General features: G+C 69.9%; 57 protein-coding genes and 1 tRNA gene (2 of these 58 running past the window's edge). 21 read left to right on the plus strand and 37 right to left on the minus strand.

Annotated features, from left to right (window positions below; all coding sequences use genetic code 11):
• Both ACFV9C_RS07170 and ACFV9C_RS07175 read left to right on the plus strand, forming a co-directional pair.
• On the plus strand, window positions 1–174 hold the end of the coding sequence (locus ACFV9C_RS07170) for an alpha/beta fold hydrolase (protein WP_380191303.1). 756 nt of this gene lie to the left of the window's left edge; the window shows 174 of its 930 coding nt (coding positions 757–930); its start codon lies beyond the left edge, outside the window; the stop codon is at window positions 172–174.
• 46 nt (window positions 175–220) lie between these two features.
• Window positions 221–634 carry a hypothetical protein gene (locus tag ACFV9C_RS07175; protein ID WP_380191305.1) on the plus strand — a complete coding sequence of 138 codons (414 nt, stop codon included), beginning with the start codon at window positions 221–223 and terminating at the stop codon, window positions 632–634.
• On the opposite strand, the gene ACFV9C_RS07180 is transcribed toward ACFV9C_RS07175, so the two are convergent.
• Genes ACFV9C_RS07180 through ACFV9C_RS07190 form a run of 3 tightly spaced genes read right to left on the minus strand, consistent with a single transcriptional unit; the run spans window position 624 to window position 3,808 of the window.
• Window positions 624–1,331 carry a PIG-L deacetylase family protein gene (locus tag ACFV9C_RS07180; RefSeq protein ID WP_380191307.1) on the minus strand — a complete coding sequence of 236 codons (708 nt, stop codon included), beginning with the start codon at window positions 1,329–1,331 and terminating at the stop codon, window positions 624–626. The two genes, ACFV9C_RS07175 and ACFV9C_RS07180, sit on opposite strands and share 11 nt — an antisense overlap.
• A gap of 9 nt (window positions 1,332–1,340) precedes the next feature.
• The gene (locus ACFV9C_RS07185; protein ID WP_380191309.1) at window positions 1,341–2,642 is read right to left on the minus strand and encodes a D-arabinono-1,4-lactone oxidase; all 1,302 of its coding nucleotides are present in this window, start codon (window positions 2,640–2,642) and stop codon (window positions 1,341–1,343) included.
• Complete coding sequence (locus tag ACFV9C_RS07190) at window positions 2,639–3,808, minus strand: amino acid deaminase/aldolase (RefSeq protein WP_380191311.1); 1,170 nt, start codon at window positions 3,806–3,808, stop codon at window positions 2,639–2,641. Before ACFV9C_RS07190 ends, ACFV9C_RS07185 begins: the two co-directional genes overlap by 4 nt.
• A 128-nt stretch (window positions 3,809–3,936) precedes the next feature.
• Here ACFV9C_RS07190 and ACFV9C_RS07195 point away from each other — a divergent pair, with 128 nt between their 5' ends.
• The gene (locus ACFV9C_RS07195; protein ID WP_380191313.1) at window positions 3,937–4,914 is read left to right on the plus strand and encodes an alpha/beta fold hydrolase; all 978 of its coding nucleotides are present in this window, start codon (window positions 3,937–3,939) and stop codon (window positions 4,912–4,914) included.
• Here the strand turns inward: ACFV9C_RS07195 and ACFV9C_RS07200 are convergent.
• From ACFV9C_RS07200 to dapC, 3 genes are all read right to left on the minus strand, one after another.
• Window positions 4,904–5,548, minus strand: a complete 645-nt coding sequence (locus ACFV9C_RS07200) for a hypothetical protein (protein ID WP_380191315.1) — start codon at window positions 5,546–5,548, stop codon at window positions 4,904–4,906. The genes ACFV9C_RS07195 and ACFV9C_RS07200 overlap by 11 nt on opposite strands.
• 131 nt (window positions 5,549–5,679) lie before the next feature.
• Window positions 5,680–6,831, minus strand: a complete 1,152-nt coding sequence (locus tag ACFV9C_RS07205; RefSeq protein ID WP_380191316.1) for a M15 family metallopeptidase — start codon at window positions 6,829–6,831, stop codon at window positions 5,680–5,682.
• A gap of 214 nt (window positions 6,832–7,045) precedes the next feature.
• Complete coding sequence (gene dapC / locus ACFV9C_RS07210) at window positions 7,046–8,146, minus strand: succinyldiaminopimelate transaminase (RefSeq protein WP_380192296.1); 1,101 nt, start codon at window positions 8,144–8,146, stop codon at window positions 7,046–7,048.
• A gap of 68 nt (window positions 8,147–8,214) precedes the next feature.
• Between dapC and ACFV9C_RS07215 the strand changes: the two genes are divergently transcribed.
• Window positions 8,215–9,279 (plus strand): FAD-dependent oxidoreductase, encoded by a 1,065-nt coding sequence (locus ACFV9C_RS07215; RefSeq protein WP_380191318.1) that lies wholly within the window; start codon window positions 8,215–8,217, stop codon window positions 9,277–9,279.
• Here ACFV9C_RS07215 and ACFV9C_RS07220 read toward each other — a convergent pair.
• The 3 genes from ACFV9C_RS07220 to ACFV9C_RS07230 all read right to left on the minus strand — a co-directional run bounded on the left by ACFV9C_RS07220 (window position 9,270) and on the right by ACFV9C_RS07230 (window position 10,978).
• Complete coding sequence (locus tag ACFV9C_RS07220) at window positions 9,270–9,563, minus strand: co-chaperone GroES (protein ID WP_344191234.1); 294 nt, start codon at window positions 9,561–9,563, stop codon at window positions 9,270–9,272. The genes ACFV9C_RS07215 and ACFV9C_RS07220 overlap by 10 nt on opposite strands.
• A 41-nt stretch (window positions 9,564–9,604) precedes the next feature.
• Window positions 9,605–9,868, minus strand: a complete 264-nt coding sequence (locus ACFV9C_RS07225) for a DUF3618 domain-containing protein (RefSeq protein ID WP_380191319.1) — start codon at window positions 9,866–9,868, stop codon at window positions 9,605–9,607.
• Window positions 9,869–9,934: 66 nt separating this feature from the next.
• A complete protein-coding gene (locus ACFV9C_RS07230) occupies window positions 9,935–10,978 on the minus strand; it encodes a glucose 1-dehydrogenase (protein WP_380191321.1) in 1,044 nt (347 codons plus the stop codon).
• A gap of 61 nt (window positions 10,979–11,039) precedes the next feature.
• Here ACFV9C_RS07230 and bcp point away from each other — a divergent pair, with 61 nt between their 5' ends.
• The 3 genes from bcp to ACFV9C_RS07245 all read left to right on the plus strand — a co-directional run bounded on the left by bcp (window position 11,040) and on the right by ACFV9C_RS07245 (window position 13,574).
• Window positions 11,040–11,507 carry a thioredoxin-dependent thiol peroxidase gene (gene bcp / locus ACFV9C_RS07235; RefSeq protein ID WP_380191323.1) on the plus strand — a complete coding sequence of 156 codons (468 nt, stop codon included), beginning with the start codon at window positions 11,040–11,042 and terminating at the stop codon, window positions 11,505–11,507.
• Between the two features lie 302 nt (window positions 11,508–11,809).
• The gene (locus ACFV9C_RS07240) at window positions 11,810–13,441 is read left to right on the plus strand and encodes a substrate-binding domain-containing protein (protein ID WP_380191325.1); all 1,632 of its coding nucleotides are present in this window, start codon (window positions 11,810–11,812) and stop codon (window positions 13,439–13,441) included.
• Window positions 13,442–13,493: 52 nt separating this feature from the next.
• A tRNA-Leu gene (locus ACFV9C_RS07245) sits at window positions 13,494–13,574 on the plus strand.
• Window positions 13,575–14,487: 913 nt separating this feature from the next.
• Here ACFV9C_RS07245 and ACFV9C_RS07250 read toward each other — a convergent pair.
• Window positions 14,488–16,275 (minus strand): DUF222 domain-containing protein, encoded by a 1,788-nt coding sequence (locus ACFV9C_RS07250; protein WP_380191326.1) that lies wholly within the window; start codon window positions 16,273–16,275, stop codon window positions 14,488–14,490.
• 208 nt (window positions 16,276–16,483) lie between these two features.
• Between ACFV9C_RS07250 and ACFV9C_RS07255 the strand changes: the two genes are divergently transcribed.
• Window positions 16,484–16,651, plus strand: coding sequence for a hypothetical protein (locus tag ACFV9C_RS07255; RefSeq protein WP_380191328.1), 168 nt, complete (start codon window positions 16,484–16,486; stop codon window positions 16,649–16,651).
• Here the strand turns inward: ACFV9C_RS07255 and ACFV9C_RS07260 are convergent.
• Entirely contained in the window at window positions 16,629–17,027 is a 399-nt protein-coding gene (locus ACFV9C_RS07260) for a PEP-utilizing enzyme (RefSeq protein ID WP_380191330.1), read from the minus strand. The genes ACFV9C_RS07255 and ACFV9C_RS07260 overlap by 23 nt on opposite strands.
• Complete coding sequence (locus ACFV9C_RS07265; RefSeq protein WP_380191332.1) at window positions 17,018–18,625, minus strand: PEP/pyruvate-binding domain-containing protein; 1,608 nt, start codon at window positions 18,623–18,625, stop codon at window positions 17,018–17,020. The genes ACFV9C_RS07260 and ACFV9C_RS07265 overlap by 10 nt, the downstream gene beginning before the upstream one ends.
• Here ACFV9C_RS07265 and ACFV9C_RS07270 point away from each other — a divergent pair.
• Window positions 18,624–19,064 carry a hypothetical protein gene (locus ACFV9C_RS07270; RefSeq protein WP_380191334.1) on the plus strand — a complete coding sequence of 147 codons (441 nt, stop codon included), beginning with the start codon at window positions 18,624–18,626 and terminating at the stop codon, window positions 19,062–19,064. The genes ACFV9C_RS07265 and ACFV9C_RS07270 overlap by 2 nt on opposite strands.
• The gene (locus ACFV9C_RS07275) at window positions 19,064–19,633 is read left to right on the plus strand and encodes a transcriptional regulator (RefSeq protein WP_380192298.1); all 570 of its coding nucleotides are present in this window, start codon (window positions 19,064–19,066) and stop codon (window positions 19,631–19,633) included. The genes ACFV9C_RS07270 and ACFV9C_RS07275 overlap by 1 nt, the downstream gene beginning before the upstream one ends.
• Here the strand turns inward: ACFV9C_RS07275 and ACFV9C_RS07280 are convergent.
• The 4 genes from ACFV9C_RS07280 to ACFV9C_RS07295 are packed head-to-tail and all read right to left on the minus strand — an operon-like array spanning window position 19,620 to window position 22,441.
• Window positions 19,620–20,213, minus strand: a complete 594-nt coding sequence (locus ACFV9C_RS07280; protein WP_380191335.1) for a hypothetical protein — start codon at window positions 20,211–20,213, stop codon at window positions 19,620–19,622. The genes ACFV9C_RS07275 and ACFV9C_RS07280 overlap by 14 nt on opposite strands.
• A gap of 2 nt (window positions 20,214–20,215) precedes the next feature.
• Window positions 20,216–20,821, minus strand: a complete 606-nt coding sequence (gene rdgB / locus ACFV9C_RS07285) for an RdgB/HAM1 family non-canonical purine NTP pyrophosphatase (RefSeq protein WP_380191337.1) — start codon at window positions 20,819–20,821, stop codon at window positions 20,216–20,218.
• Entirely contained in the window at window positions 20,818–21,534 is a 717-nt protein-coding gene (gene rph, locus ACFV9C_RS07290; protein ID WP_380191339.1) for a ribonuclease PH, read from the minus strand. The genes rdgB and rph overlap by 4 nt, the downstream gene beginning before the upstream one ends.
• Window positions 21,535–21,544: 10 nt before the next feature.
• Window positions 21,545–22,441, minus strand: coding sequence for an SGNH/GDSL hydrolase family protein (locus ACFV9C_RS07295; protein ID WP_380191341.1), 897 nt, complete (start codon window positions 22,439–22,441; stop codon window positions 21,545–21,547).
• A gap of 146 nt (window positions 22,442–22,587) precedes the next feature.
• On the opposite strand from ACFV9C_RS07295, the gene ACFV9C_RS07300 reads away from it, so the two are divergent.
• Both ACFV9C_RS07300 and ACFV9C_RS07305 read left to right on the plus strand, forming a co-directional pair.
• Window positions 22,588–23,760 (plus strand): Gfo/Idh/MocA family protein, encoded by a 1,173-nt coding sequence (locus ACFV9C_RS07300; protein ID WP_380191342.1) that lies wholly within the window; start codon window positions 22,588–22,590, stop codon window positions 23,758–23,760.
• A gap of 172 nt (window positions 23,761–23,932) precedes the next feature.
• The gene (locus ACFV9C_RS07305) at window positions 23,933–24,751 is read left to right on the plus strand and encodes an SAM hydroxide adenosyltransferase (protein ID WP_380191344.1); all 819 of its coding nucleotides are present in this window, start codon (window positions 23,933–23,935) and stop codon (window positions 24,749–24,751) included.
• On the opposite strand, the gene ACFV9C_RS07310 is transcribed toward ACFV9C_RS07305, so the two are convergent.
• From ACFV9C_RS07310 to murI, 6 genes are read right to left on the minus strand one after another with little or no spacing between them, the layout of a single operon-like run.
• On the minus strand, window positions 24,748–25,425 hold the full coding sequence (locus ACFV9C_RS07310; protein WP_380192299.1) for a neutral zinc metallopeptidase: 678 nt from the start codon (window positions 25,423–25,425) through the stop codon (window positions 24,748–24,750). The two genes, ACFV9C_RS07305 and ACFV9C_RS07310, sit on opposite strands and share 4 nt — an antisense overlap.
• Before the next feature lie 11 nt (window positions 25,426–25,436).
• Window positions 25,437–26,042, minus strand: coding sequence for a TetR family transcriptional regulator (locus tag ACFV9C_RS07315; RefSeq protein ID WP_380191346.1), 606 nt, complete (start codon window positions 26,040–26,042; stop codon window positions 25,437–25,439).
• Window positions 26,039–27,535, minus strand: a complete 1,497-nt coding sequence (locus ACFV9C_RS07320; RefSeq protein WP_380191348.1) for a DHA2 family efflux MFS transporter permease subunit — start codon at window positions 27,533–27,535, stop codon at window positions 26,039–26,041. The genes ACFV9C_RS07315 and ACFV9C_RS07320 overlap by 4 nt, the downstream gene beginning before the upstream one ends.
• 60 nt (window positions 27,536–27,595) lie before the next feature.
• The gene (locus tag ACFV9C_RS07325) at window positions 27,596–28,432 is read right to left on the minus strand and encodes an alpha/beta fold hydrolase (protein WP_380191349.1); all 837 of its coding nucleotides are present in this window, start codon (window positions 28,430–28,432) and stop codon (window positions 27,596–27,598) included.
• Window positions 28,413–29,159: an MBL fold metallo-hydrolase gene (locus tag ACFV9C_RS07330; RefSeq protein WP_380191351.1), complete on the minus strand. Its 747-nt coding sequence runs from the start codon at window positions 29,157–29,159 to the stop codon at window positions 28,413–28,415. Before ACFV9C_RS07330 ends, ACFV9C_RS07325 begins: the two co-directional genes overlap by 20 nt.
• A gap of 54 nt (window positions 29,160–29,213) precedes the next feature.
• Complete coding sequence (gene murI, locus ACFV9C_RS07335; RefSeq protein WP_380191353.1) at window positions 29,214–30,017, minus strand: glutamate racemase; 804 nt, start codon at window positions 30,015–30,017, stop codon at window positions 29,214–29,216.
• Between the two features lie 167 nt (window positions 30,018–30,184).
• Between murI and ACFV9C_RS07340 the strand changes: the two genes are divergently transcribed.
• Window positions 30,185–30,547, plus strand: coding sequence for a hypothetical protein (locus tag ACFV9C_RS07340; protein ID WP_380191354.1), 363 nt, complete (start codon window positions 30,185–30,187; stop codon window positions 30,545–30,547).
• Window positions 30,548–30,629: 82 nt separating this feature from the next.
• On the opposite strand, the gene ACFV9C_RS07345 is transcribed toward ACFV9C_RS07340, so the two are convergent.
• The 6 genes from ACFV9C_RS07345 to clpS form a co-directional block, all read right to left on the minus strand.
• Window positions 30,630–31,580: a PLP-dependent cysteine synthase family protein gene (locus ACFV9C_RS07345; protein ID WP_380192300.1), complete on the minus strand. Its 951-nt coding sequence runs from the start codon at window positions 31,578–31,580 to the stop codon at window positions 30,630–30,632.
• Window positions 31,577–31,861 (minus strand): MoaD/ThiS family protein, encoded by a 285-nt coding sequence (locus ACFV9C_RS07350; RefSeq protein WP_380191356.1) that lies wholly within the window; start codon window positions 31,859–31,861, stop codon window positions 31,577–31,579. The genes ACFV9C_RS07345 and ACFV9C_RS07350 overlap by 4 nt, the downstream gene beginning before the upstream one ends.
• A 1-nt stretch (window position 31,862) precedes the next feature.
• Window positions 31,863–32,321: a Mov34/MPN/PAD-1 family protein gene (locus ACFV9C_RS07355; protein WP_380191358.1), complete on the minus strand. Its 459-nt coding sequence runs from the start codon at window positions 32,319–32,321 to the stop codon at window positions 31,863–31,865.
• A 71-nt stretch (window positions 32,322–32,392) separates the two neighbouring features.
• Entirely contained in the window at window positions 32,393–33,370 is a 978-nt protein-coding gene (locus ACFV9C_RS07360; RefSeq protein ID WP_380191360.1) for an aldo/keto reductase, read from the minus strand.
• A gap of 17 nt (window positions 33,371–33,387) precedes the next feature.
• Window positions 33,388–33,942, minus strand: coding sequence for a DUF2017 domain-containing protein (locus ACFV9C_RS07365; RefSeq protein ID WP_380191362.1), 555 nt, complete (start codon window positions 33,940–33,942; stop codon window positions 33,388–33,390).
• Window positions 33,939–34,226, minus strand: coding sequence for an ATP-dependent Clp protease adapter ClpS (gene clpS / locus ACFV9C_RS07370; protein ID WP_380191363.1), 288 nt, complete (start codon window positions 34,224–34,226; stop codon window positions 33,939–33,941). Before clpS ends, ACFV9C_RS07365 begins: the two co-directional genes overlap by 4 nt.
• A gap of 49 nt (window positions 34,227–34,275) precedes the next feature.
• On the opposite strand from clpS, the gene ACFV9C_RS07375 reads away from it, so the two are divergent.
• Together ACFV9C_RS07375 and ACFV9C_RS07380 are read left to right on the plus strand one after the other, a co-directional pair.
• Window positions 34,276–35,610 (plus strand): nicotinate phosphoribosyltransferase, encoded by a 1,335-nt coding sequence (locus tag ACFV9C_RS07375; RefSeq protein ID WP_380191365.1) that lies wholly within the window; start codon window positions 34,276–34,278, stop codon window positions 35,608–35,610.
• Window positions 35,607–36,068, plus strand: a complete 462-nt coding sequence (locus ACFV9C_RS07380; RefSeq protein ID WP_380191367.1) for a MarR family winged helix-turn-helix transcriptional regulator — start codon at window positions 35,607–35,609, stop codon at window positions 36,066–36,068. The genes ACFV9C_RS07375 and ACFV9C_RS07380 overlap by 4 nt, the downstream gene beginning before the upstream one ends.
• 59 nt (window positions 36,069–36,127) lie before the next feature.
• Here the strand turns inward: ACFV9C_RS07380 and ACFV9C_RS07385 are convergent, their stop codons facing one another.
• Window positions 36,128–37,369, minus strand: a complete 1,242-nt coding sequence (locus tag ACFV9C_RS07385) for a D-arabinono-1,4-lactone oxidase (protein ID WP_380191369.1) — start codon at window positions 37,367–37,369, stop codon at window positions 36,128–36,130.
• Window positions 37,370–37,466: 97 nt separating this feature from the next.
• Between ACFV9C_RS07385 and ACFV9C_RS07390 the strand changes: the two genes are divergently transcribed.
• Window positions 37,467–38,465, plus strand: a complete 999-nt coding sequence (locus ACFV9C_RS07390) for an ElyC/SanA/YdcF family protein (RefSeq protein WP_380191371.1) — start codon at window positions 37,467–37,469, stop codon at window positions 38,463–38,465.
• A 189-nt stretch (window positions 38,466–38,654) separates the two neighbouring features.
• Here ACFV9C_RS07390 and ACFV9C_RS07395 read toward each other — a convergent pair whose 3' ends face one another.
• The 3 genes from ACFV9C_RS07395 to ACFV9C_RS07405 all read right to left on the minus strand — a co-directional run bounded on the left by ACFV9C_RS07395 (window position 38,655) and on the right by ACFV9C_RS07405 (window position 41,544).
• Window positions 38,655–39,419: a sulfite exporter TauE/SafE family protein gene (locus tag ACFV9C_RS07395; protein ID WP_380191372.1), complete on the minus strand. Its 765-nt coding sequence runs from the start codon at window positions 39,417–39,419 to the stop codon at window positions 38,655–38,657.
• Between the two features lie 348 nt (window positions 39,420–39,767).
• Window positions 39,768–40,451, minus strand: coding sequence for a response regulator (locus ACFV9C_RS07400; RefSeq protein WP_380191374.1), 684 nt, complete (start codon window positions 40,449–40,451; stop codon window positions 39,768–39,770).
• Window positions 40,444–41,544 (minus strand): histidine kinase, encoded by a 1,101-nt coding sequence (locus ACFV9C_RS07405; protein ID WP_380191376.1) that lies wholly within the window; start codon window positions 41,542–41,544, stop codon window positions 40,444–40,446. The genes ACFV9C_RS07400 and ACFV9C_RS07405 overlap by 8 nt, the downstream gene beginning before the upstream one ends.
• Window positions 41,545–41,644: 100 nt before the next feature.
• Here ACFV9C_RS07405 and ACFV9C_RS07410 point away from each other — a divergent pair, with 100 nt between their 5' ends.
• Window positions 41,645–43,018, plus strand: a complete 1,374-nt coding sequence (locus tag ACFV9C_RS07410) for an alpha/beta fold hydrolase (protein WP_380191378.1) — start codon at window positions 41,645–41,647, stop codon at window positions 43,016–43,018.
• On the opposite strand, the gene ACFV9C_RS07415 is transcribed toward ACFV9C_RS07410, so the two are convergent.
• The 3 genes from ACFV9C_RS07415 to ACFV9C_RS07425 all read right to left on the minus strand — a co-directional run bounded on the left by ACFV9C_RS07415 (window position 43,015) and on the right by ACFV9C_RS07425 (window position 48,136).
• Complete coding sequence (locus ACFV9C_RS07415; RefSeq protein ID WP_380191380.1) at window positions 43,015–44,556, minus strand: fibronectin type III domain-containing protein; 1,542 nt, start codon at window positions 44,554–44,556, stop codon at window positions 43,015–43,017. The two genes, ACFV9C_RS07410 and ACFV9C_RS07415, sit on opposite strands and share 4 nt — an antisense overlap.
• An 80-nt stretch (window positions 44,557–44,636) precedes the next feature.
• The gene (locus ACFV9C_RS07420) at window positions 44,637–45,968 is read right to left on the minus strand and encodes a rhamnulokinase family protein (protein WP_380191381.1); all 1,332 of its coding nucleotides are present in this window, start codon (window positions 45,966–45,968) and stop codon (window positions 44,637–44,639) included.
• A complete protein-coding gene (locus ACFV9C_RS07425; protein ID WP_380191383.1) occupies window positions 45,965–48,136 on the minus strand; it encodes a family 78 glycoside hydrolase catalytic domain in 2,172 nt (723 codons plus the stop codon). The genes ACFV9C_RS07420 and ACFV9C_RS07425 overlap by 4 nt, the downstream gene beginning before the upstream one ends.
• A 67-nt stretch (window positions 48,137–48,203) precedes the next feature.
• Between ACFV9C_RS07425 and ACFV9C_RS07430 the strand changes: the two genes are divergently transcribed.
• The 4 genes from ACFV9C_RS07430 to ACFV9C_RS07445 all read left to right on the plus strand — a co-directional run bounded on the left by ACFV9C_RS07430 (window position 48,204) and on the right by ACFV9C_RS07445 (window position 52,633).
• Window positions 48,204–49,364 carry a GDSL-type esterase/lipase family protein gene (locus ACFV9C_RS07430; protein WP_380191385.1) on the plus strand — a complete coding sequence of 387 codons (1,161 nt, stop codon included), beginning with the start codon at window positions 48,204–48,206 and terminating at the stop codon, window positions 49,362–49,364.
• A gap of 94 nt (window positions 49,365–49,458) precedes the next feature.
• Complete coding sequence (locus tag ACFV9C_RS07435) at window positions 49,459–50,835, plus strand: ABC transporter substrate-binding protein (RefSeq protein ID WP_380191386.1); 1,377 nt, start codon at window positions 49,459–49,461, stop codon at window positions 50,833–50,835.
• Complete coding sequence (locus tag ACFV9C_RS07440; RefSeq protein ID WP_380191388.1) at window positions 50,832–51,758, plus strand: carbohydrate ABC transporter permease; 927 nt, start codon at window positions 50,832–50,834, stop codon at window positions 51,756–51,758. The genes ACFV9C_RS07435 and ACFV9C_RS07440 overlap by 4 nt, the downstream gene beginning before the upstream one ends.
• The gene (locus ACFV9C_RS07445; RefSeq protein ID WP_380191390.1) at window positions 51,755–52,633 is read left to right on the plus strand and encodes a carbohydrate ABC transporter permease; all 879 of its coding nucleotides are present in this window, start codon (window positions 51,755–51,757) and stop codon (window positions 52,631–52,633) included. The genes ACFV9C_RS07440 and ACFV9C_RS07445 overlap by 4 nt, the downstream gene beginning before the upstream one ends.
• A 294-nt stretch (window positions 52,634–52,927) precedes the next feature.
• On the opposite strand, the gene rhaI is transcribed toward ACFV9C_RS07445, so the two are convergent.
• Entirely contained in the window at window positions 52,928–54,103 is a 1,176-nt protein-coding gene (rhaI, locus tag ACFV9C_RS07450) for an L-rhamnose isomerase (RefSeq protein WP_380191392.1), read from the minus strand.
• 89 nt (window positions 54,104–54,192) lie between these two features.
• Window positions 54,193–54,961, minus strand: partial view of a LacI family DNA-binding transcriptional regulator gene (locus tag ACFV9C_RS07455; protein WP_380191394.1) — the 3' portion only. It continues 236 nt past the right edge of the window; the window shows 769 of its 1,005 coding nt (coding positions 237–1,005); its start codon lies off the right edge, out of view; it ends in the stop codon at window positions 54,193–54,195.

A 54,961-nucleotide genomic window follows, 5' to 3' on the forward strand; every position in this document is an offset into this window, starting at 1 on the left:
CTGAAGCTCCCCAAGTCGGTGGTGTTCGGCGCGAACGACACCAACGGCGGCAATGCGGCCGAGACCGCGGCCCGGATCGGCGCGCCCGCCCCGACACTGATCCCGAACGCGAACCATCTGACGCTGATCTCGGACCCGGAGCAGGTCGCGGCGGCGATCGACGGACTTCGCTGACCGCAGATTCCTGGAAATCCGGCCCGCGCCGACGGATGATCGGGACATGGCCCGATACGAAGTGGTGGCGCGTGCGAAGCCCGATCGGCGACTCTCCAACGTCGACTACGTCAACCTGGCCCTGCACTCCTGGTCGCTGGACAAGGGGATGCGGTTCCAGCGGATCGAGGACCTGCCGGACGGCTCGATCGCGATCGTCCTGCAGCAGAAGCTGTCGCCGCGCAAGCACGACGCGGCCTGCGCGATGGCGAACCGCAGCCTCGCCCAGCTCGGCATCCCGGCCGGCGAGATCCAGCGGATCGACCTGCTGCGGATGACCCGCAAGGGCGGCCGGGAGCTGGTCCGCTCGTGGGCCGGCCCGAACAACCCGCCCGGTCCGGGCACCGCCGGCGACCGCGAGCCGCGCCGTCCGAAGCCGACGCCGCCGCATCTGCAGGAGCACCGGCCGCTTACAGACTGAAGACCTCGAACCGCGCCGCGTACTTCGTGCCGAGCAGCGTGCCGGCCGGACGCGCGGCGCCTTCGAGGAACTCCTCGGGATCGAAGGCCTGGTCGAGCCCGTCGATGTAGGCCCGGTGCGCCTCGAGCGACCGCAGCCCGAGCTCGAACGTCGCGGTCGTGTCCACCGCGTGCCGCGCGTCCGGCGAGCCGGCCGCCCAGACCTGCCGTACGCCGCCCCACTTGTCGCCGGCGTCCGGGAAGATCCACCGGTTCGCGGCGTCCCGGGCCGCGTCCAGGGTGGCGCGGCCGGTGTTGATGTGGTCGGCCTGGTTGAGCACGGAGTCGCCGTCCCAGGTGTCGCGGAAGTTGTTCGTGATCACGATCTCCGGCTGGTGCCGGCGGATCGCCGCCGTGATCACGCGGCGGAGCGCGACGCCGTACTCGATGGTGCCGTCCGGCTGACCGAGGAACTCGACCGCCGACACCCCGACGATCCGGGACGACTCGATCTGCTCGGCCTCCCGGAGCGGGCCGCACTCGACCGGGTCGACGCCGTCGATGCCGGCCTCCCCCGAGGTCAGCAGGCAGTACACGACCCGCTTGCCCTGCCCGGTCCAGCGGGCGATCGCCGCCGCGAACCCCCACTCCAGGTCGTCCGGATGCGCGACGACCGCGAGCGCCTGCTGCCAATCCTCGACCACCGGTGCGAGCTCCATGCCCGCAGGCTAGTCCCCGAAGACCTGGCGGGTGTAGGCGTTCTCGAAGACCCGGTGCGGGTCGAGGCGGTCGCGGACGGCGAGGAAGTCGTCGAAGTGCGGGTACCGGGCGCGCAGGTCGGCGGCGGTGAGCGTGTGCAGCTTGCCCCAGTGCGGGCGGCCGCCGTAGTCGGCGACGATGTTCTCGAAGGCCTTGAAGTACGGGTCGTGCGGCAGCCGGTGGTACTGGTGGATGGCGATGTACGCCGTCGCCCGGCCGGACGCGGTGGACAGCCAGATGTCGTCCGGCGCCGCCACCCGGACCTCGATCGGGAACGGGATCCGCTCGCCGGACGCGTCGATCCAGTCCCGCAGCCGGTGCAGCACCTCGACCACGTTCTCCCGCGGTACGGCGTACTCCGACTCCCGGAACACCACGTTCCGCTCGGAACAGAACACCTTGTACGACGCGTCGATGTACTCCCGGGCGGACAGGGCGCGGGACGCGAGCTGGTTGATCCGCGGCACCATCGCGGGCCGTCGTACCGCGAGCCGGTTGGTCAGCTCGAAGACCTTGTTGGACAGCAGCTCGTCGTCGACCCAGCCGCGGACCCGGCCGACCGGCGCCGCCGCGACGTCCGCGCCGACCCGGTTGTTCCGCTTGGTGAGCGCGATCCCGGTGTGCGGGAACCAGTAGAACTCGAAGTGATCGTTGCCATCGGCAAACTCGTCGAACCCGTCGAGTACATCGGCCAGCGGCAGCGGCATCTCCTGTGCGCGGAGCAGGAACGCGGGCACGCACTGCAGGGTCAGCGCGCTGATCACGCCGAGCGCGCCGACCGAGATCCGGGCTGCGGCGAACACGTCCGGGTGCTCCTCGGCCGAGCAGTGCAGGACCGAGCCGTCCGCGGTGACCAGGTCGAGCCCGACGATCTGGGTGGCCAGGCCGCCGAGCCGCGCGCCGGTCCCGTGGGTGCCGGTGGAGACGGCGCCGGAGACGGTCTGCTTGTCGATGTCGCCGAGGTTCGCCATCGCCAGGTCGAACGTGGCGAGCCCGGCGTTCAGCTTCCGCAGGCCGGTGCCGGCGCCGACCGTGACCCGGCCGGACGCCTGGTCCGCGTGCAGGATCGACGACAGGCCGTCCAGCCGCACCATCACCTGCTGCGGCACCGAGCAGCCGGTGAACGAGTGCCCGGAGCCGATCGCCTTCAGCTTCTTGCCCTGCTCGGCCGCGGTCTTCACCGCCGCGGCGAGCTCGTCGGCCGATCCGGGGCGCAGGGTCTCGAGGCCGGTCGCCGACTCGGTGCCGGACCAGTTCCGCCAGGTGCTCATCCGAAGTTCTTCCCTTCGCCCCGGTACGTCGGCAACTCGTGGATGTCCTCGCCGTCGATGGCGTGCAGTACGTCGAACCGCTCCAGCATCTCGCCTGCCTTCGCGTAGCGCATCCACACCCGGTCACCGATCCGCAGCCGGTCGGCCTCCGCACCCTGCACGGGCGTCTGGACCTCGCCTGCTCCTTCGGTGCCGAGCAGCTTCAGCCCTTCCGGCTGGGTCGGCGCCGGGAGCCGGGACTTCTTGGCCGGACCGGAGGCGACGTACCCGCCGCCGAGGAGGGTGGCGATCCGCGGCGCGGGCCGGCGTACGACGTCCAGCGCGTACGCCATCGCGTGCTCGGGCTGGAAGACGTCGTACTTGTCGAACAGGGTCGGCCCGTAGAGGCCGGAGCCGGCGGTCACCTCGGTGACGACCGGGTCGGCGCTGCTGATCTCCAGGCTGCCGGTGCCGCCGCTGTTCACGATCCGCAGCGGCGCGACCTGCTTGACCGCGTCGACGACCGCGCCGCGGCGGTCCGCGAGTTCGGCGGCCGAGCGGCGCTTCACCCAGCGGACGGCCGGCGAGGTGTCCGGCAGGCCGGCGATCTGCGCCTCGTAGAACATCACGCCGGTCAGCTCGAACCGGTCGTCGGCGGCGACGGTCCGGGCCAGGGTCGCGACCTCGGCCGGGGTCCGCAGCGGGGACCGCCGGACGCCGAGGTGCTGGCCGAAGATCCGCAGCGAGGCGTCGACGTCCAGGCAGACCTGGATCCGGGCGGTGCCGGTCGCGGTCGCCCCGAGACCGGCAGCCTTGATGACGGCGAGGTGCTCGGGCGAGTCGATCATCAGCGTGATCCGGGACGCCGCCTCGGGGTCCTCGGAGAGCTCGCGGATCGCCGTACGGTGCGTGGTCGGGTAGCCGATCAGGATGTCGTCGACACCGTTCCGGGCCAGCCAGAGCGCCTCGGGCAGCGCGTAGCTCATTACGCCGTGGAACCCGGGCCGCTCCAGCGCCGCGGCGACCAGCGGGCGGCAGCGGACCGACTTCGAGGCGATCCGGATCGGCGTGCCGGCGGCTCGGCGGACCAGGTCGTCGGCGTTCCGGCGGAACGCGGCCAGGTCGATCACGGCGTACGGCGCGTCGAGCCGCGCGGTCAGGCGGGCATACCGGTCGAAGTCACCCATAACCGGAGTGTAGGTCACGAAATACTGAAAGGTAATACATCTTTGATCACTGACCAGGGATTCTCACGGGCGCGACCCGCGGCGGCCCCGGGCGAGGGTGAGGACGAACCCACTCGGAAAGGTCTCTGATGAACATCAGCCGTCGCACCCTCCTCAAGACCACCGGCGCTGCCGCCGTGGCGACCCCGCTGCTCGGCAGCGCCATGCCCGGCCACCCGTTCGGACCGGTCCGGCAGATCGACGCCGGCGTGCTCAACGTCGGGTACGTCGAACTCGGCCCGTCGACCGGCACCCCGGTCCTCCTGCTGCACGGCTTCCCGTACGACATCCACAGCTTCGAGGAGGTCGCCCCGCTGCTCGCCCGCCGCGGCTACCGGGTCGTGGTCCCGTACTTCCGCGGCCACGGCAGTACGACGTTCCGCTCCGCCTCGACGCCGCGCACCGTGGACCAGGCGGCGTTCGCGCTCGACATCCTCGCGCTGATGGACGCGCTGCAGATCCGGCGCGCCGTACTCGCCGGCTACGACTGGGGCTCGCGGACCGCGGACATCATCGCGGCGCTGTGGCCGGAGCGGGTGCAGGGGCTGGTGTCGGTCACCGGGTACCTGATCACCAACCTGGAGTTCAACAAGAAGCCGCTGCCGCCGGCGTCCGAGAACGCGTGGTGGTACCAGTACTACTTCGCCACCGAGCGCGGCGTGCAGGGGCTGCACGAGTACAAGCGGGAGATCGGCGAGTTCATCTGGAAGTTCAACTCGCCGACCTGGAAGTACAGCGCGGCGACGTACGCCCGGACCGCGGCGGCGTTCGACAACCCGGACTACGAGGCGATCGTGATCGGGAACTACCGGTGGCGGCAGAGCCTGATCCCTGCCGAACCGGAGTACGCCGAACTGGAGGCCGTGCTGCAGAAGCCGCCGAAGATCGCGGTCCCGACGATCACGATCGACGGGAAGCACGACCCGTTCACGCCGGCCGGGAACGGGTCGTCGTACCGGGACCACTTCGTCGGGCGGTACGAGCACCGGACCTTCGACGTCGGGCACAACGTGCCGCAGGAGGCGCCGCGGGAGTTCGCCCGGGCGGTGGTGGACGCTAGTCGATGACTCCTTCGAACGCTGGTACGACGGTGTGCGCCCAGTCGGACTGTTGGTCCGGGTGGGTGGATGTGGCCGCCAGCAGGGCGACTGTTGCGCCCTTCAGCACGGACACGTCGACGTAGGACTCCGCTCCGGCGTACGAACGTACTGCGGTGGCTGCTGTGGTGGTGGCCCAGAGCTGTTGGACGGAGAGGTCGCCGCCCTTGCCGCACGCTCTCATGCGGGCTTGGTAGCCGTCGTAGTAGGCCGCCGCTTTGGTTGCGTCTTTGAAGCGGAGCACTAGAGCCGTGGCAGGTAGGGCGTCGTTGGTGCGGTAGCTGCCGGTCAGGGCGTAGGCGGGGACCGGTAGGGAGCCGTTGACCGGTTGGCCGGAGCAGCCGGACGGTAGGGCTTCGTAGGAGGCCTGGTGGGGGTCACGGCGGCGCGTCCAGGTGTTGTTGCCGATGAAACCCGCCTCTGCGCCGCCGGGGTCGGTGTAGGTCTTCCAACCGGCGCCAAGCTTGTCCGGGGCTGGAAGGTTGTTGGCGGTGAGTGGGCCCGCGTTAGGCGGTGGTGGAGCGGTCGCTTGCTCCGGGAGCTGTGGCGGGACGGCTGCGTCCGTTGGCTCGTCGGTGGGCAGTGTGTTGGTCGGGACGGGCACCGTGCCGCTGACTGTGCTGGGGATCGCCTTTGACTCCGCCGTACTTGGTGACGGAGTCGACTGCGCAGCAACGGGTTGGGAGCTGCAGCCCGTCAGCAGGAGCGTGAGCGCACACGCAGCTACGAGGGCCTTCATTTCGGCTCGAAGTGCTGGTAGTCGGGCTTGGCCCAGCCGGCGCCCCAGAAGTACCCCTGGCCGATCAACGCCTTCGTGGCCACGCTGCTCGCGAACAGCATGCCCGGCCGCACCACCGCGCGGTTGCGGTACGCCAGCCCGTTCGACGGGTACCAGACGCCGTTCGCGGCCAGGTACGGGTTCTCGACGGTGTTGATATCGATCGCCCAGCCGTACGAGTGCGGCGACAGCGAGTACGGATCACCCGTGACCCGGCGGCAGTTGAACGCCGACGTGTTGTCCGCGGCCATCGACCGGACGTCGTTGCCGCCGAACACGTCCACCCGGCGCATCTGCCGGATCGGGAACTTCGCCGCGAACGTCGAGGTCCAGACCGTGATCATCTTCGCGACCGCGGCATCCCGGAGGATCAGCTCGCCGCGGTGCACGCGGCCGTCGAAGCCCCAGTAGTTCAGCTGCAGCAGGCGGAGCGACGACGGCTTCACGGGACAGCCCGCCCGGTACGTGTTCGGCACCATCGCCGCGGAGACGGCGTACACCTTGGGGTTGAGGGCCGCCTTGATCACGATCTTCGCGAGCGGGGAGTACTCCATCGCGGCCTGGGTGACGCCGCGGGTGACGACGCGGACGGTACGGGTGGACGGCAGGTCGTCCGGGACCCGGAGCCGGAAGTTGCCCTTGGCATCCATTGTCGTGATGTTGAGGAGTTGCCACTTGCCGCTGCCGAGGTACTGCTGGAGCGCGAGTTCCTTGCCCGGCTCGGCCGGGACGAGCTTCCCGGCGACCGAGACGCCGGTGAGCGTCGCGTACCAGGCCGCCGGGGTGTTCAGGACGATCGTGCGGTCCTGGATCGGGACGGTCCGGTAGTCGGAGATCGCGAGCGCGGTCTCGGCCTTGACGCCGATCATCGTCCGGAACGCCCAGCTCCCGGTGGCGGCGGAGACGTAGCTGAACTTGTAGGCGCCGCCGGTCGTCGTGCGGGTCGAGCCGCGGAGCACCCAGGCGCCGGGCACACGCTGCCAGAGCGTGATGTACGAGCCGGTGATCGGCTTGCTGATCTTGCCGGTGAAGACGGTCGGCTTGTCCTCCCAGGACGCGGCCGGCTGGTCCAGCGTGATCGACCAGTCCGGCGTCGGCGTCGGCGTCACGGCCGCGGGAGTTGGCGTTGGTGTTGGAGACGGTGTTGGTGTTGAGGTTGGCGGTGGTGTTGGCGTTGGTGTCGGCGTTGGTGTGACACCGGCCAGCAGTACCGCCACGACTCCGAGCAGATGCAGTCGCATGCGCCCTCCCCTCCCTTGACATCACCTACCCCTGTTAGAGGCGGTCACACCAGGAAGACGTCACACGGAACCGCGAAGTTTTCTATTCGGACAGCCGTTTCACCGCGGCGTCGACCCGTTCGTCGGTCCCGGTGAGCGCCACCCGCACGTGCCGCTCCCCCGCGGTCCCGTAGAACGCGCCCGGCGCGACCAGGATCCCCTTGTCCGCGAGCGCCCCGACCGACCCGTACGCGTCGTACGACGGATGCGACGCCCACAGGTACAACCCGCCGTTCGACAGCGTGATCTCCCAGCCCGCCTCGGTCAGAGCGTCCCGCAGCACCGCCCGGCGGCGCAGATACCGGGCGCGCTGCTCCTCCACGTGCGCGTCGTCCGCGAACGCCGCGGCCATCGCGGCCTGGATCGGGGACGGCACCATCAGCCCGGCGTGCTTCCGGACGGCGAGCAGCTCCGTCACGACCGTCGGGTCACCGGCGACGAAGCCGCCGCGGTACCCGGCCAGATTCGACCGCTTCGAGAGCGAGTGCACCGCCAGCAGGTTGTCGAAGCTCCCGCCCGACACGTCCGGGTGCAGCACCGACACCGGCTTCTCGTCCCAGCCGAACTCGGTGTAGCACTCGTCGCTGACCAGCAGTGCGTCGTTCGCCCGCGCCCACTCGACCGCACGCCGCAGGTCCGCGGCCGGGGTGATCTCGCCGGACGGGTTGCGCGGCGAGTTCAGGTACGCGACCCGCACCGGCCCGTCGTACGCCGCCGGGTCCGCGACCGGGACGCTGGTCGCCCGGGCGAGCGCGGCACCGGCCTCGTACGTCGGGTAGGCCAGGTCCGGGATCAGGACCGTGTCGCCGGCGCCGATGCCGAGCAGCGTCGGCAGCATCATGATCAGCTCTTTGGTGCCGATCACGGGCAGCACGCCGCTCTTCGGGTCGACCCCGGTGACGCCGAGCCGCCGCTCCATCCAGTCCACCGCGGCCTGCCGCGCGGCCGGCGTACCGATCGTGGTCGGGTACGACGGGGCGTCCGCCGCGTCGGCCAGCGCCTGCTTCACCAGGTCCGGCACCGGGTCCACCGGACTGCCCACGGACAGGTCGACGATGCCGTCGGGATGCGCGGCCGCCTTCTGCTGGTAGGGGGCGAGCTTGTCCCACGGAAAGTCCGGCAGGCGGCTGGAGGTCTCGAAGATCACCCGCCCATTCTCTCCCAAACGCCGAGCGGCCGTGATCGGTTGTCCACAACACTACGATCAGTGCCGTGACGTACGACGTGGCCGTGGTGGGCGCCGGAGCGATGGGATCCGCTGCCGCCTGGGCGCTGGCCGCCGCGGGCCGCGAGGTCGTCGTACTGGAGCAGTTCACGCTCGGGCACGACCGGGGCGGGTCGCACGGCGCGACCCGGTTGTATCGGGCCGCCGTTGACGACGCCGAGATCGCTGAGCTCACGGAGCGGGCCAGGCCGTTGTGGCGGCGGCTGGAAACGGAGTCCGGCGAGACCCTGCTCGAGGAGACGGGTGGGATCGACCACGGCGTCAGTGCAGACGTGGTGGAGGTCTTCCGGTCGTTGCATGGGGCAACCGGGACGGTGCTGTCGGCGGCGGAAGCGGCCGAGCGGTGGCCTGGGTTCCGTTTTGAGACGCCCGTGCTCTTCCAGCCCGGTTCAGGACGCTTGTACGCCGAGAGCGCGCTGCACGCGCTACAGGTCGTGGCTGGTCGCGCAGGCGTCGAGTTCCGCGTGCAATCGCCAGTACGGGCGCTACGGACCCGTGACGGTCTGGTCGAACTCGACGTACCAGGTGGTGCTGTGCGGGCGCGGCACGTGGTGGTAACGGCGGGGCCCTGGACACCGAGGCTCGTGTACGGGCTGGTGTCGTTGCCGCCGTTCACGGTGACACAGGAACAGCCACGCTTCTTCGCGCCGGTGTCGGACGGGCTGGTGTGGCCGAGCTTCGTACACCACGGGCCAACCAGTTACGGCCTCTACGAGCCAGGGTCCGGTGTGAAGGTCGGGCTGCACGCAACAGGCCCTGTGGTGGACCCCGACACCCGTGACTTCCAGCCGGAGCCTGTGCGGGACGAACAGCTGCTGCGGTACGTCGAAGAGTGGTACCCCGGGCTGGATCCGACCCGTTCCACCGCGATCAGCTGTCTGTACGACAACACGCCCACGGCGGACTTCGTGATCGACCGCGCCGGGCCGGTCACGGTGGCCGCCGGATTCTCCGGCCAGGGCTTCAAGTTCGTGCCGCTGGTCGGGGAGTTCGTCCGCGACCTGGTGATCGGCGGGCCTGCGACACCCGCGCGATTCAGGTTTCAGAGATAGAGGCCGGTCTGGCCGTCCTCGAGGCGGCCCGCCGCGACCGCGTGCAGGTCGCGCTCGCGCAGCAGCACGTAGTCGTCGCCGCGGACCTCCACCTCGGCCCGGTCCTCCGGGTCGAACAGCACCCGGTCGCCGACCTCCACGGTGCGCACGTTGGCGCCGACCGCGACCACCTTCGCCCAGGCCAGGCGGCGGCCCATCTGGGCGGTGGCGGGGATCAGGATGCCCGCCGACGACTTGCGCTCGCCCTCCTGCTCGAGGGAGACCAGGACCCGGTCGTGCAGCATCCGGATCGGCAGCTTGTCGTCGGAGAGCCGCTTGCGAGGAGTCACCGGCGGCCCACCAGCCGGCGGATCACCAGTAGCACGCCGACCACGCCGACGACCGCACCGGCGACCGCGACGATCTTCTGGGTCCGCAGCTGACCGTCCTCGTCGAAGACCTGCGACTTGGCCTGCTCGACCTGCCGCTCGAGCACGGCCTTCGGGTTCGCCCGGTCGACCAGCTCGTCCACGGTGGAGGCCAGGCGCTCCCGGGTGGCGGCGATGTCCGCCTCGATCTGCTCGGCGGTCCGAGCCTTCGTGTCCGACACGTGTCGGCTCCCTTCCGTCGGCGGGGCATGCCCCGATCTGCCCCTGGTCACACCCATCCTCGCAGGTCAGCTCCGCAAGTCCACGACCACCTTGATGTCTGCCGGTTCCCGGACCAGTGCGTTCGGCCATTCGGACAGCGGTACGGTCCGGGTCACCAGCCGTTCCAGCCAGGACCTGTCAGCTTTCGTCAGCACGTCCACGGCGTCCGCGTAGTGCCTCTTACCAGCGTTGACCGTGCCTACGAGTGCGGCGTTCCGCACCACCAGCTGCCGTACGAGCGCGTCCAGCTGTACGTCGACAGTCGCCGGGCCAGGGTGGATCCCAGCGAGACACATGACGCCGGCGGGTGGCAGTAGCGAGGCACAGTCGTACACGAGCTGCCCGACACCCGTTGCCTCGATCACCACATCCGGTACTACGTCCAGTTGCTGCAGGTCGGTCAGGTACGTCGCACCGAGCTCTCGTACCAGCTCCGGCTTGGGCCCGTCGTTGACCCGGTCCAGCACGTGTACGTCGTACCCACGCTGCCGTGCGATCAAAGCGGCCAGCAGGCCGATCGGCCCGGCGCCCGTGACCAGCACGTGCTGCGGTGCATACCAAGAGCGCTGCCCTACCCGGTCCACTTGCTCCCAGGCCTTGGTGAGGATGCTGGCCGGCTCCACGAGTACGCCGAGGGTCCCCAGCGCAGCAGGAACCGGTACGGCGAAGTACGGGTCGACCCGCCAGCGCTCAGCGCCATACCCGTCCATGCCCTTGATACCGCGCTCTGTGTACTTCCCGTTGCGGCAGAAGTCCCACTCGCCCCGCGCACACGCAGGGCAGGGCTCCGGGTCCGGCCGACGTACCACGCCGGCCACCAGGTCCCCGGTGGCGAAGCCGGATCCCACGGGCGCTTCCAGCACACGTCCGAGCGACTCGTGCCCGATGACGAGCCGGTCCGCCCCCGGCCGGCCGCTGCCGAACGCCCCGGTGACCAGCTCGATGTCCGTCCCGCAGATGCCTGTCAGCAGGCCCTCCACGAGAATCGACCCGTCGACCGCCGGCGGTTCCGGTACGTCGCCCACTGCCGCCGAGTCGCTCTTGCCCGGCGTGACTGTCATGGCCCGCATCGCCTCAGGCTAGCCGCACGTACGATGGCGGCAGTCGATCCGTACCCGTGGGAGGGCCCTCATGTCCGAACGTCTGTCCGTCGGCGACACCGCACCCGACTTCACCCTGCCCGATGCCGACGGCAACGACGTGGCGCTCGCGGACCTGCGCGGCAAGAACGTGATCGTCTACTTCTACCCGGCCGCGATGACACCGGGCTGCACCAAGCAGGCCTGCGACTTCCGCGACTCGCTCGACTCCCTGCAGGCCGCCGGGTACGCGGTGCTCGGCATCTCCCCGGACAAGCCGGCCAAGCTGGCGAAGTTCCGCGAGCGCGACGCGGTGACGTTCCCGCTGCTCAGCGACCCGGACAAGGAGGTGCTGACGGCGTACGGCGCGTTCGGCGAGAAGACCATGTACGGGAAGAAGGTGACCGGGGTGATCCGGTCCACGTTCGTCGTCGACCCGGACGGGAAGATCGCGGTCGCGCAGTACAACGTGAAGGCCACCGGGCACGTCGCCAAACTCCGCCGCGACCTCGGGCTGTGAAAAACTTTCGACCGTTTCACGGCAATGGTCCATGGAACGGTCGTTTGAGCAAACTGCCACTGTGATTTGGATCACAGATGGATCTCAGCGGACCGCAGCAGAGTCGGCACGCAGGGTGAGTTTTACAGCGTTCCTGTGAAAGAGCCGTACTCCGGAGACGGTTCCGGTTCAGCGACGGGTGTGTCACGACCGTTCCCGCCGTCACCGTGACGTGCGGAAATTCGGTAATCTGCGCGCGCAGTCAGCCTCTGGCAGCATCTGGGAGGGAGGGACGTGCCGCGATGGGAAAACACTCCTCTGCGGTGACAGGACGTAACAGCAACCGCCGTACGGTGTACCTCACCGCGGTCGGGCTGCTGGTGTTGTCGCTCGGCGCCGTTTTCGTGGTCCGGTCCTTCGGTGCCGGCTCCGGGACGGACGGCCTGCTCGGCGGCGGGAAAGCCTGCTCCGACCCGACCCAGATCCGGCTCTCCACCACGCCGGAGATGCAAGGCCCGCTCGAGGCCGCCGCCAAGTCGCTGTCCTCTAAGGGCGGCAAGGACGGCAACGCCTGTTACCAGGTCACGATCACCGCCGTACCGTCGTCTACGGTCGCCCGCGACGTCGCGCACGGCAGCGACAGCCGGCCGGACCTGTGGGTGCCGGACTCCTCCCTCTGGGTCTCGCAGGCCGACGACGGCGAGAACGTCCCGAACATCGCGGTCCCCTCGATCGCCACCTCACCACTGGTACTGGTCGGCCGGAACGAGAACTTCGGCGACACCTCCAGCTGGCTGCGGCTGCTCGGCGCCACCGAGCCCGCGTTGCTCGACCCGCTGAGCACCTCGCCGGGCGCTCTCACGCTGCTCGCGGTGCAGTCCGAGCGGCAGAAGACCTCGGCGTCGGACACCGCGGTGGCAGACGTCGTCGTACCGCTGGCACAGAAGCTCGGCTCGATGGCCAAGCCGTACACGGACGTCAACGCGCTGTTCGGCCGGGCGGACCAGGACGGCAGCAAGACCGTCGTACCGGCGTCGGAGCAGAGCTTCGTGAAGTACCAGGAGACGCACCCGGACGCCCAGCTGAAGGCGATCCTGCCGGCCACCGGCACGCTGACGCTGGACTACCCGATCGTCGTCACCGCGAAGTCCGACAGCCAGCAGGCGAGCGACGCCGCGCAGGCGCTGGCCACCGAACTGCTGACCGACTCGGCCGCGCAGTCCCGGGACCAGGCCGGCTTCCGCGACACCACACTCAGCCCGCTGAGCGGCGGCCGCGGCGTCGGCGACGTCACCCAGCTCACCAAGCCGACCAGCTCCGCGATCGAGAGCACGCTGCAGAACTGGACCCGGCTGTCGCTGTCCACGCACTCGCTGGCCGTCATCGACGTCTCCGGCTCGATGGCCGAGAAGGTCGGCAGCAAGACCCGCTGGCAACTCACCGTCGAGGCGGCGTCGAGCGGCCTGAACCTGTTCCCGGACAGCGCTGAGCTCGGCCTCTGGACGTTCTCGACCAAGATCGGCTCGGACAACGCCGACTACAAGCCGCTGGTACCGATCGCGCCGCTGACCAAGACCCAGCGCGCGACCATCGTCGGCCAGCTGACCAGCCAGCACCCGATCATCGGCGGCGGCACCGGCCTGTACGACACCGCGATCGCAGCCGTCCGCCAGGTCCGCCAGACGTACAAGTCGAGCGCCGTCAACACCATCCTGCTGTTCACCGACGGCAAGAACGACGACCCCGGCAGCCCGACCCTGGCCCAGGCCGTCCAGACCCTCCAGGGCCTCCAGGACCCGTCCCGCCCCGTCCGCATCATCGCCCTCGGCATGGGCCCCGAAGCGAACGCGAACGAACTCACCGCCCTGGCCCAGGCCACCGGCGGCCAGGCGTACGTCGCGAAGAACCCCAGCGACCTCAAGAGCGTCTTCATCGACGCCCTCCAGAGCCGCTGACCCGGCAGCCTCCCCTAGGATGGACCCCCAGGGGAGGCACCACGCCTCCTCAGCCAGAGTGGTGGAACGGCAGACACACCGGCTTTAGGTGCCGGCGCCCCCGGGCGTGCGGGTTCAACTCCCGCCTCTGGCACAACCAGCAACTCAACACCCCAGCTCGTCGCGAACCCGCTCGCCGGGCCGGCCAGCACGCTCGGCCTCCTCCCACCCCTCCCAGTCCTCGTACCGTTGTCGTCACCGCAACCCATCCCAACGACCACACCGCTCTCCCCGACCGCTCCCGCCCCGACCAGCCGGGGCACGGCCCGCGTGACACCGATCCCCACCCCCTACCTCCTCCGCCTCGACCAGCCCGGGGCACGGCCTGGATGACGCCGATCCCCACCTCTACCGTCTCCGCCCCGACCAGCCCGGGGCACGGCCTGCGTGACGCCGATCCCCACCCCTTACCGACTTCGACCGCCACGGGGTCGAGCCGGATAGCAGACTCGGAGCCAGCGGCCCGTACTCGAACGTGATGGAACTCGATCCGGGTGCGCGCCGATTCGTGTCTCCGGCGAGCTGGCCTAGCCAGCCTGCCGCCATCTGCGAACGACCGGCGCAGTGGACGCAAACACTGAGTTTGAGGGTGCTGCCGCGATGGTCACAGCCTGAGCCTGACAACTGGGGACACAGGACCGGAACCCGGGCGAACCCGACGTCTGTTCCTCCAACCTCTCCGACGGCGAGAGCACAGCCGAGCCGAGGCCGGCGGCTGCTGGCCCCACACCGCAACCCGTCAAGATCACCACCTCGCGGCCCGCGGCCTGACGACCAGGATCGTCGGAGGCCCGCTGACCATCATCGACACCACCAGCACGCCGTCGGACTGCCGCAAGTGACACCCCTCGCCGCAGGACACGGAGTGGCGAATGGCATGCCCAGCGCCCCAGCTCTCCTCGACGACGCCATTACCCCGCGAAGCCGCCCGGCCCGATGCTGTCCGGCGTGATGGCGTCCTCGCCATCAGCACAAGAATCTCGGCACACCAGTCCGCCGCCATCCGCTCACATGGTTACGAACGATGGCGGACCGGTCACAGGCTCCGCCGGCGCACGCTCACCCCACACCGCGAAACGAGCCGCAGCAGTAAGGGTCGCGTCGTCAGCCCTCCACCGACCGCTTCGTGCAGTGGGCACGGCCGTGCCGCCCCAGGGGTCGCCTGGCGGCTCGTTCGGTTCGGCGGGTCTGGGTCTGCCGTCGGCACGCACAGGCCAGGCAGGCACGCTACCCGGCGGCTCAGGTACACGCGGCGCTCCACCGGACGGCCGATCAGCTCGGACGGCGGCCGCGACCACCGGCTGGGCGGAGTCGGCACCTGCGGGTCGCCCTGGATACGCACCCCCAGGTTCGCCAGAATCCGCCCTTGCAGGCCGCCCGAGGAACGCACCCGTAGATCGGGCAGGCTCCGCCCCTGCAGGTTGCAGCAGACGCGCAGCAACAGGTCGGATGGAGCCGGCGTCTGCTGGTGGCGCGGGAGATGCACCCGAAGGTTGGGCAGGCTCCGCCGCTGCAGGTTGCGCCGGGTCCGCACCCGCAGGTTGGGCTGAGTCTGCCCCTGCAGGTTGGACGAGATCAGTGCCCGGTGGTTGGGCGGGGCGTGCAGGCGTCGGGTCGGCCCAGGCGGGGCGGGCTACGTGGACCTTGCCGTTGGTGATGGTGACGGTCCAGCGGTCATTGTGGAGGTCGACATGGTGCCGTCGGCATAAGAGCGCGAGGTTGTCGACGGCGGTCGGTCCGCCGTCGACCCAGTGCGTCAGATGGTGGGCGTCACACATCACCGGCGGCGCCGCACAGACCACACAGCCCCGGTCCCGGGCGATCAGGGCGTGGCGGATGTGTCTGGTGACGAGGCGTTCGCTGCGGCCGACGTCCAGTGGCTGGGAGTTCGAGCCGAGGACGAGCGGGATGATGTTGGCGTCGCACGCCAGGCGGCGGATGGTGCCGGCGGAGAGGTCGTCGCCGTAGACGGTTTGGCCGGTCGCGTGGGCGGTGGCTGACGTCAGGTCGTCGAGGTCGATGGTGACGGTGATGTTGGCCTTCGCGCCGTGCCCGGCGGTGTCGGTGTCCCAGGCATTCGCGGCCACCGTCAACGCGGTGGTGAGTGCGTCGGCTTGGCGTTTGTCGCGGGGGCGGGGGTCGTGGTCGCCGTCGACGGTCTTGTGGGGGCGGGCACCGGCATGTACGACGGCGCGCAGCAGTTCGGCGTTCTCGTTGGACAGGTAGCCGCGGAACTTCACCCCGTTCTCCGCGGTGCTCAACGTCAACGACTCGCGCTGATACGCCTTGTGTTCTGCGGGTTCGGGGCCGTCGGCGTCGATGCGGTCGCAGAGGTGTTTGGCGGCGGTGCGGAGTTCTTGGGGGGTGTGGGTGGGGACGAGGCCGACCAGTTGCCGTTCGGTGACGTCGAGGGTTTCGGTCGGGACGCGGTCGCGGACGCGTTCGAGTTCGGTGATGATCGCGGCCGCGTGGCCGGTCTGCATCTGGTGGACCGTGCCGTCGGCCGACTCGATGCCGTCGGTCAGGGCGGTGTTCACGGCCTGGTACTTGGGCAGGGCGCGGGCCAGGCGGACGTCGCGCGAGACCTCGGCGCGGTCGCGGCGGTGGCGGAGGGTGAGGAGTTCGACGGTGTCGCGGGCGCCGACTTCCTCGGGCAGGCCGTCGGTCTCGGAGCGGGCGATGAGTTGCAACTCGACGGATCGCAGGCGGGCGATCTGGGTACGGACCTTGTCCAGGGCAGGCAGCACCTCGTGGTTGCCTAGAGCAACCACTGTGCGTCCGCCGAGAATGTCCATGAACAGACTCTAGCTGGTGCCTCCGACAGTTTTCAAAGCCGGGAACCCCTTATTTTCAAGGAGATTCGTTATCCACAGATTTCGAGGTAGTAGTCGGTTCGTGGTCCTCGGTTGGCTGTGGACATCGCTCTTTGAGGGCAGGGTGGCGTTCGGGGATTTTCCAGTTGGCTGGGGATTCAGTTGTGGTGGGCGGCGGTACGATCGGAGCATGGGGAGACAGGTGCTCGCCGGGGTGTACGTGGCGGTGATGGTTGCGGTTGTGGTTGGTGTGGATGTGGGGTTCTTCCGGCACCAGTTCTGGCCGCGGTTGTTCGTGAACGTTGGGATTGTATTGGTCTTTCTCGCGTTCTATCTCAGGTTTCTGAAGCGGAACTGAGGTGTACGGCGCCGGTTGAGCCGTTGAGGCTGATGCCGGAGCCGGTGGGGATGCGGTCGGTTGCGTGCGGGACGGCTACGACGGCGGGGATGCCGTGTTCGCGGGCGACGATCGCGGCGTGGGAGAGGATGCCGCCGGTTTCGGTGACGACGCCGGCGGCGATCGACAGGAGCGGGGTCCAGGCCGGGTCGGTGTGCGGGCAGATGAGGATGTCGCCGGGGCGGACGGATGCGAAGTCGGCGGGGCCGCGGATGACGCGCGCGGGTCCGGTCGCGATGCCGTGACTGGCCGGGGTGCCGGTCAAGGTCGCCGCGGTTCCGCGGTCGGTGGGGCCGACCGGCGTGGCGGAGGCACCCGCGGGATCTCTTATCCCCACGAGCCGCTCGGGCGGCACGGGCGACGCTGGCGGCGCGGGTCGCGCGGGTGAGGCGGGTTGCGCGGGGGGGGTGCGGGTGGCACGGGCCGCCCGGACGGAATGGGCGGCGCGAGGTGGGTGGAGGGGCTCGGCGAGGTGGAGTGCACGGGCGACGCGGGTTCCATTGACGGAGTGGACGGCGACGGGTGCGCGGGCAGCGCGGGTGAGGCGGGCTGCGCAGAGGGTGCGGGTGGCACGGGCCGCCTAGACGGAATGGGCGGCGCGAGGTGAGTGGAGGGGCTCGGCAAGCTGGAGTGCGCGGGCGGCGCGGGTCGCTTGGACGGGGCGCACGGCGTGGACGGATCAGGGCGCCTGGACGGAGCGGGCGGCTCGAGGTGGGCGGCGGGGCTCGGCGGGGTGGGGTGCACGGGCGGCGCGGGGTGCGTTGACGGAGCGGGCGGCTCGAGGTGGGCGGCGGGGCTCGGCGGGGTGGGGTGCACGGGCGGCGCGGGGTGCGTTGACGGAGCGGATGGCGCGGGGCGCGCGGACGAGGCAGACGGCGCACGGTGCATGGGTGGCGTGGACGGCGCAGGGTGCGCGGGTTGCGCGGAGGGGGCGGGTGAGACGGGCTGCGAGGCGGGTTGGGGTGAAGCGGGCTGCGCGGACGCGGCGGGTGAAGCGGGTCGCGTGGAGGGAGCCGGTGACGTGGGTCGCGCGCAGGGAGCCGGTGAGGCGGGTCGCGCGGACGGAACCGGTGACGTGGGTCGCGCGGACGGAACCGGTGACGTGGGTCGCGCGGACGGAACCGGTGACGTGGGTTGTGTGGAGGGTGGGGTGGGGTTGGGGGTTGGGGGGTGGGTGGTTATGGGGCGGGATTGTAGGAGCCAGATGGTGTTGGTGGTGATGGACCATTCGATGTCTTGGGGGGTGCCGAAGGTGGTGGTGGCGTGGGTGGCGAGGGTGGTCAGGTGTAGGGCGGTGGGGGTGGAGAGGGTTGGTGTACGGCGTTGGGTGGTGGGGACCGGGCGGGTGACCAGGCGGGGGCCGTCTCGGTGCAGGGCGGTGGGTTTGTCGGCGATTGTGCTGGTGACGGTGCCGTTGTGGATCTCGTAGCGGTCGGGGGTTACGCGGCCTTCGACGATGCTGGGGCCTAGACCCCAGGAGGATTCGATGAGGGTGGAGCCGTCGGGTGCGGTGAACAGGACGCCGGAGATTTCTGCGTCGATGTGGTGCTGGATGATGACGGCCATCGCTGGTGGTGGGGCGTCTTTGCGGTACGCCGTTGCGCGGTCGGAGTAGAGGGATGCTCGGCAGGCTCGTACGGCGTCGACGATCGCGTCGATTCCGCGTACGCCGAGGAAGGTGTCGTACTGCCCCGCTGCCGAGGACAGCCCGGTGTCCTCGTTGGATGCCGAGGAACGTACGGCGACGACAGGGTCCCCAGCAGTTGCCAGCCACCTCCGCAGTTCCTCGACCGGCAGTTCGCCCGCCCCGTCCGCGGGCGGGAAGGGGATGACTACGCCGTCCGGGACGGGGAGGTTGGCTTGGAGGAGGACTGCCAGGGCCGCGGCTTTCGGGCCGCAGGTGGCGGGGATGGCTTGGATCAGCGGGATCAGCATGGACCAGACCTTCTATCAACGTAACGTTGACAACGTTTCGTTGATGATCCACTGTATCGGCATGCGACGCAACCAGAACTCGGATCAGCTGCAAGCTGAGCGGCAGCGGGCGGCCCGCGAGCAGCTGCTGACCAAGGGGGCCAAAGACGTGCCGGCCCGGCCTTGGCGGCCGGCGCCGGTGCCGTTGTCGGCGGTGGATCTTACGCAGTTCGCGGCTTGGCGGGCGGCGGAGCTGGGCGAGGAGGAGCTGCTGGCGGCGTTGGCGTTGTTGCCGGCGGCGCGGGCCGAGGTGGACGAGGTCGAGGCGGGGTTGTTGTTCATGGCAAGGAGTTCGGGGTTGACCTGGGCGGACATGGCGGAGGCGATGGGGTTCAGTTCGCCGCAGGCTTGTCAGCAGCGCTTCAACCGGCTCGCCGCGCGACAGGACGGGGCGTCGTGATGTTGCTCGTGTTGCATGCGGTGCGGTTGCTGGGGTTCGCTGATGCGCGGGCGATCGCCCGGCGCTTCAGCTTGTCGGTCAGCGAGACGCAGGACGCGCTTGCGGACGCCGAGGCGCGCGGGTGGACGGCGTACAGCAGTTTTGCGGGAAGCTCAGGATGGTCGCTCACCGAGGAAGGGCGGGCGGAGAACGAGCGGCTGCTGAAGGCGGAGGGCCAGACAGCAGCCGTGCAGGAGGTGTACGACGAGTTCCTGCCGCTGAATGCGTTGCTGCAGCAGGCGTGCACCGATTGGCAGTTGAAACCGACCGCCGACGATCCGCTGGCGGCGAACGATCACTCGGATCCCGCGTGGGATGCCGGCGTGCTCCATGAGCTGAAAGCCCTGGAGCGAGCGCTCGTCCCGCTCAACGCGAAGCTGCCGCTCCCCCGATTCCAGGGGTACGACGCCAGGTTCGCACACGCGCTGCAGAACGGCTGGGTCGACCGGAGCGACGTGGACTCCTGTCACCGCGTCTGGTTCGAGTTGCACGAGGACCTGATCGCAACGCTCGGGCTCACTCGCTCCTAGCCGCGTCCAGGTACGCCGCACCCCGCGGCGAGATCCGGTACCCGACCTCCAGGCTGTAGGTCAGCCCAAGGTTCTTCAGCTTCCGTACGTCGAGCTTGAACGGCGCGGTCTCCCGCCCGACCGACGCGGCCAGGTCCCCGGCCCGGACGGCCGGCGTGTTCTCGATCAGCTGCAGCGTCTGCAAGGTCCACGGACCATGGTTGCTGAGGGCATCGAAGCGCGCCAGCCGTTCCCGTAGGTCGGCGAGGTCGGCGTCGGACAGCACCGACTGCGAGGCGAGCTCCTCGCGCGGATCTGGTCCCGAGAGCAGATGGAACCGGATCAGGAACGTCGGCAGCGACTCGTCGCCGCGCAGCCGCCGGCGGACGTCGCGGGCGTTCTGCCGGTCGGCCAGCCGTACGTCGGCGTCCGTGTCGGCGATCAGCTCCGGATTCACCTCGCGGATGCTGTCGATCTCGATCCGCCCCGCGTTCGTCCGGTACACCCGCCCCTCGACGACCCGTGGCTCGGCCCACCGCCGATAGGCGACGGTGATCCGCCCATCCGCAACCCCGTCCCGGTCAGAACCCGCGAACAACATGCCTAGCTCCCCAATGCCTTCGCGACGATCGGGGCGAGTGAGCGCAGCGCCTTGCCCCGGTGGCTGATCGCGTCCTTCTCCTCGATCGACAGCTCCGCCGTCGTCCGGTCGTACCCGTCCGCCTGAAAGAGTACGTCGTACCCGAACCCGCCGGTCCCCCGCAGCGAGCGGATCACCGACCCGCGCATCTCCCCGAGGACGATCTCGTCCGGCCCGTCCGGCCGGACGAAGGCCACCGCCGCCACGAAGGATGCCCCGCGCCGCTCGTCCGGCACGTCCTCCAACTGGCCGAGCAGCAGCACGTTGTTCGCATGGTTGTCCTTCAAAGGACCCGACCAGCGCGCCGACAGTACGCCGGGCATCCCGTTCAGCGCGTCGACGCAGATGCCGCTGTCGTCCGCGATCGACGGCAGGCCGGTCGCCTTCAGCGCCGCGTGTGCCTTCAGTAGCGCGTTCCCCTCGAACGTCGACTCGGTCTCGGCCGGTTCGTCGTACGGCGGGACGTCGCCGAGCCCGAGCACCTCGATGCCGGGCACGATCGGGGTGAGGATCCGCCGCAGTTCCTCGAGCTTCTTCTTGTTGTTCGAGGCAAGCAGGACCTTCGTCACGCGAGCGCCTCCTGCTGCACCTTGGCCAGGTCCGCGCAGCCCGCGACGCCCAGCTCCAGCAGGCTGTCCAGCTCCGAGCGGTCGAACGGCGCGCCCTCCGCGGTGCCCTGCACCTCGATGAACTTCCCGTCGCCGGTGATCACCAGGTTCATGTCGGTCTCGGCCCGGACGTCCTCCTCGTAGCAGAGGTCGAGCATCGGCGTACCGTCGATGATCCCCACCGACACCGCGGAGACGGTGCCCGTCAGCGGCTCGCTCTTCAGCAGCTTCCGCTCGCGCAGCCAGGACACCGCGTCGGCGAGCGCGACGTACGCGCCGGTGATCGCCGCGGTCCGGGTGCCGCCGTCGGCCTGGAGTACGTCGCAGTCCAGCAGGATGGTGTTCTCGCCGAGCGCCTTGTAGTCGATCACGGCCCGCAGCGAGCGGCCGATCAGCCGGGAGATCTCGTGGGTACGGCCACCGATCTTGCCCTTGACGGACTCGCGGTCCGAGCGGGTGTTGGTGGCGCGCGGCAGCATCGCGTACTCCGCGCTCACCCAGCCGAGGCCGGAGCCCTTGCGCCAGCGCGGCACGCCCTCGGTCACACTCGCCGCGCACAGCACCCGGGTCCGCCCGAACTCGACCAGCACCGAGCCCTCGGCGTGGTCGAGCCAGTTCCGGGTGATCGTCACCGGGCGGAGCTGGTCAGCATTACGTCCATCGATACGGGCCATGAATCAGACCCTATGCCTCCAGGCGCCGCACCTCCGAATGCGACGAGGGCGGGAGTGCGACGGACGACGGCGGCAGGACGAGCGGACCGGCCGGACCGGCGAGCGGGCGGACCTGCGGGCGCACGTGCGTGACCGCCATCCGGGCGGCCCAGGGCAGCAGGTCGTTGGCCCGGCGGCCCAGCCAGGGCGCGCCTTCCTTCACCAGCCACACGGCGTCCGCCCAGCGGCTCGGCGGCCGGTACGCGCAGTCCAGGTCCGGCGGTACGTCGATCCGCACGCCGCGGACCGCCAGCTCGTCCGCGAACGCCCGGGCCAGCTTGCGATGCCCGCGCTCGCCCGGGTGCAGCCGGTCGACGCTCCAGAAGTCCCGCCGGTACACCTCGGGGTAGTCGGCCATGTCCAGCCGGATCCCGCCGTACCGGGTGTACAGGTCGTCGAAGGCGTCATTCACCTGCTCGATCCGCTGCCACAGCGGGCGCCGCAGCCAGCGCGGCAGGCCGAACACCTTGCCGTGGTCGTGGAACCGGACGGTGAGCAGTACGGCGCCCCGCGCGGTCAGGTGTTCCGCGCAGTGCGCGAGGTGTTCGCGGATCCGGCCCACGTCGAAGGTCGACCTCAGCGTGTCGTTGACGCCGACGATCAGCGAGGCGATGTCGATCGGACCGTCACCGGTCGAGGGCAGTTGCTCGGTCGCGACGACCGGCACGGTGGCGCCGCTGGTCGCGAAGTTGGAGAACGTCACACGGTGGGAGCTGGCCAGGGAGTCGGCGAGCAGCGAGGCCCAGCCCCGCCACCCCTCGCCCGGGCGCGCACCGGCACCGGACAGGTCGGTCGTACTGCTGCCGTTCATCGGGTCCCCGACCCCTACGGTGGTCGAGTCCCCCAGTGCCACGTAGTGGAGGCTCACATTCCGCCATGGTGACGGTACGGAGCGATACCTCGATGTGCGGCGGGTGACGGGCAGCCCAATTCCAGAGAGAGGATCGGTGATTGATTGACAGAATTGCTCGGAGTTAGGCTGTTGCAAACAACTATGTGCAGGAGTTGCCTGGTATGACTGATCTTCGGTTTGGCGTCGTGGGCCTCGGCGCCCGCAGCCGCATCGCGCAGTACGCGCACCGTCCCGGCGAGGGTTCCGAGGTCGTGGCCCTGGCCGACCCGTCCGCCCCGCAGCGGGACGCGGCCCTCGAGCTGTACCCGGACGCGACCGCGTACGCCGACCACGCCGAACTGCTCGACCAGAAGCTCGACGGGGTGTTCCTGACCACGCCCGACGACCTGCACGAGGGTCCGGCCGTCGACTTCCTGAGCGCCGGCGTGAACGTGTTCGTGGAGAAGCCGCTCGCGATCACCACCGAGGGCTGCGACCGCGTGCTGCAGGCGGCATACGACTCGGGCGCGCGCCTGTACGTCGGCCACAACATGCGCCACATGCCCGTCGTCCTGACGATGCGGAAGCTGATCCAGGGCGGCGCGATCGGCGACGTGAAGGCGATCTGGTGCCGGCACTTCGTCGGGCACGGCGGCGACTTCTACTTCAAGGACTGGCACGCCGACCGCAGCCGGACCACCGGTCTGCTGCTGCAGAAGGGCGCCCACGACATCGACGTGATGCACTGGCTGGCCGGCGGGTACACGACCCGGGTGAACGCGATGGGCGCACTCACGCTGTACGGCGGGATCACCGACCGGCAGGACCGCTCCGGGCAGCGGTTCAAGGACTTCGTGTCCACCGACAACTGGCCGCCGCTGGAGCAGAAGGGGCTGGCGCCGGTGATGGACGTCGAGGACATCTCGCAGGTCAACCTGCTGCTCGACAACGGCGTCCTGATGAACTACGAGCAGTGCCACTACACGCCGGACTACTGGCGCAACTACACCGTGATCGGCACCCACGGCCGGCTGGAGAACTTCGGCGACGGGCCGGGCGGCGTGGTGAAGGTGTGGAACAGCAAGCGCTCCGGGTACCGCGAGGACGCCGACCAGGTGGTCGAGATCGAGGGCGACACCGAGAACCACGGCGGCGCCGACCCGCACCTGGTCGCGGAGTTCGTGAACTTCGTCCGGGACGGCGGCGCCACGCTGACCTCCCCGGTCGCGGCCCGCGCCGCGGTCGCCGCCGGGTACGCCGCGACCCAGTCGCTGCGCGCGGACGGCGTACCGCAGGACGTGCCGCCGCTGGACCCGGCCCTGGTCAGCTACTTCGACAACGGACAGGCGCGCTGAGGGTGCTACGCTCGTCGACGTGACCAGGTACGCCGCGATGCGAATGCTGAGCCCTCGATGCGGGAGGACTTCAGCGGCGTAGGCACATGTGCTTGCAGCGAGAGGCCCCCGATGTCGGGGGCCTCTTTCGTTTTCGAGACCGAGACAGCTGCGAACCACCCTGGAGTGCCACATGATCACGTACATCACCGACTGTCACGACGGCAACGCCCGCGCCAGACTCAGCGCCCGGATCGGCGCGCTCTTCGGCCAGGCCCCGACGATCGTCGCCGCCGACGGGCCCGATCCGGAGTCGTTCGCCGCGCTCACGCTGCTCGACTGCCTGATATCCCTGGACCTCCTCGGCGAGGAGGGCCACCCGACGGTCACGCTGCTCAACATCGCCCCGCGGGACGGCGTCTGGCCGAACGGCGTACCGTTCTGCTACTTCCACCACGGCAAGCACCTGGTCGTCAGCACCTTCAACGCGCACGTGCTGTCGCTGGTACGCCGGGAACTCGGCATCGAGAAGGTCCACGTCACGGACATCCGCGAGGCGGTGACCGCGGCCGGGTTCGGCCAGGCGGACGTCGAAAAGATCGCCGGCACCCAGTTCCGCAGCCTCTGGTACGTGCCGTTGCTGGCGAAATGGGTCGCCGACGGCCGGCCGGTGCCCGCGACCGAGACCGCCGTACCGGACCTCGTCGCCGCCGTACCGGTGGTCGCGCATGTCGACAACTTCGGCAACTGCAAGCTCGACCGCGGCCTCGATCTGGTGATCGGCGGCACGCTACCCGTTGCCCGGCGCAACGATAACGGCAGTACGACGGTGGTCGACGTGACGGTCTACCCGCACCTGACCGCCGTACCGCGGAACGCCCCCGGCATCGTCCCGGGCAGCTCCGGCACCGGCTTCACCGAACTGGTGATCCGCGGCGGCTCGGCGGCGGCCGAGTTCGGGCTCCGCCCGGGCGACGCGGTGCTGGAGCCCGTCAGCGCGCAGGTGGCCTAGGAGACCTGGGCGGCCGGCGCGGCCCAGGTGTTGCAGGCCCCGGGCCGCTTCAGCTGAACGGCCCGGTTGATCCAGTACCGCTGGTTCGCCTCGCTGCCGTGGTTCGGGATCTTGATGATCTGCCAGCCCCAGTCGCTCCGCATCTGGGCGGTGATCGGGTAGGTACGCCGGTTCGCCGTCAGGAAGACGTGCCCGAGGCAGGATGCCTGCAGTTCGAGACGCCGTTCGAGCTGGTCCTTGGCGGCCTGGTCGGGCGCGGCCGCGTACAGGTTCTGGTACGCCGTCATCATGCCGGTCAACTGCTGTACGTAGTGCCCGTACTCGTGCGTCCCGACGTGCGACGCCCACCAGGACGCGCCGATCGGACCGTAGTCGCGGTTGCTGATCAGGATCTCGTCGCCGCGCAGGTAGATGGTCTCGTCCGACGAGCAGTAGAACGAGACGTACGGCGCGCTCTTACCGCAGGGGGTGTTGAAGGTGGCGAACACGACGGCCATGGCGGGCTGGTGGAACTCGTAGCCGGCTGCCGCGATCGCGGCCGGCCAGCCGCGGTTCAGGCACTTCAGGAGGCCGTTGTAGAACTCGTTGACAGCGTTCGGGTTGGTCGGTTGGACCTGAGGCTTAGCACCACGACCGCTAGACCCAACCTGCGCACCATCAAGTCTCCCTAGGATTCGGACGAACCCTAGGACTGCGCGGGGTCTCCCTTCGGTTCCAGCGTCAGGCCGGCCAGTTGGTCGAAGGCGTCGTCCATCGTCTTCAGGTACTCGGGCAGCGGTGCGTCGACGGCCAGGAACTGGTACGTCGCCATCACCACGCCGACGACCGCGCCGGCCCAGGCGCGGACCGTGAAGTCGTCGGCGGAGCGGCCGGTGCGTTCGGCGGCGAGGCCGGCGAGCAGGTCGATGCCGCCGTACAGCTGGTCGAGCATCCGGACCCGCAGCTCGGGGACGCTCATCACGAGTCGCTGACGCTCCGACTCGAGCGCCCACTCGTCGTCGCTCAGCACGTCGAGGCTCTGCCGGATCGCGGCCCGGAGTGCCTCGGTCGGGTGCAGCTCGGCCGGCTGGCCGCGGAACAGCTCGATCATCAGCGGGTCCAGCCGGTCGAAGACGATCGTGTCCTCCTTGGTCGGGAAGTACCGGAAGAACGTGGCCGGCGACACCTCGGCCGCGGCGGCGATCTCCTGGACCGTCGTCTCGGCGTACCCCTGGTCCCGGAACAGCCGCAGCGCATGTTCCTGGATCGAGGCCCTCGTCTTCGCCTTCTTCCGCTCCCGCAACCCACTCATATCTTGATTGTGACTGCTTCCGTCACGACGCCAGTGGTACGGCGGGGCAGAAACGCGAGCGCGAGCACGATCGACACGGCCGCGAGACCGCTGCAGGCCCAGAGCGTCACGTCCATGCCGTTCACAAAAGCCGCCCGGGCGGACCGGGTCAGTTCGGGCGAACCGATCGCGATCGCGGCGGACGCGCTGTCCCGGGCAACGTGGGCCGCTGCCGGCGGGAGGCCCGTCACGTCGAGATGGCTGCGGTACGCCGCGTTCAGCACCGTGCCGAGGATCGCGACGCCGAGCGTGCCGCCGACCTGCCGGGACGCCTGGATCAGCGCGGAGCCCGAACCGCTGCGGTCGAGCGGCAGCGCGGCGAGCGCCAGCCCGTTCATCGGCGGCAGCGTGAACCCGATGCTCAGCCCGACCAGGCTGACCCAGATCGCCGTGAACCCGTACCCGTCACTCTCCTTCGTGAGCGCCCCGATCGCCAGCCCGACCAGCATCAGCCCGAACCCGAACACCACCGACACCCGCGCGCCCGCCTTCTCCAGCAGGCGTTCGGCGAGCTTCGCGCCGACCAGCATCCCGCCGATGATCGGCAGCAACCGCAGCCCGGCCTGGAACGCGTCCGCGCCCTGCACGGCCTGGAACAGCTGCGGCAGCACGAACAGCAGACCCACCAGCGCGAACGACGCCAGCGTCGCGAGCACCGTGCCCCAGGTGAACCCCGCCGACCGGAACAACGACAGCTCGATCAACGGATCCGCCGTACGCCGGGCCCACGCCCAGAACGCGACCAGGAACGCCAGCCCTCCCACGATCCCGCCGACCGCCCACGCCGAGCCCCACCCGTGCTCCCCCGCCGCGATGAACCCGTACGTCAGCGCCACCAGCCCTGCCGCCGTCAGCAGGATCCCCGGTACGTCGATCCGCCGTGACCGGTGGCCGGCCGTCCGCGGGATCAGTACGGCGACCGCGACCAGCCCGACCGCGACCAGCGGCAGGTTGATCAGGAACACCGAGCCCCACCGGTAGTGGTCGAGCAGCCAGCCGCCGAGCAGCGGGCCGAGCGGGATGCCGATCGAGTTCGCCATCAGCCAGATCGTCATCGCGCGCTGGCGTTCCTCGGGCGCGAACAGCAGGTTCAGCAGCGACATCGAGAGCGGGATCAGGAACGCCGACCCGATGCCGAGCGCGGCGCGGCCCGCGATCAGCTGCCCCGGCGTCTGCGCGAACGCACACGCCGCCGACGCCAGCCCGAACACCACGAGCGCCCCGAGCATCAGCCGTTTCGGCCCGAACCGGTCGCCCAGCAGCCCGGCCGGCAGCAGCAGCGACGCAAGCACCAGCGTGTACGCGTTCGCGAACCACTGCAGCTGACTCGTGGACGCCTTCAAATCGGTCGCGAGCGTCGGCAACGCGACGTTCAGCACGGTCAGGTCCAGCCCGATCACGATCAGGCTGACCGACATCGCCCCCAGGGCCCACCACCGGCGCGGATCCAGCATGACGAACACCTTTCTGAGATCAACTCTAATTTGAGAGTAGATCTCAGAATTGCGATCTGTCTAGCGGACCGCGCCGCGGAGCACCTCCCGGACCAGCTCGGGCTGCTCCAGCCACGGTGAGTGACCGGCGTCCGGGATCAGGTGGAACGTGTGATTCGGGACGTGTTCGGCAAGGTCTCGCACGGCCCAGGCCGGGCGTGGATCGCCGTCGCCGTGGACGAACGTGACCGGTGCCTGAATCGTCGCCGCCCGCGCCGTCAGCTCGTCGTCCGGCACCCGCCCCACCGCCCCCAGCGCGCGGTTGGCGGCGAAGTTGATCGGGAGGTCGACCGACGCGCTCGCGTACGCCCACTCCATCGCCCGCTCCCGGTCCGCGTGGTCCGTGAACCAGGACAGCGCCCGGAACTCGATCTCCTCGGCCTGCGACCGCGGCCGTCCGGACAGCTCCTCCAACCGGGCGTCCTGTTCCGGCGTGATCCGGCGCGCGCGTTCCTCGTGGTACGCCGTCCGCCAGTCGCCGACGCCGACCCCGTCGAGGTACACGACGCCGGCCACGTGATCGCCGTACGAGGCGGCGTACGCCATCGCGAGCGAGGCGCCGAACGAGTGGCCGAGGACAACGATCCGTTCATGCCCGAAGTACGCGCGGAGCTCGTCGACGTCCTGCGCGCTCCGGGCCATCGATTGCGTGTCCGACGGCCCCGACCGACCGCAGCCGCGCTGGTCGAACCGATGCACGACGGTCAGGTCGTCGAGCATCTCCGCCAGTACTTCGTGGTCGTCCCAGAGACCCGGACCGCCGTGCAGGATCACGACCGGCGGGCGCGTCGGCTCCGTACTGGCCGTACCGGTCGTTGCGGTCCACAACCGCACGCCGTCAGATGTCGAAAACGGCATCTGGGGCAGCGATCTCGACCGGGCCGGAGAAGGTACGGCGGGCGTGGTCGGCCTGCGTCTCGCGGTCGTACCACGGCGGCACGTGCGTGATCACGAGCCGTTTCACGCCGGCCTTCTTCGCGTGCTCCCCGGCCTCCGACGGGGTGAGGTGCAGGTCGGCCGGGTTGGCCGGGTCGTCGTCCGGGAGCGCGGCCTCGGACAGCAGCACATCGGCGCCCCGGGCAAGCTCCACGAGCGCGTCGTTCGGACCGGTGTCACCGGTGTAGACGAGCGACTTGTTGCCGTACTCGACGCGGATCGCGTACGCCGGTACCGGGTGCACCATCGGCGCGGTGCGGATCGTGAACGGCCCGACCTGCTGGACTTCCTGCCAGGCGTGGAATTCCAGCTCCTCCGCCATCCCCGGATCGAGCGGCAGGTCGTACGCCAGCGCCATCCGTTCCGCCGTACCGGGCGGGCCGAAGACGGGGATCCGCGGGATCGGCGACCCGGGCGCGTAGCGCGCCGCGACGTACAGGCCGCAGAGGTCCATGCAGTGGTCAGGATGCAGGTGGGACAGGCCGATCGCGCCGATCTCCGGGACCCGGAGATGCCGCTGCAGCGAACCGAGCGCGCCACTGCCGAGGTCGAGAACCAGGTGGAACCCGCCGGCGGTGACCAGATAGCTCGAGGCGGCCGAGTCCGGCCCGGGTACGGACCCGGAGCAACCGATCACGGTGAGCTTCATACCTGGAACCCTACCGGCGAGTTGCCGCCGGCGCAGGACGATTCAGGTCACACCTCAACGTACCCAGGCGAATTGGTCGACTACTGCGAGCGCCGGCCCGAGGAAGCGCGAGCCGATCGCGGCGAACTCGGCCGGGTTGCCGGTGGTCACGAACCGGTGCTCCGGCGCGGGCAGGTGGTCGGGACGCAACAGGTTCGTCTTGGTGAGCACGGAGTACACGTCCTTCGCGCACTCCTCCGCACTGCTGACCAGCGTGACGTTGTCGCCCATCACGTACGAGATGACGCCGGTGAGCAACGGATAGTGGGTGCACCCGAGGATCAGCGTGTCCACACCGGCCTCGACCAGCGGGTCCAGGTACTCGTGCGCGGCCTCCAGCAACTCCGGCCCGGACGTCACACCCGACTCGACGAAGTCCACGAACCGCGGGCAGGCGCGGGTGAACAGCTCCACCTGCGGCGCGGCCGCGAACCCGTCCTCGTACGCCAGCGACTGCGCGGTCGCCTTCGTGCAGATCACGCCGACGCGCTGATTGCGGGTCGCGGCAACGGCCCGGCGCGCGGCCGGCAGGATCACCTCGACGACTGGTACGTCGTACCGCTCGCGGGCGTCGCGCAGCATCGCCGCGCTGGCCGAGTTGCAGGCGATCACCAGCATCTTCACGCCGGCGTCGACCAGGTGGTCGAGGCACTCCAGCGCGTACTCGCGGACCTCGGCGATCGGCTTCGGGCCGTACGGCTGCCGGGCGGTGTCGCCGAGATACAGGATCGGTTCGTGCGGCAACTGGTCCAGAACCGCGCGGGCGACAGTGAGTCCCCCGAAGCCAGAGTCGAAGATCCCCACCGGTGCGTCAGCCACAGGAAGAGCTTATACAAGTCCGGTCGCGGGCAGACCGGAAGCCAGCCTTACCTAATCTTTGCGGACGACACGCCGGGGTTGTCCACATCTTTACGTTATGGAATTGCCTTTTCGCGTGATGCACGCCACTCTGGAGCGATGTTTGTTCGACCGCCCCTCGTGATGCCATGAGCTTGCTGCATCACCTCGCGGTGGCCCTGAATACCACCGCCGCACCAACTCCGCAGCCCGGCCACGTCGCTGTCGCAGGACAGGCGGCGAGCCAGAGTGCGGAGTCGAACAACGGCACAGCAGCAGATGTCGCGTCCTCGATCGGACCGATGGGCCTGCTGCTGTTGCTGCTGATGGCGATCGTCGCTGTGTACGTCGTCTCGCTGTCGCTGCACCCGAATGCCAAGTGCACCAGGTGCAAGGGTGCCGGCCGGCACCACGGCAGCATCTTCAGTTACGCCCAGCGCCCCTGCAGCAGCTGCAAGGGCCGCGGGGTCCACCCACGACTCGGCCGCCGGGTCCTGTTCAAAGAACCGTAGGATGACCTAACCCCTGCAAAAGGTGCCCTAGGCAACAATCAGCGCATCGAGTCCGGTCCGGCACTCCGCCCGCCGGTCCGGCTCACGCCCAGAGCTGGCCTTCGAGACGGTCCTCGGCCTCGTCGATCGTGCCCTCGTACGCGCCGGTGGACAGGTACTTCCAGCCGCCGTCCGCGACCACGAAGGCGATGTCCGCCTGCTCGCCGTCCCGCACGCACCTGGCCGCCTGGCCGAGCGCCGCGTGCAGGATCGCGCCGGTGGAGATCCCGGCGAAGATGCCCTCGTTGTCGAGCAGCTCGCGGACCCGGCGTACCGCGTCCCGCGGTCCGACCGAGAAGCGCGCGTCGATCAGCGTCTTGTCGTACAGCTCCGGGACGAAGCCCTCGTCCAGGTTGCGCAGGCCGTAGACGAGTTCGCCGTACCGCGGCTCGGCGGCGACGATCTTCACCTCGGGCTTGTGCTCGCGGAAGAACCGGCCGGCGCCCATCAGCGTGCCGGTGGTGCCGAGGCCGGCGACGAAGTGCGTCACCGACGGCAGGTCCTCGAGGATCTCGCGCGCCGTGCCGTCGTAGTGCGCGAGCGCGTTCGACGGGTTGCCGTACTGGTAGAGCATCACCCAGTCCGGGTGCTCCTCCGCGACCTGCTTCGCGACCCGGACCGCCTCGTTGGAGCCACCCGCGGCCGGCGACGAGATGATCTCGGCGCCCCACATCCGCAGGATCTGCCGGCGCTCCTCGGAGGTGTTCTCCGGCAGCACGCACACCATCCGGTAGCCGCGCAGCTTCGCGGCCATCGCGAGCGAGATGCCGGTGTTGCCCGACGTCGGCTCGAGGATCGTGTTGCCCGGGCGCAGCCGGCCGTCCTTCTCGGCGTCCAGCAGCATCCGCAGCGCCGCCCGGTCCTTGATCGAACCGGTCGGGTTGTGGTCCTCGAGCTTCGCCCAGAGCCGGACCTCGCCGGACGGCGACAGCTTGGGCAGCCCGACCAGCGGCGTACCGCCGACCGAGTCGAGCAGGCTGTCGAAACGCATCAGAAAGAGCCGCCCGCGACTGCCGGGAGGACCACCACGACGTCGCCGTCCTTCACCTCGGTCTTCAGGCCGCCGGTGAACCGGACGTCCTCGTCGTTCACGTAGACGTTCACGAACCGGCGCAACTCCTCCGGGTCGCCCTCCACGATGCGCTCCTTCAGGCCCGGGTGGTTGCCGTTCACGTCGTCGATGAACGCGGCCAGGTCGGTCCCGTCGCCGGTGACCGCCTTCGCCCCGCCGGTGTAGGTGCGCAGGATCGTCGGCACGCGCAGCTCGATCGCCATCTCAGTTCTCTCCTTCAAGGGTTTCTGTATAGGAACCAACCACGCGTACTTCTTCTTCCGTGACCGCGCCGTCGACGATCCGGTACGACCGGAACTCGACCGGCCCGTCGTACGCCGGATCCTGGGCACCGTCCCGGGTGGACACCAGCACGTAGTGCGCCCCCGGCTCCTGGGCGAGGTTGATGTCGGTCCGCGACGGGTACGCCTCGGTGGCGGTGTGCGAGTGGTAGATCACCACCGGCTCCTCGTCGCGCGCGTCCATCTCCTGGTAGAGCCGGAACAGATCACCCGAGTCGAACTCGTAGAACGTCGGCGACATCGCGGCGTTCAGCATCGGCACGAACCGCGTCGCCCGATCCGACCCCTCCGCGCCCGCGACCACCCCGCACGCCTCGTCCGGATGATCCTTCCGGGCATGCGCCACGATCGCGTCGTACGTCGCCTTCTCGATGACCAGCACGCCTCCACGGTACGGCGACGGCGCGGGCCGTCCTGCCAACCACGGAGTCGGTCCACAATGCGGACAGCGGGTTACCAGCGGTCGTGGATCTCGGGGCGGATCAGGGCGTCGTAGACCTCGCGGACCGTGGTGTGCTGGGCGGGGGTGAGGGTGGGGAGGGCGGCGGCGGTGGTGTTGGCGGTGGCTTGTTCGGGGTTGCGGGCTCCGGGAATGACGACCGAGACGGCGGGGTGGTCGAGGATCCAGCGGAGGGCGAACTGGGGCATCGTGGTGCCGGGGGTGCGGGCGGGGTTCAGGCGGCGGACGGCCTCCAGGCCCGTCGTGAACGGGACTCCGGAGAAGGTCTCGCCGACGTCGAAGGCCTCGCCGTGGCGGTTGTAGGTGCGGTGGTCGTCGGCGGCAAAGGTGGTGTGTTCGTCGTACTTGCCCGACAGCAACCCACTGGCCAGCGGGACCCGGGCGATGATGCCGACGCCGGCCGCTTGGGCCGCGGGCAGGACCTCGTCGAGCGGCTTCAGGCGGAACGCGTTCAGGATGATCTGCACCGTCGCCACGTTCGGGCGGGCGATCGCGGTGAGCGCCTCCGCGCACGTCTCGACGCTCACGCCGTACGCCGCGATCCGGCCCTCGTCGACCATCGCGTCGAGCGCGTCGAAGACCGCGTCGTTCGAGTACACCGGCGTCGGCGGGCAGTGCAGCTGCACCAGGTCGATCGTGTCGACGCCGAGGTTCCGCCGGGACCGGTCGTTCCAGGCGCGGAAGTTCGCCGCCGTGTAGTTCTCCGGGACCTGCTCCACCCGGCGGCCCATCTTCGTCGCCACGGTCAGCCCGTCGTACGACGACAGCACCTGCCCGACCAGCCGCTCCGACCGCCCGTCGCCGTACACGTCCGCGGTGTCGACGAACGTCACGCCGGCCTCGATCGCGGCCCGCAGTACGGCGAGCGCGTCGCTCTCGTCGACCGCACCCCAGTCCGCCCCGAGCTGCCACGCCCCGAGCCCGACCACACCCACATCCCGCCCGGTCCGCCCGAGCCGCCGCGTCTCCATACGCGCCACCCTACGGGTCAGCGCATGTTGTGCAGCAGCGCCGACTGCAGGTACCCGAGCCAGTCGTACAGGTCGTACGTGAGCCGCCGCGGGTCGTCCTCGTCGAGCTTCTCCCAGGTGGCGTAGTCGTCCTCGTCCTTGATGTCGAGGCGGGTGCCGATCGCCAGCCGCAGATCGTTCAGCGCGCGCAGCCAGGACAGCTGCTCGTCCGGCTCCAGCGCGATCTCGTCGGCGCCGGACTCCTCCAGCGCGGACAGCACCCGCTTGGCGTCGGTGACCTTCCCCTCGCGCAGCCCGCGCTCGGTGAACCGGCGGAACTCCGCCGACGCCATGTCGTCGCTCTTGTACGCGTCCGGCAGCAGCCGCTGCAGTACGACGTCCTCGGGCGGCGAGGTCGGGCCGTCGTTCTCGCTGAGCATCGCCTCCAGCGGGTCGACCGGCGTGGTGGTGCGCGGCGGCAACCCGTCGTACAGCAGCTCGACCAAGTTCCGCAGGAGGTTCGCCAGGATGTCCGCCTCGTGCTCGGCGAAGCTGACGACCACCGTCTTGCGGCGCTTGCGGAACCGCGTCACGACTTCTCGCAAGTGGCCCACAGGCCGTAGGTGTGCATCGCTTCCACGTCGCGTTCCATCGCTTCCCGGTTCCCGTTCGACACCGCCGACTTGCCCTCCTGGTGCACCTGCAGCATCAGCTTCTCCGCCTTGGACTTGGAGTACCCGAAGTACTGCTGGAACACGAACGTGACGTAGTCCATCAGGTTGACCGGATCGTTCCAGACGATGGTCACCCAGGGTGGGCTGAGCTCGATCGCCTCATCGGTCTCGGCGCTCTCCAGCTCGCTCGGTGCGGTGCTCACCTGACCATTCTCTCCATCATCGGTTCCGGTCTCACAATAGGCTTCTCCTGTGACCCACTCGACGGCACTTCTGACCGACCACTACGAGCTCACCATGCTGCAGGCCGCGCTGGCGGACGGCACGGCGGAGCGGCGCTCGGTGTTCGAGCTGTTCGCCCGGCGGCTGCCCGACGGCCGGCGGTACGGCGTGGTGGCCGGCGTCAACCGGCTGCTGGACGCGCTCGAACAGTTCCGGTTCGACGAGCAGACGATCGCCTTCCTGGCCGACCGCGGAGTCGTCGACCAGGCTACCCGGGACTGGCTGGCGGACTACCGGTTCACCGGCGACATCTCCGGTTACGCCGACGGCGAGATCTTCTTCCCGGGCTCGCCGGTACTGGTGGTGGAGTCCTCGTTCGCCGAGGCAGTACTGCTGGAAACCGTTTTCTTGTCGATCCTCAACCACGACTCCGCGGTCGCGTCGGCCGCGTCCCGGATGACCTGGTGGGCGGGTGGGCGGCCCTGTATCGAGATGGGCTCCCGCCGGACCCACGAGGAGGCGGCGGTCGCCTCGGCGCTGGCGGCGTACGTCGCGGGCTTCGGCGCGACCTCGAACCTGGAGGCGGCCCGCCGCTACGGCATCCCGAGCACCGGGACCGCGGCGCACTCGTTCACGCTGCTGCACGACCGCGAGCGGGACGCGTTCCGGTCCCAGATCGACGCACTCGGGAAGGGTACGACGCTGCTCGTCGACACGTACGACGTCGCCGAAGCGGTCCGCACCGCGATCGAGCTGACCGGACCGGACCTGGGCGCCGTACGACTGGACTCGGGTGACCTGCCGTCGCTGGCCGGGCAGGTCCGCGAGCAGCTGGACGCGCTGGGCGCGACGAAGACCAAGATCATCGTGACCAGCGACCTGGACGAGTACCAGATCGCCGCGCTCGCGCCGGCGCCGGTGGACGGCTACGGGGTCGGTACGTCGCTGGTGACCGGCTCGGGCTACCCGACCTGCGGGTTCGTGTACAAGCTGGTCGCCCGCGAGGACGCGAGCGGCGAACTGGTACCGGTGGCGAAGAAGAGCCCGGACAAGATCTCGATCGGCGGCCGCAAGTGGGCGCTCCGCCGGCGTTCCCCGGCCGGTGTCGCAGAGGTCGAGCTGATCGGCGTCGGCGAGCAGCCGGTCGACGACGGCGACGACCGGGTGCTGCTGAAGTCGCTCGTGGAGTCCGGCAAGATCGTCGGCCGGACCACGCCGGAGGAGTCGCAGGCCCACCACGAGAAGGCCCGCTACGAGCTGCCCCGCTCGGCCAACCAGCTGAGCCGCGGCGAGCCGGCGATCCCGACCGAGTACATCGGCGACTACGACGCGCGGAACCCGTTCCGGTCCCGGAGCCACACGTGAGCGAGGACTGGTCGCCGGACGCGCCCGCCGACGAGGCCGACGTACTGATCGCGTTGCGGTTCGCGGACCGGGCCGCGCGGAAGGCCGTCGCCGAGGAGTTGGCCGGGACCGAGCTGCACACCGGGCAGGAGCTGGTGCTCGCGAAGCTCCTGCACCACGGCTCGCTCCCGGTGGCGCGGCTGGCGAAGGTCCTGGACGTCGAGGTGCCGACCGCGACCCGGACCACCCAGCGGATGGAGGCGGCCGGGCTGGTACGGCGGGTGAAGAGCGCGACCGACGCGCGGCAGGTCGGCATCGAGCTGACCGACCGCGGCGTCGCGCTCGCGCACACCGTCCAGGAGGTCTACGACCGCGCCGGCCGCCGCGCCCTCGCCAACCTGTCCGCCGAGGACCGCCGCGTCATCCGCAACCTCCTCTGGTCGATCACCTCGACCGTCGAGGACCTGACGCAACTCTAAGGACAGGAGGTAGTGCCTGATCCGCGCCCCGGTGAGCTCGCTCCAGGCGCGGACGCCGGCTACCTCCTGTCGTTAGCCCTCGGCAGATACGTGTCCAGATACTCGTTGCGGAACTTGCCGGCCGGGTCGTACTTCGCCGCGAGTGCGATGAAGTCCCGCACCTTCGGGTACCGCTCCGCGAGCGTGGCCGCGTCCGCCTCGAAGACCTTGCCCCAGTGCGGGCGGGTGTCCAGCGGGGCGAGTGCCGCCTCCAGCTCCGCGACGACCGGCCGGACCGCGGCCTCGTCCTGGATCCAGGTGAAGTGCAGCGCCACCGTGTCGCGGCCCTGGCTCGGGCTCAGCCACAGCTCGTCGGCGGCGACCGTCCGTACCTCCGACACCTGCAGCACCGGCGCGAACCGCTCGCCGAGGGACCGCAGTACGTCGACCGCCTCGGCGGCGCGGGCGCGCGGCACGAAGTACTCGGACTGCAGCTCGTCGCCGTTGCTCGGGGTGAACTCGAGCCGGAAGTGCGGCAGCCGCTCGTTCCACGGCCCGGGTACGCCGCCCTGCTGGGTCGCGTAGTCGGCCGGCATCACCTTGATCGGGTGCCGCGCACCGTTCGCGAGCCGTCCGCCCATCCACTCCGGCTCGGGTTCGGTCAGCTCGCGGCGCTTCCGCCAGACCATCACGTCAGGGTCGACCCAGTCGGTGAAGGCGCTGACGCTGTACGCGCTGCCCATCACGTCCGCGAAGTCCGACCGCAAACGGTCGACCGGCACACCGTCGTACACGACCTGACTGATCTGGTACGACGGCTGTACGTCGAGCGTGAGGCTGACCGTGACCCCGAGCGCGCCCAGCGAGATGACCGAGCCCGCGAAGTCCGGGTCGTCCCGGGTGAGCGAGACGAGCTCGCCGTCCGCGTTCACGAACGTGATCGCGTTGACCGCGTCCGCCAGCGGACCGTTGGTGTCGCCGGAGCCGTGAGTACCGGTCGAACAGGCACCCGCGACCGAGATGTGCGGCAACGACCCGAGGTTGTGCAGCGCCAGCCCCTGTGCCTGCAGCGCCGCCGTGATCCCGCCGTACCGCGTCCCCGCCGACACCGTCACGCCGCGCTCACCGACCTCGATGAGTTGCGGCAACTCTTGCACGCTCACGAGGACGCCGGACGTGTCCGCGATCCGGTTGAACGAATGCCCGGTCCCGAGCACCCGCACCTTCTCGGCCCCGGCCACCAGGTGTTGCAGCTCCTCGACGGCCCGAGGTCTGCGCGGCTCACTCGCAAACTCGACGTTCCCGGCCCAGTTCGTCGTCATTCCCGCAGCCTCGCACACCGGGCCTGGATCGGCCTCGTCCCGTCCACACACCGAGCCTCCCCCACCTCGGCGACGGTGCGTGGTTGGATGGCGCCCGATGGTCATCTGCTTCGGTGTCGCCGGGTTCTGGTTCCTGGTCTTCGGCGTCAGTTTCTGGCGGGACCGGCGGCTGTTCAAGAACGGGATCTTCCTGGTCCTGACGCTGATGTTCGCCGGGCTCGGCGTGATCTTCGCGGTCGAGACCGTGAGCAAGCCGGTCGCGGTCGCGATGGTGTGGGCGATCGTGATCGCGATCCCGGTCGCGATCGCCGTACTCGCGGTGTTCCTGGTGATCAACGGCGTCACGATGCTGCGCCGGGAACGCCGCCGGCTGTCGAACCTGCTGTCGCTGATCGTCGGGCTCGGGATCATCGCGTTCGTGCTCTTCAGCGTGCTGGTGCAGAAGATCGGCTGGGAACCGCTGGCCGCCGTACGGTCGGCGCTGCTGGGGATCCTGACCTACATCTCGTTCCTCTTCCTGTGCTTCCTGGTGTACGCGTTCTTCTACAGCCGGGTCCGCTCGTCGCGGAAGGTGGACTTCGTCGTCGTCCTCGGCTCCGGGTTGATCGGCTCCCGCGTCCCGCCGCTGCTTGCGAGCCGGCTGGACCGGGCGCAGCAGGTGTACGAACGCGCCCTCCGCAAGGGGCGCTCGCCCCGGATCATCACCTCCGGCGGCCAGGGTCCCGGCGAGGACCTGCCCGAGTCGCACGCGATGGCGGCGTACCTCGTCGAGCACGGCGTCGCCGCCGACCAGATCATCCGGGAGGACAAGTCGACCACCACCTGGGAGAACCTGACCTTCAGCCGGGACCTGATGGCGGAACTGCGGCCGGAGTACCGGTGCTTGATCGTGACGAACAACTTCCACGCCTTCCGCGCCGCGTTGACGGCCCGCAAAGCGAGGGTGAACGGCCAGGTCGTCGGCTCTCCCACCGCGGCGTACTACTGGCCGACGGCAACAATCCGCGAGTTCATCGCGGTACTGGCCGGCCACCCATACATCAACGGCGCCGTCTGCCTGCTGATCGCAGCCCTCGCGATCGTCCCGCAGTTCTAGGACCGGTCTCTTGATCCCCCGTCTGCGGACGTGTCCGCTCACGAGATCGTCGACGACGATCCCCACCGATAGCGGGTTATCCGGGTCTGGGGAACATTTCCTCCCGAATCGGCACGAAATACTCCCCATCTCACGCTCCTACAGCGCGAACCCCGGGGTTTCAGTTGCCGGTTGAGGCGGCTCAGGACACTAGGACAACATCAGGATCGCGGCGGTGATGCCGGCCAGGACGATGAGGATGCGGAGGTAGGTGGCGGGGAGGCGGCGGCCGATGTGGGCGCCGGCGTAGCCGCCGACGACGGAGCCGGCGGCCAGGAGGGCGGCGGCTTGGAGGTTCAGGTCGGCGATGAACAGGAAGATGGTGCCGGCTACCAGGTTGGCGGCCAGGAGGGCGAGGGTTTTCAGGCCGTTGACGACGCGGAGTTCGAGGTCGAGGCCGAGCCCCAGGACGGCCATCATCATCACGCCGGCACCGGCGCCGAAGTAGCCGCCGTACACGCCGGTCAGCGCGGTGCCGGCGATGGTTGCCGGAGACATCGAACGGCGCAGGTCGTGCGGGTGCTGGGATCGCGAACGCAACCACCGTGAGATCCACGGCTGGACTCCCACGATCAAACACGTGAAGAGGATCAGCCAGGGCGCCGCCGCCGCGAACACCTCCGACGGCAGCGCCAGCAGCAGCGCCGCACCTCCGATTGCGCCGACGGCACACAGGAGCACGACGACAATCACCTGGCGCCGCGGCACCTCCCGTAGTTCACGCCGGTACCCGAACGCGCCACTCAGTGCTCCAGGGAGCAAACCCAACGTATTGGACGCGTTCGCAACCACCGGCGGAATCCCCAGCGCGATGAGCACGGGGAAGCTGAGCAGCGAAGCAACCCCGACGGTCGAGGTGAGAATCCCCGCACCAAACCCCGCCCCAACAACAGCCAACTGCTCGGGCCCGGTCACCACCCGATTATCCCTGAGCACAGGCCTGGCCCATCACCGGCGGGTCAGGACGCGCGCCTCCAGACGCCCTCACCACAGGAGTCACCCACGGGCAGCCGCCTGGCATACCCGCACGCGCTGCTCGCCCGGGCGCGCCCGGGCGACCAGCAGCGCGGGAGTCAACCACGGATCTGGGGTGGGAGCACCCGGGGCACACCACCCGCGCGCTTACACCGCGCGCACCGGTCGCCCCGGAAGTGCACGGAGGCGGGCAGCGCGGGGAGACAGGCACGGGTGGGTGGGAGCGCGCGGAGCCGGGGCGGTGAGGTGCGTAGCGACGAACGGCGGGTGCGGGGGATGCGGGGGGTATCACCTGCGCGCTTGCTGGTGGCGGGGTTGGATGAGGTTGGATTCGTAGGCGGCTATTACCAGTTGGGCTCGGTCGCGGGCGTGGAGTTTGGCGAGGAGGTGGCCGATGTGGGTTTTGACGGTGCCTCGGCCGACGTTCAGGTGGTCGCAGATCTCCTGGTTGGAGAGGCCTCGGGCGATCAGGGTGAGGACTTCGCGTTCGCGGTCGGTGACGCCGTCGAGGCCGGTCAGTGGGGCTTGACCAGGCTCGGCGAGGCGGGCGAACTCGGCGATCAGGCGGCGGGTGATCGACGGTGCGAGCAGGCCTTCGCCGGCGGCGACGACCTCGATCGCCTGGAGCAGGTCGACCGGTGGTACGTCCTTCAGGAGGAAGCCGCTCGCGCCGGCGCGCAGTCCGGCGTACACGGCGTCGTCGAGGTCGAACATGGTGAGGATCAGCACCTTCGTCCCGGCGGTTTCCGGGGCGGAGCAGATCTGGCGGGTGGCTTCGATGCCGTCGAGTTCCGGCATCCGGACGTCCATCAGTACGACGTCGGGCCGCAGACGATGCGCGAGTTCGACCGCCTCGTGGCCGTTGGCTGCCTCGCCGATGGTTGTGAGCCCGGGTGTGGTGTCGATCAGCACGCGGAAGCTCCCGCGCAACAGCGCCTGGTCGTCCGCCACCAGGACCCGGATCTCACTCATGCGGCAGCCGTACGACGACCTCGAACCCGCCGCCCGGCAGCGCCCCGGCGTGGTACGTCCCGCCGTACACGCTGACGCGTTCGCGGATGCCGATCAGCCCGTGCCCCTCGACCGCCGTACCGCCGATGCCGTCGTCGACGACCTCCACCTGTACGGCGTTCGCGCCGCCGGTGACCGTGATCCGGCAACGACGCGCGCGGGCATGCTTGGTGACGTTGGTGAGGCACTCCTGGACGATCCGGTGGACGGTCAGCCCGACGGCCTCCGGGAGCGGCGACGGTACGTCGAGCGTGAGGTCCACGTGGACACCGGTGGACTCGACCCGGGCGACCAACTCCGGCAGCGCCGCCAACCCGGCGGGCGGAGCGAGGTCCGCGGGTTCGTCGTCGCACGTGCGCAGCAGGCCGAGCATGTGCCGCAGCTCGACCAGCGCGTCGCGGCTGGTCGATTCGATCACGGACAACGCGTCGGACACCTCCTCCGGACGGACCTTCAAGACATGGTTCGCGACGCCGGCCTTGACCGCGATCAGACCCATGCTGTGGGCAACGATGTCGTGCAGCTCACGGGCGATCCGCAACCGTTCCGCGGCGACGGCCTGCGCGGCGAGTACCTGCGCCGCCCGGGCTGCCGCCGCGCGCCGGTCCCGGACGACCTGCCCGAGCACCCACGCGCCGTACAGCGCGGCGAACCCGGTCAGCACAACCGCCGCCCGCGACTGCCCCGCAGGCGCCCCGGCCACGACAGCAAGCACGAGTACGACGAACCCGAGACCGCCGGACAGCCCGAGCAGCCGGCGACTCGACACCGGCCGGCTCGAGCGCCGCTCCAACGCAACGACGTACAGCACGTACGCCGCCCCCAGGAACGGATCGCGCAGCCCGTTCCCGAGAACCGCCGCCACCGACACCACCACCGCGAGGGCCAACGCCGGCACCGGCCAGATCCGTCGTACGGCGATCGGCACCGCGAGCCCGACCGCGACAAGCCCAGCCGCAGTGGACGAAGTAACCAGGACGAGTACGGCGTACCCGACCGCAACGGCGCAGTCCACGGCGATCAACTGCCGCCTGCTAAAGCCGTACTCCGTCACGCGTCGAACCTAGCCGACCCGCCGGCGCCCCGCCTCGGACCGTGGTCCGACGGCTCCTGGTCCGATGTGCGAACGGCGAATCCGAGGAACCGTCGGCGGCATGCTGAAACTACTAGCAGTCGGGCTGCTGACGATCAACGTCCTCACCCCGCCCGCCCCAACCCTCACCTGGGGCGAATGCCCCGGCGGCCCGGGCTCGGTCGGGATCGAATGCGCCACGCTGAAGGTCCCGGTCGACTGGGACAGACCTGACGGCCGCCAACTCACGCTGACGATCGGCCGGCTCCGCTCCACCGCCGCGAAGCCGAAGGGGTCCGTGCTGGTCAACTTCGGCGGCCCGGTCGGCATCAGCATCGACCTGATGCGCAAGTACGGCGGCGGCGAGTCGTTCGCCGGGCTGCGCCAGACGATGGACATCGTCACCTGGGACCTCCGCGGCGGCCCGAACGCGCCCGGCCTCAGCACGAACCTCCCCTGCGACTGGACCGGCGCCCGGATCCCGTCGCTCCCCAGGAACCAGGAAGAGTTCGACCGTCTCGCCGCCACCAACCGCGCGGCCGCGGAACGCTGCCAGGCCAAGGATCCGGAGCTGTTCGGCGCGATGGACTCGGCCACCCACGCCCGCGACGCGGACGCGATCCGGCAGGCGCTCGGCGAGCAGCAGACCAGCTTCTACGGCGCGTCGTACGGCGGCTTCATCGGGCAGGCGTACGCGCAACTGTTTCCGCAGCGGGTCCGCGCGATGGTGCTGGACGGGACCTGGAACCACAGCGCCGCGAATTGGAATCGCGAGCTCCCGCTGCTTGCGCGCGACGTTCAGAGCTACGTGGTGCGGTTCTTCGATTGGTGCCGTACGCAAGGAGATTGCGCGAACGCGCCCGCCCTCTGGCAGCAGGTCATGGCCCGCGCACCACTCCTGGCGGGCCAGGTGACGTACAGCGCCGACGACATCCGCTACCAAGCTGTCGCGCTCGCGCGAAATGTCTCATACCCACGACTCGCCGCAGCGCTCAAGAAGGCAGCTGCGACCGGTGACGCGTCCGGCTTCGTCCCCGATCCCCCGAACGCGCCGTACGCCATGACCGCCTCCCCCGGCGTTGTGGAGTGCACCGACTGGCCGCGCCCGGCCGACCAGCGGCAGCTCGAGCAGCAGGTACGCCGGATGCGCGCGGCCGCGCCGTACACGGGTGCGGTGGCGACGATCGCACAGGCGATGCTGTCCTGCGTGGGCTGGCCGATCCCGGTCCGCAATCCGCCGGCGGCGTTGCCGGACGGGCTGCCGCCGCTGCTGATGGCCGGGAACTGGAGCGAGTACCAGGCCGCGTCGCGGGTGGTCGACCAGGTGCCGGGCAGCGGGTCGATCTACCACGACGGACCGGGGCACACGCTGTACCAGTCCAACGCGTGCGCCCGGCAGAAGATCGACGCCTACCTGGCCGATCTCGTCGTACCAGCTCGCGGAACTCGCTGCTAACGGACCCGGACGGTGGCCGCGGCGCTCTTGCTGACGTTGCGGCCGTCGCTGACCTCGACGTGGTACGACAGCGTCTGGCCGCTGGTCAGGCCGGAGTCGGTGACCGAGGTGACGGCCGGCTTGGTCCACGAGTTCGACGTCCGCGACCAGCTGCCGATCCGGGTCGTGCCGCGGTACACCAGGTAGGTGAGCGTCAGGTTGTCGCGGTCGAGCACGGTGCTGAAGGCGATCGTCACCTTGTTCGGCCGCGCGCTCGCCAGCTTCGGCGCGGCCGGACGGGCCGGCGCGGCACCACCCGGTACGCCGTTGAACCGGGTCAGCCCCTCCTGCGGCTTGCCGTTCACCGCGGTGAAGTCGCCGCCCGCCCACAGGTCGTTGCCGCCGGACGCGAACGCGAGCGGGCCGACCAGCGTCGTACCGCCCGCGTCGGTGTTCGGGAACCACGGACCGAGCTTGCCGGTGATCGTGCTGTAGACCAGCAGGTGGTGCATGCCGGTCTTGTCCGGGAACTCGCCGTCCGCGCTGCAGTCGTGGGCGTGCGAGCCCTTGTACAGCCAGTTGCCGATCGCAACGATCGCCTCGGTCGCGCCCAGGCACTTGCTCTGCCAGAGCAGCTTGCCGGTCCCACTGTCGGCGGCGAGTACGCCGTCGTAGCACTCCATGCTGTTGGTGCCGGCGTTCGACGCGAACACCTTGTTTCCCTGGACCTCGAGGTCCTTGACCCGGCTGTCGCACTCCTCCGACTTCGGCGGGATCGCTGCCGCGGCCGGCATCGACAGGACAGCGCCGGTACGGGCGTTCAGCATCGCGAGCGCATGCTGGTCCCGGCCGCCGATCGTGGTGAACCCGCCGCCGACGAAGACCCGCGTGCCGTCGGTCGAGACCTCGATGGCGTGGACGTCGTCATCCGCTCCCGGGTTCCACGGCAGCAGCGCGCCGGTGCTGAGCGCGACCGCGGCCAGCCGCGCGCGGCCGACCTTGTCGACGGCGCCGAACGAGCCGCCCAGGTAGACCGTGCTCGCGGTCACCTTCAGCGCGGCGACCCGGTAGTTCACCACCGGGTCCCAGCCGGCCACGAGCTTGCCGGTGGCAACGTCGAACATCGCCACCCGGGATCGCGGTACGCCGTCCACGACCGTGAAGTCGCCGCCGATCACGACCCGGCGCCCGTCCGGCGACGCGGCGACGCTCCACACCGGCCCGTTGACGCTCGGCGCGAACCGGGTCGGTACGCCGGTGGTCCGGTTGAGCACCACGAAGTACTTCCGCGCCACGTCCCCGACGCCGCGCGCCTTGCCCGGCGGCCGGACCCGGGTGAACAGCCCGCCCGCGAACACCAGGTCCCCGGCGACGGCGAGCGCGTTCACGCTCGCGTTCGTCTGCCAGGACGGCTGCTCCACCGACGACAACGCCGACCCGAACCCGCGCGGCGCGCTGTGGGTCGCGGTCTCGGCCGCCTGCACGGCGGGCCCGGACGGAATCAGTGCGGCAGCGGCAACAGCCGCAGCGGTGACCGCGGCCAGAACGGCCTTCTTCATGAGCGAACCCCCAAGGGCCCGCTCCGGCGGAAGATGCCGACCCCATGACTTGGTGACAATGCGCCGTCAAACGATAACTGTCAGCACATGTCCGGCCACAATCGCCCCACCTGAACCAGCACGTTCCCACGCGCCGTCGCCTCCACCGGCCCGGCCACGACCGGGAGACCGGACAGCTCCGAGGTCAGCCGGCAGAGCAGGTCGTTCTGCGATCCGCCGCCGACGAGGTGAATCGCCCGAGGGTCGGTCCCAGCGAGGCGCGCGAGCTCGCGGGCGCTCTCGGCGTAGGCCGTGGCAAGCGAGTCGAGGATGCACCGGACCGTCGCGGGCGGCCCGCTCAGCGGGCGCTGATCCGTCGCCCGGACGAGCGCGTCGATCCGGTCCGGCATAGCGCCCGGAGCGATCAGGTCGTTGCTGTCGACATCGATGACCGGCCCGCCGGCCGGCAACGCCTCGGCCTCCGCGAGCAGCGGGTACAGGTCGGGGCTTCCCCAGGCGACCAACGATTCCTGGAGCAACCACAGACCGGCGAGGTTGCGGAGGAACAGCGTCTGCCCACCCGCCCCGAGCTCGTTGCTGACCCCGGCACGCAACGACTCGCCACTGACGATCGGGCCGTCGAGCTCCAGCCCGACCAGTGACCAGGTGCCGCTGGAGACGAACACGGCCGGTCCTTCATGACGGTGTAGACCGGCCACCGCCGACGCGGTGTCGTGCGAACCGACCCGGACCACCACGACATCGGACCGCAGGCCCGTCGCCCGGACAACCTCCGGCCGCAATGGTCCGACCACGTCGCCCGCGGCTCGCAACGGCGGCAACAGCTCCGACGGCAGCCCGAGCGCGGCCAGCACCTCCGGCGACCAGTCCCGCGTCCGTACGTCGAGCAACCCGGTCGTCGAGGCGATCGTCAGCTCGGTCCCGAGTACGCCGGTCAGCTCGTGGACGAGGAGATCCGGCAGCATCACCACCGACGCGGCCCCGTCCCACGCATCGGCCGCGAGCTGGTACACGGTGTTGATCGGCAACGGTTGCAGCCCGTTCACGTCGTACAGCTTCTCGACGCCGCCGAACCGCTCGTGCACCACGTCGACCACGCCCGCGGTCCGGTCGTCGCGATACGACACCGGATCCGCCAGCAGTACGCCGGACTCGTCGAGCAGGCCGTAGTCCACTCCCCAGGTGTCGATGCCGATCGACTCGACCTCCGGGTACGCCCGCGCCAGCGCCCGCAGCCCGGTGCGGACCTCGGCCTTGAGGACGGCGTACGGCCAGCGCAGCCGACCGTCGCGGCGGTCCGCGCGGTAGCTGAAACGGTGCACCGTCCGCAGCGTGACCTCGCCCTTGTCGACGATCCCGGCGATCACCCGGCCGCCGGACGCACCGAGGTCGACGGCTCCGCAGACCCTCATCCGGCGAACCGGTGCTGCCCGGGACCGACGTCGTACGACGTCCCGTCCGGCAACTCCACGACCGCCGTCGTCTCTGCCGGTACGACGACCTCCAGGACGAAGGCACCGTCCGCGACAGTCCACGCGCTGCGGAGTTCGCCGTGCCCGGTGCGGTACGACGCGGCCGCCGAGGTCAACCCTCCGCAGGGCCGCGGCCGGATCACCACCCGGTGGAAGCCGATGTCACCGGGCGCCTGTTGCAGTCCCGCGACGTGGCCGAAGAACCAGTCGTCGATCGCGCCGTTCATGAAGTGGTTCTGGCTGAACCCGAACGTTGGCCCGTCCCACGTCTCGGTGAGCGACGTCGCTCCGTGCCGCAGCATGTACCCGTACCCGGGCCGCTCGTCGACCTGCGTCAGCTGGTACAGCGTCTCGTGCCGGTCGTACGCCGCGAGCACCTCGACCAGGGAGGCCATCGCGATCTCCCCCACGTCCAGGTAGTAGCCGTCAGCAACGATCCGGCGCTCCAGCCGATCCACCGCGGCCGCCTCCTCCGCGCCGGTGAGAACGCCCGAATGGATCGCGACCGCGAGCTCCGCCACGGACTCACTCCCCACCTCCACCACCGACTCGCTGCCCACCTCCGCCGTGACGAACCGCCGGCGAACATCCCCCACGACCGTCGCCCGCAGGTCGTTCCACCGCCCGCGGTCCCGCCCGAGCACGTCAGCAATGAGAGCCAGTACGCCGAGCGCCCGGGCGAGCGTCGCCGTCGCGACGAACGGCACATACCGGAAGTCCCGCCCGTTCCAGTCCCCCAGCCCGTAGGTGACGAGCCCGTCGTCCCGCGACGCCAATAGGTAGTCGACGTACCGGACGGCCGTGTCGTAGTTGGCCGCCGATACGTCGAGGTCGCCGTACGTGCGGTAGAGCTGCCAGGGCAGGAAGACGCTCACGAGGCCGAAGTTCACGTCGCCGCGCCACGGGTCGGGGAACGGGTCCCACTCCGGCGCGTACAGCGCGATATGCCCGCTCGGCTCCTGCGCCTCGCGGACGATCCGCAGCGTGTTCGCCAGCAGCTCGCGTACGTCGTAGTTCCAGCGCAGGATGGGGTAGACCAGGTGCAGCTGCTCGAGGTACCCGAGCTTCTCGCGCTGCGGGCAGTCGGTGAACATCGAGTACATGTTGGACGTGATCGCGCGGCGGATGATCCGGTGTAGCTCGGTCATGGTGGCGTCGGACGAGGTGAACGTACCGGCCGGATCGGCGGCCGCCGCCAGGACCAGACCGCGGGCCTCGGGCGCGGCGGGCAGACCCGAGATCTCCAGGTAGCGCAGGCCGTTGTAGCAGAACCTCGGGTGCCAGGTCAGCGGGGCGTCGGCGGTCGTGACGGTGTGGAAGACAGGGCCCCAGCCTTCGGTCACGGGGTTGATCGCGCCCGAGGGTTCGAGCAGTTCGGCGGGACGCAGGCGGACCTCGGCGTTCGGCGGCAGGTCGAGTTCGATCCAGCCGGCGAAGTTCACGCCGAAGTCGACGACGTGGACGCCTGGGCGCACCGTGGTCACGGACCGGGCGGCGAGGCGTTCGACCTCGCGGATCGGCGGGATGGCCTTCGCGGACAGCTTGAGTTCCGCGGGCACCTTCGCGGGGACGGCGGCCGGCCAGGACGCGATCGCCTGCAGGTCGGGCTCATCATGCGCGTCGTAGTCCTCGCCGCCGACCCAGTTCGCCGTCCGGACCGCGCCGGTCGTCGCGTGCCACGGTCCCAGCTCGTTGGAGCCGTCGTCGTCGGTCCAGGAGAGCGTGGCGCAGGCGGCGAGGTCGCCGTACGCGGTCTCGATCTTGGTCCAGCGGTCCTCGGTCTTGCGGGAGCGGTAGCAGCCGGGGCCGAGCTCGATCGTGATCACGTTCGGCCCGGGGACGAGCCGCGCGGTGACGTCGTACGTGCAGAACTCGGCGCGGCGCGCGTAGTCGGTGTAGCCGGGCTCGAGCGGGTCGCTGACGACCTCGCCGTTGACCGCGGCGACGAACACGCCGAGCCCGGCCACCCGCAAGGTCGCGGCCCGGGGCTCACCAGTCACCTCGATCGCGGTGCCGAGCACCGGCAGCGGCCCGTCGGGGTCCTGCTGCCAGGCCGCGCTGGTCATCCATCCGGTCCGCCGGTCCGGCGCGTTCGCGTCGTCGTCCATGGCGCCGAAGTCTAGGCACGATTGGAGCGATTCAACTAGCCTTCGGGGACCAAGAGAAGGAGTCCGCATGGATCAGCTGTGGGAGATGGTGGCGACCGCCGGCGGGATCGCGCCGGCCGAGCGGCGGGTGGTCGTGGACGAGCCGGTCGACCTGCCGGACGGCGAACCGGACCGCTGGCGGCACGGCTACCGGCTGCGCGGTGTGATGACCGACTGCCGCGGGATCGACGACACCGCCGCACCCGGCGCCCTGCGACCAGGCACCCTGCGGCTGCGCGACGCCGACGGCCCGCTCCGGCCCGGCACCGACTACCTCGTCGACGAGCACTGGGCCGCGCTCACCAGGAAGCGCCCACTACGAGAGCCTGTCGCCGAGTACGAGTACTCCCTGCTGCGCGTCGACGTCCTGCTCGCCGACGGCCGCCTCCTCCGCGGCCACAGCCACCTCAGCAACCCGCAGCCCCCAGGTATCCCGGACGACAGCAAGCCCCTGGCCACGATCTTCGTGCCGTACGCCGGCGACGACCCACTACTGATCCCGTGGACGGACGTTGCCCGTACGCCGCTCTCGGCACCGCAACTCGACCGCCTTCCCGCAGTCCGGAAGGCGATCGCCGAAGGGCGGCCGGTCCGCATCACCTGCTGGGGCGACAGCGTCACGGCCGGCGGATCGGCGTCCAGCGAGCGGACGGCGTACCCCTCACAACTCCAGGACCTCCTCCGCACCGCCGGCATCGCGGCCGAGCTCCGCACGGTCGCGATCGGCGGCAGCGAGTCGCCCGAATGGCTGTCCGACGGCGCCGCGCCGAACGGCGCGGACTGGCGGAACGTCGCCGCCACCAAGCCCGACCTGATCACGCTCGAGTTCGTCAACGACGCCGAGCTCGACCCGTCCCGCTGGCCGTCGCTGTACGACGAGATCCACACCCGCTGCCGCGCAACCGGCGCCGATCTGCTGCTGCTCGAACCGCATTTCACCCGCCCGGACTGGATGCACCTCGACCGCATCGACGCCCCGGACCCACGCCCGTACGTCGCCTTCCTGCGCGCCTTCGCCGCCCGGGAATCCGTCGCGATCGCCGCCGTCTCCGACCGCTGGCACCGCCTGTACGCCGAGGGCGTCGCCTACCCCACGCTGCTCCGCAACGGCATCAACCACCCCGACGACCGCGGCCACCGCATCTACGCCGAAGAGGCAGCGGCCGTCCTCGGCGTACGACCCGGCTGACCTCGTCCGGTCCCGGTCAGAGCCGTTGTCGCGGCCGCACCACTGTGCTATATCTCTCCGAATTGGAGCGGTTCAATTCCCGAGGGAGTCCCGAATGACTGTGCTGCGAAAGATGGCCGTCGCGGCCGCGCTGACCGCCGTACTCACGGCCGGCGCCGGCTGCGGGAAGAGCGCCGGCGACAGCTCGGCCGCCGGCGGGAAGGTGAAGATCTCCGTCAACGGCCTGCCCGGCAACGACAACCCGGCCGGACGCAAGGAGTTCCTGGCCCAGGTCACCGCGTTCGAGGCGAAGAACCCGAACATCGACCTCGAGCCGGTCGACTGGACCTGGGACGCCCGGACGTTCACCGCCCAGCTCGCGGGCGGTGACCTGCCGACCAGCTTCCAGGCGCCGTTCACCGAGTCCGGCGGGCTGATCGCGCGGCACCAGATCAAGGATCTGACCAAGTGGGTGGAGGCGAGCCCGAAGCTGAAGTCGATCCTGCCGACGATGCTCGACGCGGTGAAGGGCACCGACGGCCACTACTACGCGGTCCCGACGTTCGCCACCCAGAACGGCATCCTGATCCACCGCGGCCTGTTCACCAAGGCAGGCCTGGACCCGGACAAGCCGTTCAGCTCCTGGGACGAGCTGGCCCAGGCCGCGCAGAAGATCACCCAGGCGACCGGCAAGGCCGGCTACTGCCAGCTCACCAAGCAGAACCAGGGCGGCTGGATCCTCACCTCGATCATCGCTGCCATGGGCAACGAACTGGAGACCCGGGACGGTGACAAGTTCACCGCGAACGTCGACAGCCCCGGCGCGCACGCCGCGCTGGAGTTCCTCCGCAAGGTCCGCTGGGACTACAACGCGGCCGGGTCGAACTTCCTCATCGACTTCACCGCGCTGGCGCCGGAGTTCGCGGCCGGCCGCTGCGGGATCATGGTCGGCCCGGACGGCTGGCTCGGCGAGTTCGTCACGAAGAACAAGATGAACCCGAGGGACTTCGGGATGTTCCCGATGCCGCAGACCGCGAACGGGCTCGGTGGTCTCGGCGGCGGCACGCTGTCGGTCCTGCGGGCGGACGCCACCGACGCCCAGGTGGACGCGGCCGTCAAGTGGCTCGAGTTCCGGTTCCTCGACCAGTACTACGACACCAAGACCGCGGCCGACCTCGCGAAGGCGCAGGCGGCCGACGGCAATCCGGTCCCGGGCACGTTCTACGCGATCGTCAACCAGCAGGCGTACCAGCCGTACCTCGAGGCGATCAAGCCGTACATCAACGTCCCGGTCGCGAACGTGCAGACCTACGTCGACGCCACCCGGAAGCTGCCGGTCGTCTCCGAGCCGCCGATCGAGGCGCAGCAGCTCTACGCGTTGCTCGACACCGTCATCCAGGCGGTGCTGACCCGCAAGGACGCCGACATCGACGCGCTGCTGAAGCAGGCCCAGTCGCAGGCCACCACGATCCTCGCCACGGCCCAACGGTGAGCCGTACCGCTGTCCGCCCGAGCGGGCTGCGCCACCAGGCGCCGCCCGCTCCGGCACGCCCGCGCCGGATCCGTCTCGACGCGCTGCTCTTCGGACTGCCGACGATCCTGGTGTTCGCGATCTTCTCCTGGTGGCCACTGCTCCGCGGTCTCGCGCTGAGCTTCCAGCGCACCAACTTCCTGCAGACCACCTGGGTCGGCCTGGAGAACTTCCATCGGGTACTGACCGACCCACTCCTCGGCCAAGCCGTCGCGAACACGGCGTACTTCGCCCTGCTGGCAGCCCTCTTCGGTTTCCCGGTCCCGCTGCTCGCAGCGACCCTGATCGCCGAAATGCGCCGTTCCCGCCAGCTCGCGACGGTGCTGGTCTTCATCCCGGTCATCCTGCCGCCGGTGGTCAGCATCCTGCTCTGGCGCGAGTTCTACGACCCGGGCAAGGACGGCCTGTTCAATTCGCTGCTCGGCGCCGTCGGCATCGGCCCGGTCGCCTGGCTCCAGGACGCGGTCACCGCGATGCCTTCGCTGGTCCTGATGGCCACCTGGTCCGCGTTCGGCCAGGGCACGGTCATCTTCGTGGCCGCGCTGATGTCGATCCGGAGCGAGCTGTACGAGGCCGCGGAGATCGACGGCGCGTCGCTGCCGAGGCGCTTCTGGCACATCACCTTGCCGCAGCTGCGCACCGTCGTACTCGTCCTGCTGCTCCTGCAGATCATCGGAACCCTGCAGGTCTTCACCGAACCGTTCCTACTCACCGGCGGCGGTCCGGAGAACAAGACCGTCACCGTCCTGCTGCTGATCTACAACTACGCCTTCGTGTACGGCGACTTCGGCGCCGCCACCGCCTTGAGCCTGCTACTCGCGGTCGTGCTCGCCGCGGTGTCGGCCGTGTACCTGTTCGCGACCCGGAAATGGAGCCAGACATGAGCAGTCGGGACGCCGAGGAACGCAGCATCATCTCCGCGGCCGACCTGCGCCGTACTCCGGTCAGGATCGGACTCGCCCTGGCGATCCTGACCGGACTGGTGCTGGCAGCGATCGTCGGACTCGGACCGCTGCTCTGGCTGGCGAAAGCGGCAGTGTCGACAACCGAAGACACCGTCACGCGGCCGCTCGCCCTGTGGCCGTCCGGCGTGCAGTGGCACAACATCGCCGACGCCTGGACCAGCATCGGCATCGGCCGCTCGACTCTGAACACGATCCTGCTCGCGGCCGGCACGATGATCACCTCGATCATCGTCTCCACCACCGGCGGCTACGTCCTCGCCGTACTGCGACCGCGCTGGGCGCCCGTCCTGCAGGGGCTGATCCTCGCGACGCTGTTCGTTCCCGGGACGATCACGCTGGTCCCGCTCTACCTCACAGTCAAACAGCTCGGGTTCACCGGCAACTACTTCGGCGTCTGGCTGCCCGCGGCGGCGAGCGCGTTCAACCTGCTGATCGTGAAGCAGTTCTTCGACCGGATCCCCGCCGAGCTGTACGAGGCGGCCCGGATCGACGGCGCCGGGTCGTTCGGCGTGTTCGTCTGGATCCTGCTGCCGATGGCCCGGCCGATCCTCGGGGTCGTCCTGATGCTGACGTTCATCGCGTCCTGGAAAGACTTCCTCTGGCCGCTGCTCGTACTCACCAAGCCGGAGACGCAGCCGCTCAGCGTGGCACTGTTCAAGGTCTCACTGACCGCCGAGAAGTCGTTGCTGCTGGCCGGAATGTTCTGCACCGTGGTCATCCCGCTCGTACTGTTCCTGATCTTCCAACGCCAATTCCTCCGCAGCGCAGGCGCCGCCGGCGCCGTCAAGGGCTGACAGCCGGCGGCCTCTAGCGTGCGGCGCCTGAAGCCCGCACCCCTAAGTCCGGGCTCCCGTCCACACACCCCAACACCCGCCGGACCGCCCGCCCAAACCAGCTCGGGGAGCCCCGCCGCCCGATCGGGCTCTGACGGTCCCCAGTCGGGCCGGGTCGGTCTGCAGGTGCTCGTCTTTGGGAAGCCACCGACCATGATCGGGCCGCGAGAATGGTTGGTGGCTTCTCAAAGTACCTCAGCGGGGCCTGCGGCTTAGGGTGCGAGCTTCCGATGTAGGTGCTGGCGGCAACCGATCTCACCAGCCGGCTGGTACGCCGATCCGGTCCGCGGCGAGTTTGCGGGGGAGGTCCGAGTCCAGGTACGCCCGCAGCGGGTCGACCGGTCCACCGAGCAATTCCCGCGCCTGCCACAGCAACGGCCGTACGTCGGTCTGGAACGCACTGTCCACCACCGTGTTCGCGCCGACCACGTCGCCCGCGTCCTGCGCCTTCCGCAGCTCGTCCCGGTCGATCAGCAACGACTTCGCGTAGGCGATCTGACAGGCCTCGATGCTGCGCAGCATCGCCGGAAGCTTCTCCTCCACCATCGCGCACTGGTCGATCTTGAACAGCACACCGGCCGCCCCGGCCGCGATCGCCGGATTCGGATCGGCCAGCGCGCTGGTGATCTCGGCCATGATCAGGAACAGCTCGTACGGGTTCGTGGACCCGACCATCAGGTCGTCGTCGGCGTACCGCTTGCCGTTCAGGTCGAAACCGCCGAGGCGCCGCTGCCCGAGCAGCGTGGCGACGATGTGCTCGATGTTCACGCCGAGCGCGTGGTGGCCGAGGTCGACCAGCACGTTCGCCCGGTCCCCCAGCTCCTGGCAGAGCAACAGCGACTGACCCCAGTCGGCGATGTCGGTGTGGTAGAACGCCGGCTCGAAGAGCTTGTACTCCAGGATCATCGACATGTCCGGGTCGAGCGCGTCGTACACCTGCCGCAGCGACTCCCGCAGCCACTCGCGGCGCCGGCGGAAGTCGCCCTGGCCCGGGTAGTTGGTGCCGTCGGCAACCCACATCGACAGCTGCTTCGAGCCGGTGGTCCGCATGATGTCGACGCATTCGACCGACGTCGCGACCGCCTTGGCCCGGATCGCCGGGTCCGGGTTGGTGAACGAGCCGTGGTGGTAGTCGTCGTCCTGGAAGATGTTCGGGCTGATCGACCCGATCCGGACGCCCTGCTGCTCGGCGTACCGGCGGAGTTCAGCGTAGTCGGTGCGGTCCCACGGGATGTGCAGCGCGACCGTCGGCGTCACGCCGGTCAGCCGGTGCACGAGCGCGGCGTCGTCGACCTTCTCGTGCACGGTCCGCGGCGTACCGGGGGTGTTGAACACCTTGAACCGGGTGCCGGTGCTCACGTAGCCCCAGCTCTGGGTCTCGATCGTGAAGCCGGCGATGCGTTCGACGAGCTCGTTCGGGCTGGCCGTCATGTCCCCACTCCTCCTGGTAGCTGCAAGATTGAACCGCTCCAATTCTAGAGTGCGGAAGGCGGCCGGGGGTCTGGCGCGGCAGGAATCGGTCAGGACGCGGTCGAGCCGCGGACGACCAGCTCGGGCGCGAACCGGCGGGCCTCGTGCACGTGGCCGGTGTCGGTCACCTCGCTGAGCAGCAGCTCGAACGCGGTCCGCCCCATCGCGGCCATCGGCTGCCGGACGGTGGTCAGCGGGATGGCCAGATACTGCGCGAGATCGATGTCGTCGTACCCGCAGATCGCGACCTGACCCGGGACGTCGACGCCCAGCTCCTGCAGGCCGAACATCAGGCCCATCGCGATCAGGTCGTTGCCGCAGAGCACCGCCAGCGGGCTGGTGAGATCACTCTTCGCGACGGTGGTCGCGATCTCCCGCCCGCTGGCCACGTCGTCCGCGGCGACCAGGATCTCCTGGACGTGCACGCCCCGGCCGCGGCCGTCCCCGGCGAGCGCCTGCCGCAGGCCGGCCAGCCGGTCGCCGTGCTGGGTGGTCCGCGCGGGCCGGCCGGCGAAGGCGATCTGCCGGTACCCGCACTCGAGGAAGTGCGCGCCGACCAGCCGGCCGCCGTCGACGTCGTCCACCGACACCGAGCACTCCTCGGGACCGCCGGGCGTGTCCAGCAGCACCACCCGGGTGCCGATCCCGCGCAGGCTCGCCACCGAGGTGGCCCGCATCGCCGTCGTGGTCAGCAGGACGCCCTGCGCGCGCTGCCGCATCAGCAGCCGCAGCGCGTTGTCCTCCCGCCCGGGCTCGGCGCCGGTGCTGGTCAGCGTCACCACGTAGTCGCGCTCCAGCGCGATGTCCTCCACAGCCCGG

The sequence above is a fragment of the Kribbella sp. NPDC059898 genome (genome assembly GCF_042730855.1).
Lineage (GTDB): Bacteria > Actinomycetota > Actinomycetes > Propionibacteriales > Kribbellaceae > Kribbella.

Coding starts and splice junctions, on each gene's coding strand:
- ACFV9C_RS07325 (WP_380191349.1), bottom strand. CDS start 28,432: ATGCCGTTTTCGACATCTGACGGCGTGCGGTTGTGGACCGCAACGACC.
- ACFV9C_RS07250 (WP_380191326.1), bottom strand. CDS start 16,275: ATGGACATTCTCGGCGGACGCACAGTGGTTGCTCTAGGCAACCACGAG.
- ACFV9C_RS07420 (WP_380191381.1), bottom strand. CDS start 45,968: ATGAGGGTCTGCGGAGCCGTCGACCTCGGTGCGTCCGGCGGCCGGGTG.
- ACFV9C_RS07265 (WP_380191332.1), bottom strand. CDS start 18,625: ATGCTGATCCCGCTGATCCAAGCCATCCCCGCCACCTGCGGCCCGAAA.
- ACFV9C_RS07350 (WP_380191356.1), bottom strand. CDS start 31,861: ATGGCGATCGAGCTGCGCGTGCCGACGATCCTGCGCACCTACACCGGC.
- ACFV9C_RS07315 (WP_380191346.1), bottom strand. CDS start 26,042: ATGAGTGGGTTGCGGGAGCGGAAGAAGGCGAAGACGAGGGCCTCGATC.
- ACFV9C_RS07270 (WP_380191334.1), top strand. CDS start 18,624: ATGGACCAGACCTTCTATCAACGTAACGTTGACAACGTTTCGTTGATG.
- rhaI (WP_380191392.1), bottom strand. CDS start 54,103: ATGACGGCCAGCCCGAACGAGCTCGTCGAACGCATCGCCGGCTTCACG.
- ACFV9C_RS07385 (WP_380191369.1), bottom strand. CDS start 37,369: ATGACGACGAACTGGGCCGGGAACGTCGAGTTTGCGAGTGAGCCGCGC.
- ACFV9C_RS07360 (WP_380191360.1), bottom strand. CDS start 33,370: ATGGAGACGCGGCGGCTCGGGCGGACCGGGCGGGATGTGGGTGTGGTC.
- ACFV9C_RS07400 (WP_380191374.1), bottom strand. CDS start 40,451: ATGAGTGAGATCCGGGTCCTGGTGGCGGACGACCAGGCGCTGTTGCGC.
- ACFV9C_RS07390 (WP_380191371.1), top strand. CDS start 37,467: ATGGTCATCTGCTTCGGTGTCGCCGGGTTCTGGTTCCTGGTCTTCGGC.
- bcp (WP_380191323.1), top strand. CDS start 11,040: ATGTCCGAACGTCTGTCCGTCGGCGACACCGCACCCGACTTCACCCTG.
- ACFV9C_RS07445 (WP_380191390.1), top strand. CDS start 51,755: ATGAGCAGTCGGGACGCCGAGGAACGCAGCATCATCTCCGCGGCCGAC.
- ACFV9C_RS07220 (WP_344191234.1), bottom strand. CDS start 9,563: ATGCTGCACGACCGGGTCCTGGTCTCCCTCGAGCAGGAGGGCGAGCGC.
- ACFV9C_RS07180 (WP_380191307.1), bottom strand. CDS start 1,331: ATGGAGCTCGCACCGGTGGTCGAGGATTGGCAGCAGGCGCTCGCGGTC.
- ACFV9C_RS07185 (WP_380191309.1), bottom strand. CDS start 2,642: ATGAGCACCTGGCGGAACTGGTCCGGCACCGAGTCGGCGACCGGCCTC.
- ACFV9C_RS07435 (WP_380191386.1), top strand. CDS start 49,459: ATGACTGTGCTGCGAAAGATGGCCGTCGCGGCCGCGCTGACCGCCGTA.
- ACFV9C_RS07275 (WP_380192298.1), top strand. CDS start 19,064: ATGTTGCTCGTGTTGCATGCGGTGCGGTTGCTGGGGTTCGCTGATGCG.
- ACFV9C_RS07175 (WP_380191305.1), top strand. CDS start 221: ATGGCCCGATACGAAGTGGTGGCGCGTGCGAAGCCCGATCGGCGACTC.
- ACFV9C_RS07430 (WP_380191385.1), top strand. CDS start 48,204: ATGGATCAGCTGTGGGAGATGGTGGCGACCGCCGGCGGGATCGCGCCG.
- ACFV9C_RS07195 (WP_380191313.1), top strand. CDS start 3,937: ATGAACATCAGCCGTCGCACCCTCCTCAAGACCACCGGCGCTGCCGCC.
- ACFV9C_RS07410 (WP_380191378.1), top strand. CDS start 41,645: ATGCTGAAACTACTAGCAGTCGGGCTGCTGACGATCAACGTCCTCACC.
- ACFV9C_RS07425 (WP_380191383.1), bottom strand. CDS start 48,136: ATGGACGACGACGCGAACGCGCCGGACCGGCGGACCGGATGGATGACC.
- ACFV9C_RS07230 (WP_380191321.1), bottom strand. CDS start 10,978: ATGCGGGCCATGACAGTCACGCCGGGCAAGAGCGACTCGGCGGCAGTG.
- ACFV9C_RS07415 (WP_380191380.1), bottom strand. CDS start 44,556: ATGAAGAAGGCCGTTCTGGCCGCGGTCACCGCTGCGGCTGTTGCCGCT.
- ACFV9C_RS07190 (WP_380191311.1), bottom strand. CDS start 3,808: ATGGGTGACTTCGACCGGTATGCCCGCCTGACCGCGCGGCTCGACGCG.
- ACFV9C_RS07330 (WP_380191351.1), bottom strand. CDS start 29,159: ATGAAGCTCACCGTGATCGGTTGCTCCGGGTCCGTACCCGGGCCGGAC.
- ACFV9C_RS07280 (WP_380191335.1), bottom strand. CDS start 20,213: ATGTTGTTCGCGGGTTCTGACCGGGACGGGGTTGCGGATGGGCGGATC.
- ACFV9C_RS07320 (WP_380191348.1), bottom strand. CDS start 27,535: ATGCTGGATCCGCGCCGGTGGTGGGCCCTGGGGGCGATGTCGGTCAGC.
- ACFV9C_RS07305 (WP_380191344.1), top strand. CDS start 23,933: ATGATCACGTACATCACCGACTGTCACGACGGCAACGCCCGCGCCAGA.
- ACFV9C_RS07300 (WP_380191342.1), top strand. CDS start 22,588: ATGACTGATCTTCGGTTTGGCGTCGTGGGCCTCGGCGCCCGCAGCCGC.
- ACFV9C_RS07255 (WP_380191328.1), top strand. CDS start 16,484: ATGGGGAGACAGGTGCTCGCCGGGGTGTACGTGGCGGTGATGGTTGCG.
- rph (WP_380191339.1), bottom strand. CDS start 21,534: ATGGCCCGTATCGATGGACGTAATGCTGACCAGCTCCGCCCGGTGACG.
- ACFV9C_RS07340 (WP_380191354.1), top strand. CDS start 30,185: ATGAGCTTGCTGCATCACCTCGCGGTGGCCCTGAATACCACCGCCGCA.